Here is a 50,597-nt window from a genome sequence, read left to right as displayed (position 1 = left end):
AGCATCACGATCGAGTCCTTGCCACCGGAGAAGAGCAGCACCGGCCGCTCCATCTCGGCGACCACCTCACGCATCACGAAGATGCTCTCCGCCTCGAGCGCGTCGAGGTGGGAGACCTGGTAGAAGCGGCCGGGGGCGGTCATGCCACAGGCTCGATCGGCGCGGATCCGTTCATGGATTCCAGACCTTTCCGGTCGGACAAATCAAAAACAGCGCTCAGGCTACCCGGAATGCCTCTGCAGCGCTGCAAGCAACCGGCTGGCGAGATCCTTGCGGCAGACCAGCAGGTCCGGCAGGCGCGGATCCGCCTCGTTGTATCTCAGCGCAGAACCGTCGATTCGGGAAGCGTGCAGACCGGTGGCCGTCGCCACAGCGATCGGGGCCGCCGAATCCCACTCGTACTGGCCGCCCGCGTGGATGTAGGCGTCCACGTCACCGGTCACCACCGCCGCGATCTTCGCCCCCGCCGAACCCATCGGCACCAGTTGGGCGCCCACATCCTCGGCCAGGTCGGTGAGGAAGGCCGGCGGTCGGCTCCGACTCGCCGCCAACCGCAGCGTACGGTCGCCCGAGGTCGCCGCCTCCACCGTCATCGGCGGGTACGCCGGCGGATAGTCCGTGCCCAGCACCCGGTGCTGCGCCGGCAGACCCACCGCGCCCGCCACCAGCCCGTGCGGCGTCGGAGCGTTGCGCGCCCAGAGCGCCACGTGCACCGCCCAGTCGGCACGCCCCTGCTCGGAGAACTCCCGGGTGCCGTCCAACGGGTCGATGATCCACACCCGGTCGGCGGTCAGCCGGGAGACGCCGTCCGTGGAGTCCACCAGCCGGGACCCCTCGTCCTCCTCGGAGAGGACGGCGTCACCGGGCCGCCACTTCGCCAACTCGCTGCGGATCAGATCGTGCGAGACCTTGTCCCCGGCCGACTTCAACGCCGCCGCGTCCGCGAACCCCATCTCGTCGCGCAGCGCCAGCAGGGCCTGCCCGGCCCGGTCCGCCAGCCAGCGGGCGAACGCGCCGTCGATCATCGGAGGACTGCCCACGAACTCGCTCCCGTCCCAACCACGGCCCGTTGGGGGCACGCCACGTCAGAACGCGCAGACTACCGCCATCCCCGCCGCGCCACGAGTACGCCCCCGCGAAATCAGGCCCCGTGGTAGGCGTTCTGGGTCGGCTCCACACCCTTGCTGACCACCGACTCCACCATGTCAGCAGCCCGATCCACCAGAAACTCCAACTCCTTGCGCTCCGCGGTGCCGAAATCCGACAGCACGAAATCCGCCGGGTCCTGCCGTCCCGGCGGCCGGCCGATGCCGAACCGCACCCGCACGTAGTCCTTCGTCCCGAGCGACTTCGACATCGAGCGCAGACCGTTGTGCCCGCCCTCGCCACCGCCCTGCTTCACCCGCAGCTGCCCGTACGGGATGTCCAACTCGTCGTGCACGGCGATCACCCGGTCGACCGGGATCTTGTGGAACTGCGCCAGCGCGGCCACCGGCCCACCGGAGAGGTTCATGTACGTCTGCGGCTTGAGCAGCACCAGCTTCGGCCCACCGAAACCGAGCCGCCCCTCGGCGACGTCCGCCACCACCCGCTTGTACCGCCCGAACCGCCCACCCAGCCGTACGGCGAGCAACTCGGCGACCATGAAGCCGACGTTGTGCCGGTTGCCGGCGTACTCCCGACCCGGATTGCCCAGGCCGACCACCAGCCACGGCCCCGTCTCGTCCGTCACGTCCCGTACCTCCCGCTCGCCGTCTGCCCGCCGCCGGTGCCCCGATACGCCGGCAGGCGCCCCCGCGACGGGAGCGCCTGCCGTGAACGATGCGACCGGTCAGGCCTCGGTCTTCGCCTCGGTGCTCTCCGCGCCCTCGGCGGCCGGAGTCTCGCCGGCCTCGGCGGTCTCCGCACCCTCGGCGGCCTCTTCGGCCTCCGTCGCCGGGGTCTCGATCTCGGGCAGGGTCGCCTCGAGCTGCTCGGCGGTCGGGGCGGCGGTCACCGAGGCGACCGTCTGGTCCGCGTCGGCGGCCAGCTCGACACCCGAGGGCAGCTCGACGTCGGCGGCGGTGACCTGGCTGCCGGCCTCCAGGCCCTCGATCGAGGCCTCCAGGTGGTCCGGCACCTTGGTGGCGTCGGCGGTCACCGAGAGGGTGTCGTGGTCGTGCACGATCAGGGTGTCCCGCGCGGCCTCACCGGTCAGCTGGACCGGGACGTCGACGGTGACCTTCTCGCCCCGACGGACCAGCAGCAGGTCCACGTGCTCGAAGCTGTCCCGGATCGGGTCACGCTGGATCGCCTTCGGCAGGGCCAGCACCTGGGTGCCGTCGCTGACCTCGATCGCGAAGAGCTGGTTGGCACCGCCCTTACGGATCGCGGCGGCGAACTCCCGCGCCGGAAGCGCGATGTGCTTGGGCTTCTCGCCGTGGCCGTACAGCACGGCGGGCACCTTGCCGGCCCGGCGGGTACGACGGGCACCACCCTTGCCGAACTCCGTACGGGGCTCGGCGCTGATCTTTACCTCGGACACGGGAAAACTCCTGATGCTCAACGCTACGGCGGCTTGTCGTCTGGCGGTGCTGGGGCGAGGGGCTCGCTTGGGGCTCATGCGTCATGAACGACTGCCCGGAGCACCGCGTCGATGACGGTGCCTCCGTGCGGCGCTCGATCAGCGACCCGCCGGGCACCCTCGCCGTGGCAACCGCACCAGTCTACCCGAGGTCTTTCCGCGCTCTCCGGCAGTCCCCGTCTCCGGGCGCGGCCCCGCCCCACCGGGCCGGACCGCACCGTCGGCCGCGCCACCCGACGTGCCCCGACCGGGCGGGCCCGCACCGTCGGCCGCGCCACTTGACGTGCCCCGACCGGGCGGGCCCACCGGGTCCGGACCGCATTGCCGGACGCGGCCCCGACCACACCGGCCCACCGGCCCGGGACGCCGTCGTACGCCGTCCCGGCCGGCGGTCAGCCGCCGCTGCTGACCAGGTGCCCCGTCAGCTCAGGCCACCGAAGAGGGTGGTCACCGACCCGTCGTCGAAGACCTCCCGGATCGCCCGGGCCAGCAGCGGCGCGATCGACAGCACGGTGAGCTTGTCCAGTTGCTTGTCCGCCGGCAACGGCAGGGTGTTGGTCACCACCACCTCGGTGATCGGGCTGTTCTTCAACCGCTCGGTCGCCGGGTCGGACAACAGGGCGTGGGTGGAGGCCACCACGATCTCCGCCGCACCGGACTCCTTGAGGATCTCGGCCGCCTTGGCGATCGTCCCCCCGGTGTCGATCATGTCGTCGACGATCAGGCAGACCCGGCCCTCCACCTCGCCGACCACCCGGTTCGCCACCACCTGGTTGGGCTTCAACGGGTCCCGGGTCTTGTGGATGAACGCCAGCGGGCAGCCGCCCAGCCGGTCCGTCCACCGCTCCGCCACCCGCACCCGACCCGAGTCCGGGGCCACGACCGTCATCGGCCGGCCGGCGAACTTGTGCTCCACGTACTCGGCGAGGATGTCCATCGCGAAGAGGTGGTCCACCGGGCCGTCGAAGAAGCCCTGGATCTGCGCGGTGTGCAGGTCGACGGTGAGGATCCGGTTCGCCCCGGCCGTCTTGAGCAGGTCGGCCACCAGCCGCGCCGAGATCGGCTCGCGACCGCGGTGCTTCTTGTCCTGCCGGGAGTACGGGTAGAACGGCAGGACCACGGTGATCCGCTTCGCCGACCCCCGCTTCAACGCGTCGACCATGATCAGGGTCTCCATGACCCAGGTGTTGACCCCGTGCGTGACGGACTGCACCACGAAGGCGTCCGAACCACGTACCGAGTCGCGGAACCGTACGAAGATCTCACCGTTGGCGAACTCGTACGCGTCGGAAGGGGTCGGCGCCACGCCGAGCACCTCACCGATCTCCTTGGCCAACTCCGGAAAGCCACGTCCGGAAAAGAGCATCAGGCTCTTACGGTTTTCGGCGACGATGCTGCCCATGGGCCCGTCTGCTCCCGTTGGTCGGTGGTGCCCGGCGGTGGTGGGCCGGGGTATTCGGTTGCAGTATGCCCCGGCCCCGCCGACCCTCACACCGTCTCGGCACCCCCGTGGATTGCCTCACCTTCACTTGCCGACGGCGACCCGCCCGACGCATCCTCACCAGCCGCGCGGGCCTGCTCCGCCGCGCGAGCGGAGACCGTGCCCGGCCGGTTGCGCAGCACCCAACCCTCGATGTTGCGCTGCGGTGCCCGGGTCACCCCCAACGCCCCCGGCGGCACGTCCTGGCTGAGCGCACTGCCCGCCGCCACGTACGCCCCCGCACCCACCTCGACCGGTGCGATCAGGTTGGTGTCGCAGCCGACGAACGCGCCGTCACCGACCACCGTGCGGTGCTTGTTCACCCCGTCGTAGTTCACGAAGATCGTCGCCGCGCCGATGTTCGCCCTCGCCCCGATCGTCGCGTCCCCCACGTACGACAGGTGCGGCACCTTCGCGCCCGGCCCGACGTCGGAGTTCTTCACCTCGACGAAGGTGCCCACCTTCGCCTTCTCGGCCAGCCGCGCCGCCGGCCGCAGGTAGGCGTACGGGCCGACGCTCGCCCCCGGGCCCACCTCGGCGCCGGTGGCGTGGCTGCGCAGCACGGTCGCCGCCGGGCCCACCACCGTGTCGATCAGCGTCACGTCCGGCCCGACCACCGCCTCGGCCCCCACCACCGTCGCGCCACGCAACTGGGTGTTCTGGTCGAGCACCGCGTCCCGCTCGACGGTGACGGTCACGTCGATCCAGGTCGTCGCCGGGTCGAGGATCGTCACCCCGGTCCGCATCCACGCCTCGTTGACCCGGTCCCGCAGCAGCCGGCGCAACCCGGCCAGCTCCACCCGGTCGTTGCAGCCCAGGGTCTCGACGTGGTCGGCGGCCACGTGCACGCCCACCGGCTCACCGGCCGAGACGAGCAGCCCGAAGACGTCGGTGAGGTACTCCTCGCCCTGGTCGTTGTCGGTGGAGAGCTTGCCCAGCGCGGCCCGCAGCCGGGCCAGGTCGAAGGCGTAGATGCCGGCGTTGATCTCCCGCAGCGCGCGTTGGGCGGGGGTCGCGTCGCGTTCCTCGACGATCTGTTCCAGCCGGCCGGCGGCGTCCCGGACGATGCGCCCCAGGCCGGTCGGGTCGGGCACCTCCGCGGCGAGCACGGTGGCCGCCGCGCCCTCACCCTCGTGCGCCGTGACCAGTGCGTCCACCGTCCCGGTCCGCAGCAGCGGCACGTCCCCGTTGATCACCACGACGGTGCCGGTGGACTCCGGCACCGCGTCCAACGCGATCCGCACGGCGTGCCCGGTGCCGAGTTGCTCGGCCTGGAGGACCCCGGTGGCGTCCGGGGCGATCTCGGCCAGGTGGGCGCGTACCTGCTCGGCGCCGTGCCCGACCACCACCACGGTGCGGTCCGCGCCCAGCGGGCCGGCGGCGGCCAGCACGTGACCGAGCAGCGTCCGGCCGAGCAGTGGATGCAACACCTTGGGCAGCGCCGACTTCATCCGCTTGCCCTCCCCGGCGGCGAGCACGACGACGGTACGGCGGTGGGGCTGGGACACGGGTGGGCTCCCGTCGGGGAAGGCGACAGTCTCGACGCCATGCTAACCAGACGACGGGGGCGGATCAGCAGAAGCTCCCGGGAGAGGACTCGAACCCCTACAATCAGGACCAAAACCTGACGTCCTGCCATTAGACGACCCGGGACGGTCTATAACGGACAAACCGAGTAGCTCGGTCGACCTCCTACACCTTACCGCCCCTCACCGTCGCCGCCATCGCCCATTCCCTTCATGATCCCCTCTATCCGCCAGTACATCTGCCGCGACCTGGGCACGTCGACGATCAGACAACCTCGATAGTCCTCACCGGTGTTGTGCCGCACCGTGGTCGGGCGATGACGCTTGAGCGACGTGGGGCGGAACGTCTCGGCCGGGACACCCACCCGCTCAGCCCACCAACGGACAGCCGCCTCGGAGTCAGCGGTTTCGTGGATGCTCACCCGGAAGCGCAGGGTCGCCCGCGGTGCGCCCATCGCCTCGACGAAACGGACGAAGATGTCGACCAGCCCTGGATCGCTGTTGATGAACCTGACCCGACACTCGTGGGGCCGCCAGGGCTTGGCCTTCTCCCCCTCCGCCCAGTAGAGCGCAGCGCCCACCATGATCAGCTCACGGTGCCGCATCGACCCGACCCAGGTCGCGGCGTCCGCCACGGTCGCCGCCCGGGCGGTGTCCCGTGCCTGCCGGTGGGCCGACCACCGGGCATCCGTCATCACCTTGGAGTGCGCCCGTCGACGCTCTGCGGCGATCTCCTCGTCCGGGTCGAGGGGCAGGTGCCTGACCCAGAGGTAGGCGGTCGACTTCGCCACCCCCAGCCGGACCGCGATGTCGTTGACCGAACAGCCCTCGCCGCGCAGTGCCACCGCCGCCGCGCGCAGCCCGTCCTTGGCCGTCGGCCGTCGGGTCCACGCCGGTGCCGCAACGCCGCGCAGCAGCGCGTACACCCGGTTGCGGCCCAGACCGGTGCGGGCCTGGATCTGCCGGACGGAGAGCCCCTCCTCGACGCGCAGCCGGCGCACCTCGGCGGCCGTGGGATCGGTCATGACCGGCAGATTAGAACAGGCGTACGACACCAGGCCCGGTCGCCATGCCACCGGGCCCCCGGCGGCGGCCCGCGGGTCCGTCGGCAGCCGTGCCCGCCCGCCTGGGTCCACGCCGGGTCGTGGCCGGGCGGGTGCGGGAGCCGATCCGGCGCTGAACCCGGCGGTGCCGGGGTGGATCACCTGGCAGGATGGCCGGGTGACCGAGACAGGCGGGCACGACCGGAGCATTCCACGACAGGGCGTCACCGAGCGCCGACGAGGTGACGACATGGCGCAGGCCCCGGACGGGGAGAACACCGGTGCCCGACGGGCGCTGTCGGCGGCGGACGCGAAACCGGCGTCCCGGGTACGGATGTCGGCCGCGCGGCGGCGCGAGCAGCTGATCGCGATCGGTCGGCAGGTCTTCGCCGAGAAGGGCTTCGACGCGACCTCGATCGAGGAGGTGGCGGCGCGGGCGCAGGTCTCCAAGCCGGTGATCTACGAGCACTTCGGCGGCAAGGAGGGCCTGTACGCGGTGGTCGTCGACCGGGAGGTGCGGGCCCTGCTGGACCGGCTCAGCACGGCGCTGACCGCCGGTCATCCCCGGGAGCTGCTGGAGCAGGCGGCGCTGGCCCTGCTGGGCTACATCGAGGAGGAGACCAGCGGGTTCCGGGTGCTGGTGCGGGAGTCGCCGTTGATGTCGGCGACCGGCAACTTCAGCAGTGTGATGAACGACGTGGGACACCAAGTGGAGCACATCCTGGCGGCCGAATTCTCCAGCCGGGGCTACGACCCGAAGCTGGCCGAGCTGTATTCGCAGGCCCTGGTGGGGATGGTGGCGTTGACCGGCCGCTGGTGGTTGGAGGTCCGCAGGCCGCGTAAGGAGACGGTGGCGGCGCACCTGGTGAACCTGGCCTGGAACGGGCTGTCCCACCTGGAGGCGAACCCGGGCCTGATCACCACCCGCCAGCCCGGCTGAGCGACGACTCAGCGGGCTGGGTGGAGCCGGTCGGCCCGTTCCTGTTCGGCGTGCTCGTCGGTGCCGATCTTGTCGTACAGGCCGGTGGCGAGGAGCAGCAGCCCGAACAGCAACGAGACGATCACCGTCGACATGGAGAAGTTGAGGACGTTGGCCCGGGTCTGGAGCACGCTCATCATCGCGATGCCGGTGACCATGAAGACCACCCCGGCGGTGAGGTTCATGACGTGCCCGAGGTTGCCGCGCCGGGACGCCCCGATGATCAGCACGAGCCCGAAGAGCACCGAGACCAGCGAGAACGCCAGGTTGGTACGCAGGCCCAGCGCCCAGTGACCACCACGGGCGAAGAGCGGCTCACCCCAGGACTGCACGACGCCCCACACCCCGAAGACCAGGATGTAGACGCCGACGAGCCCGGCGAAGACCCGGTACAGCGGGCGGGCCGGGTGGTTGACCGGAAAGTGCGCCATGACCCCTCCTGCACGCGGACGCGATATCAGGAGAATTGTCCCCCGTCCCGCCGTCCGGCGTGGGCGAAACGCCAGGCACCCGGCCCACCCCGCGAGCCGGGTCAGAGCACCAGGCGGGCCTTCTGCCAGGCTTCCTGCTCGTCGTCGGTGCCGACCTTGCCGTACATGCCGACCATCAGCAGGACGAGGCTGAGCGTCATCAGCACGATCACCGTCAGGATGCTGAAGTTGACCACGTTGGCGTCGGTCTGGAGGAAGGCCAGGCCGGCGAGGCTGATCACCATCAGGGTGTAGGACAACCACTGGTTGATCGCCACGTCGAGGTTGCGGCCGATCACCGTGCCGACCAGGATGACCACCCCGAACAGCACGGACAGCAGCGAGAACCCGAGGTTGGTGCCCTGACCGAGGACCTTGGTGTCGTCCTGGGCGAAGATGTCGTTGCCGGCGCTGGCGATGACGCCGAGCGCGCCGAAGACCACGAGGTAGAGACCGATGAGCCCGCCGATCGCCCGGTAGACCGGCCGCGCGGGGTGGTTGACGGGGGTGTGGGCCATGACTGTGTCTCCAACGCCGTTCGAGGTGAGGGTCGCCGACGATTGTCCCGTACGCCGGGGTGTGACGCCGCACACGGGGTCGTCCCCGGTCTACAGGGGCGGGATCTCCTCGGCCAGGGTCAGCCAGGTCTCCTCGGTCCGCTCCCGTTCGGCGCGTACCTCCTTGAGCTGCGCGTCGAGGTCGGCGACCCGGGCGTAGTCGGTGGCGTGCGTGGCGAGCTGGTCGAGGAGGGCGGCCTCCTTCTGGTCGAGCTTGCCGATCTGCCGTTCCAGCCGGGTCAGCTCCTTGCGGCCCTGCCGGGCGTCGGCGGCGGACATGCCGCCCCCGGCCGGGGCGTCGGGCGTGCCGGTGGGGGCGGTCGCCGTCCGGGCCGGGCCGGGTCCGGCGGCGCGGGCCAGGTACTCGTCGACGCCGCCCGGCAGGTGCACCAGCCGCCCGTCGCCGAACATCCCGTACGCGGCGTCGGTGACCCGTTCGATCAGGTAGCGGTCGTGGCTGGCCACGATGATCGTGCCGGGCCAGGAGTCGAGCAGGTCCTCCAGCGCGGCGAGGGTGTCGGTGTCCAGGTCGTTGGTGGGCTCGTCGAACAGCAGCACGTTGGGCTCCCCGGCGAGCAGCCGGAGCATCTGCAACCGGCGGCGCTCCCCACCGGAGAGGTCGCTCACCGGGGTCCAGAGCCGCCGGTCGTCGAAGCCGAACACCTCGGCGAGCTGGGCGGCGGAGATCTCCCGGTCACCGAGCTGCACCCGGCGGGCGACCTCCTCGACGGCCTCCAGGACGCGCAGGTGGCCGGGGAGTTCGGCGAGCTCCTGGGAGAGGAACGCCGGCTTGACGGTGGACCCGGTGTGGAACCGGCCGCCGTCGGCGCGGGTGATGCCGGCCAGCAGCCGCAGCAGGGTGGTCTTGCCGGCCCCGTTGCGCCCGAGGATGGCGATCCGGTCGCCGGGGCCGACCTGCCAGGTGGTGTCGTGCAGGATCTCCTTGGGGCCGGCGTGCAACCGGACGTGCTCCAGGTCGTACACCTGCTTGCCGAGCCGGGCGGTCGCCATCCGCTGCAACGACATGGTGTCGCGCGGCGGCGGCACGTCGTCGATGAGCGCGTTGGCGGCGTCGATGCGGAACTTCGGCTTGGAGGTACGGGCGGGCGGGCCGCGCCGCAGCCAGGCGATCTCCTTGCGGAGCAGGTTCTGCCGGCGGGCCTCGGTGGCGGCGGCGACCCGTTCCCGCTCGACCCGGGCCAGCGTCCAGGCGGCGAAGCCGCCCTCGTAGGCCCGGACGGTCTGGTCGGCGACCTCCCACGTGGTGGTGCAGACCGCGTCGAGGAACCACCGGTCGTGGGTGACCACGACGAGCGCGCCCCGGCGGCCGACCAGGTGTTTCGCCAGCCAGTCGACGCCGCCGACGTCGAGGTGGTTGGTGGGCTCGTCGAGGATGAGCAGGTCGGATTCGCGGACCAGCAGCGCGGCCAGGGCCACCCGACGGCGTTCACCGCCGGACATCGGGCCGACCGGCTGGTCGAGGCCGAGGTGGGGCATCCCGAGGCCGTCGAGGATGGCCCGGACCCCGGCGTCGCCGGCCCACTCGTGTTCGGCGCCCATGCCCTCGGCGAGCCAGGCGGTGCCGAGCACCACGTCCCGGACGGTGGCTTCGGGGGCGAGGGTGAGGGCCTGCGGCAGCCAGAGCACCCGCAGGTCGCGGCGGTGGGTGACCCGGCCGTCGTCGGGGCCCTCCTGCTTGGTGAGCATCCGCAGCAGGGTGGACTTGCCGGCCCCGTTGAGACCGACCACACCGATCCGGTCGGCGTCGTCGAGGCCGAGCGAGACGTCGGTGAGCAGCGGCCCGGCGGCGCCGTACCCCTTGGACACCCGGTCCAGGTTGACGATGTTGGCCACGGTCCCACCTCTCATGATCAAGGCGTCCCGGTGCCGGCGGGCACCTCGGGACGCCTGGGGCAAGGGTACGCGGGCACCCGCGCCGCCCCACCCGCCCGTGCCGGAACCGGGGTCGGACCGCCCCGGACAGCAGGTCGAGGCACGTTGATCAACTCATCGGGGCCGATGTTGCGGGTTCCCGGTCACCGGATACCGCGCCCCCGGCCCACGGGAGTCGATCCCGACCCTGGGTAAGGCTCAGCCGACGCGGGCACCGGGCACGGGGCCGTGGGCCACCCGGGTCTCCCGGCACACCCCGGCGGATTCCACCTCGGCGGCGATCCGCTGCGCGTCGGCGGCGTCCCGGGCCAGGAAGACGCAGGTCGGACCGGAGCCCGAGACGATCCCGGCGAGCGCCCCGGCGGCCTCCCCGGCCTTCAACGTGTCGGCCAGGGCCGGGCGCATCGACAGGGCGGCGTCCTGCAGGTCGTTGCCGAGGCAGCCGGCCAGCACCCGGGGGTCACGTTGGCGCAGCGCACCGAGCAGTCCGTCGGTGCTGCCCAACGGGGTGCCGGCGGTGCCGGCGTCGCGCAGCCGGTCCAACTCCCGGTAGGCGGCGGGGGTGGACAGGCCACCGTCGGCGACGGCCACCACCCAGTGCCAGGAGGTGGGGCGGGCCAGCACCGGGCTGACCGCCTCGCCCCGGCCGGTGCCCAACGCGGTGCCGCCGTGAATCAGGAACGGCACGTCCGAGCCGAGGTCGGCGGCGATCCCGGCCAGTTCGTCGCGGGACAGCCCGGTGCCCCACAGGGCGTCGCAGGCGACCAGCGCGGCGGCGGCGTCGGCGCTGCCCCCGGCCAGCCCACCGGCGAGCGGGATCTGCTTGCGCAGGTGCAGCCGGGCGTGCGGCAGCACCCCGGCGTACCCGGCGAGGGCGTGAGCGGCGCGGATGGCCAGGTTGGAGTCGTCCAGGGCCAGCTCGCCGGTGCCCTCACCCTCCATGGTCAGGGTGAGCGTGTCGCCCCGTCGGGCGGTCAGCTCGTCGTAGATCGAGATCGCGTGGTAGACGGTGTTCAGCTCGTGGTAGCCGTCCCGGCGCAGCGGGCCCACCCCGAGGTGCAGGTTGACCTTCGCGGGGACCCGGACCCGGACCGGTCCGCTGCTGCCGCGCCGATGCTGGTCGTCGTCGTCCGGTCGCCAGGCCTCGGTCACCGGGTGACGTCCCACCGGCACGGGCGGATGTCGAACGGCATCTCCACGATCAGCTCCTCGGCGGAGTCGGCGGCCGGCGGCGAACCGGCCGGCAACCAGGTCGTACGCGCAGGCGCGGCGTGTCCCTCGGCGGGCACGGCGTCAGCCTACTGTGCGACCGGCGCGGCGGTCGGAGCCGACGCGGCGATCGCCGCGAACTGCTCCACGGTGAGTGACTCCCCGCGTGCGCCGGGGTCCACCCCGGCGGCGGTGAGCGCCGCAGCGGCCCGGTCGGGGCCGCCCGCCCAACCCGCCAGCGCGGCCCGCAGCGTCTTTCTCCGCTGGGCGAACGCGGCGTCGACCACGGCGAAGACCGCCTGCCGGGGCACGTCGTCGCGGGGCGGTTCGCGGCGGGTGAAGGCGACCAGGCCGGAGTCGACGTTCGGCACCGGCCAGAACACGTTCGGTGGCACCCGGCCGGCGGCACGGGAGCGGGCGTACCAGGCGAGCTTGACCGACGGGATGCCGTACACCTTGGAGCCGGGGCCGGCGACCAGTCGGTCGGCGACCTCCTTCTGCACCATCACCAGCCCGTGCCGCAGGGTGGGCAGCCCGGCGAGCAGGTGCAGCACCACCGGCACGGCGACGTTGTAGGGCAGGTTCGCCACCAGCGCGGTCGGCGGCGGGTCGGCCAGTTCGGCGGCGGTGATCCGCAGCGCGTCGGCCCGGTGCACGGTGAGCCGGGCGGCGTCCGGGCCGGCGTGGGCGGCGGCGGTCTGCGGCAACGCGCCGGCCAGCACCGGGTCGATCTCCACCGCGTGTACGTGGGCGGCGACCGGCAGCAGGGCCAGGGTGAGCGAGCCGAGCCCGGGGCCGACCTCCAGCGCCACGTCGTCTCCGGTGAGCCCGGCGGTGGTGACGATCCGACGGACGGTGTTCGGGTCGTGCACGAAGTTCTGGCCGAGCTTCTTGGTCGGGTTGACGCCGAGGCGCGCGGCGAGTTCCCGGATCTCCGCCGGGCCGAGCAGGCCGGTCACGCCCCGAAGCGTAGTCGTGGGTTCCGGGGCGTTCACCACGGGCCGAAGACCCGGTCCCCGGTGGCGGAGATGGCCGCGCACAGCTCGTCGAGGTCGGCCCCGGTGGTCTCGGCCAGCGACCGCACCGTCAGCGGGATCAGGTACGACGCGTTGGGCCGGCCCCGGTGCGGCATCGGCGTCAGGTACGGCGCGTCGGTCTCCACCAGCAACTGGTCGATCGGGGTGAGCGCGGCGGCCTCGCGTAGCGCGGCGGCGCTGCCGAAGGTGACCGTGCCGGCGAAGCTGAGCAGGTGGCCCCGGCGGACGCACTCGCGGGCGAAGTCGGCGTCGCCGGAGAAGCAGTGCAGCACCACCGTGTCCGGGGCGCCCTCGTCGTCGAGGATGCGCAGCACGTCGGCGTGGGCCTCCCGGTCGTGGATGACCAGGGCCTTGCCGTACCGCTTGGCGATGGCGATGTGCGCCCGGAAGCTCTCCTCCTGGGCGGCCCGGCCGTCGTCGCCGGTGCGGAAGAAGTCCATCCCGGTCTCGCCGACGCCCCGGACCCGGTCCCGGGCGGCCAGCGTCTCGATCTCGCGCAGCGCGGCGTCCAGGTCGGCCAGCCGGGGTGCCTCGTTGGGGTGCAGCGCCACGGTGGCGAGCACCGCCGGGTACCGGTCGGCGACGTCGGCGCCCCAGCGCGACGAGTCGACGTCCACCCCGACCTGCACGAGGCGGTCCACGCCGACGGTGGCGGCCACCCCGATCGCGGCGGCCACCGGGTCGGTGGTGTCGCCGCCGGGCGCCCCGGCCTCGGCGACGGTGATGTCGAGGTGGGTGTGGCTGTCCAGCACGGGACGGGGCAGCGGCGGCGGGGCGGGCGGGAACTCACCGGCCCGGCGGGCGGCGCGCTGCTTGCGGGATTCGGTCGGTCCGGTCATCGCGGTCAGCATCACACACCCGGCGTCCCGGTCGGCACCGACCCGGACCGGGGCCGTGCCGCCGACGGCGTCGGCGGATCGAGGGGTGGCGGCGGGACGGCCAGGGCCGGCGCGGTGGGGTCCCGGGTCGGGAGCGTTCCCGGTACGCCACCGGATGTTCACCGGGCCGGCATCTGACCGGCTTAGCCTAGCCGGGATGAGCGTCACCGACCGGGCCAGCGGCGCCGCCTCCGAGCGGACCGGGTTGCGCGTCACCTACGGCGGGGTGGTCCACCCGGCGGAGGAGCTGGCCCGGGGCGCGGCCTACGAGCTGTTCAGCGCCGAGGCGGCACCCGGCTTCGAGTGGGCGCCCCGCCCGGGTTCGACCTGGCCGTGGCGGCGGTTCGTGCACGTCACCGAGGTGACCGAGGTGACCGGCGGCGGGACGCCGGCCGAGGAGCCGGAGGCGGCGCTGCTGATGCCGGTGCACCGGGACCGGGGCTGGTCGTACGTGCACCAGCTCAGTCAGCAGCCGACGGCGGCCGGCGACCCGACGGTGGTTGCGGTGCGCGGGTCGGCGGTGCTGCGCCGGGGCACCCGGATGGTCAAGGTGCTCTCGGCCCGGCAGCTCGCCGGGTACGTACGGGGTTGGTTGCCGCACGGTTTCTGCTACCGCGAGCACGACGTGGCGCACCTGCGCACGCCGGCCGCGCTGGCGGTGCTGCGCGGTGACGGCACCAGTGGCGACGGCACCGACATCGGGTACGCGCTGCGCTGGCGGGCCGCCGACCCGGGCGACTACGACGTGCCGGTCGGCGAGGCGCACCGGGGCCTGCTGGGGTTGGCGCCCCGGGAGCGGCTCGGCCCGCCGGTGCTGGGCACCGGGTTCGTGCCGAGTTCGGCGCAGTTGATCCCCGAGTTCGTCACCCGGGACTTCGCCGACCTGCCGATGCCGGCCAACGCCACCCTGCTGGCGTACACCGCAGAGGGGGCCGAGGTGGTGCTCTACAGCTACCAGGCGGAGCAGCGGGGCTGGTTGCGGATGGTGGGGCCGCAGTGGCGGCACCTGCTGGCCGCGGTGCCGGGTCTGTCCCCCGACCAGGAGTACGTGCCGACCGGCGAGGTGCCCCGCTCCACCCAGCTCGTCGGCGGGTACGCGGGTGGCGAGTACGAGGCGGTGGCGGACCTGCCGGGCGGGTTCCGGGTGTTGGCGATGACCCGCGCGGCCCGGTACCCGGTGGACCAGGTGGCCCGCCGGCTGCGGTACGTCCGGTGGCGGGGGGTGCCGTGCCTGGTGCTCCGGGAGGAGGCGGGCTGGCTGCGGCTGCGGCTGCGCCGCCCCGATCCGGACGCGGTGCGCGACACCGGGGCGCAGTGCCACGAACGGGGCGTGTACGAGACGTGGGCGCCGACCGCCGAGGTGACCGACGACCAGGTGGTGGACCTGCCGTACGCGCTGTGAGGGCATACCGGGGGTCGGTCGGGGAAAGCGCGGGGGGTCCGACACCGACGGATCAGGAGAAGCGCATGCCCTTCATCACCGTGGGTACGGAGAACTCCGCCCCCATCGACCTGTACTACGAGGACCACGGCCAGGGTCAACCGATCGTGCTGATCCACGGCTTCCCGTTCAACGGGGCGACCTGGGAGAAGATGTCGGGTCCGCTGCTCGCGGCCGGGTACCGGGTGATCACCTACGACCGGCGCGGGTTCGGCAGCTCGGCCCAGCCGGCGATGGGCTACGACTACGACACGTTCGCCGCCGACCTCGACGTGCTGATGACCGAGTTGGACCTGCGCGACACGATCCTGGTGGGTCACTCGATGGGCACCGGCGAGGTGACCCGCTACCTCGGCACGTACGGGGCGGACCGGGTGGACCGGGCGGTGCTGATGGCGCCGTTGGCGCCGTACCTGTTGCAGACGGAGGACAACCCGGAGGGCGTCGAGAAGAGCCTCTTCGACGGGTTCCAGCAGGCGATCGTCGCGGACCGGTTCGCCTACCTGACGCAGTTCTGCGACGCGTTCTTCAACTACAGCGAGAACAAGGGCAGGTGGGTCAGCGAGGAGGCGTACCGGGCGCACTGGCAGATCGGTGCGCAGGCGTCGGCCAAGGGCACCCACGACTCGGTGGACGCCTGGCAGACCGACTTCCGGGGCGACGTGCCCAACATCGACGTCCCGGTGCTGATCATCCAGGGCGACAAGGACAACGTGCTGCCGTACCCGAAGACGGGTCAGCGGTTGGCGCCGATGCTGCCCAACGGCAAGCTGGTCACCCTGAAGGGTGCGCCGCACGGCATTCCGTGGACGCATCCGACCGAGGTGAACCGGGCGCTCATGGAGTTCGTCGGTGCGCCGTCGATGGCCCACGCCTGACGTTGTGCCGGCGCGGCCCCGGGGGGTTCCCCCGGGGCCGTTGCCCGTCCGTGGCGGCCGGTCAGCTCTCCAGCCGGGCCAGTTCCTCGTCGACGATCGACGGGTCGAGCTTGCGGAAGACGGGTTTGGGCGCGGTGAGCGGCCGGCCGGCGGGTAGCGGCACGGACTCCCAGCGCGCGCCGACGGTGTAGTCCCCGGTGAGCACCGGGTAGCCGGGGCCGCCGTCGAGGTCGTCGACCTCTTCGAGGACCGGCATCGGGGCGTGCACGCCGGTGCCGCCGAGCAGCTCGTGGATCTGCTGCGCGGAGTGCGGCAGGAACGGGGTGAGCAGGGTGTTGGCGTCGCTGATCACCTGGAGGGCGACGTGCAGGATGGTGCCCATCCGGGGCTTGTCGGCGTCGGCCTTGAGCTTCCAGGGGGCCTGTTCGGACAGGTAGCGGTTGGCCTCGGCGACGACCTTCATGGCCTCGCCGATGGCCTGCTTCTGCCGGTGCCGGGCGATCAGGTCGCCGACCGTGGCGAAGCCGGCGCGGGCCACCGCGAGCAGCGCCTCGTCGGCCTCGGTGAGCCCGGCCGGGTCGACCGGCGGGACCGCGCCGAAGTTCTTGGCCGCCATGGAGACCGACCGGTTGACCAGGTTGCCCCAGCCGGCGACGAGTTCGTCGTTGTTGCGGCGGAGGAACTCGGCCCAGGTGAAGTCGGTGTCGTTGCTCTCCGGGCCGGCGACGGCGATGAAGTAGCGCAGCGCGTCGGCGTCGTAGCGTTCCAGGAAGTCCCGGACGTAGATGACGACCTTGCGGGACGAGGAGAACTTGCGCCCCTCCATGGTCAGGTATTCGCTGGAGACGACCTCGGTGGGGAGGTTGAGCCGGCCCAGCTCGCCGGGCTGGCCGTCGTGCGCCCCGGCCCCGGAGTAGCCGCCGAGCAGGGCCGGCCAGATCACCGAGTGGAAGACGATGTTGTCCTTGCCCATGAAGTAGTAGCCCGGGGAGTCCTTGCCTTCCCCGTCGGCCGACCACCACCTGCGCCACGCGTCCGGGTCGCCGGTGCGTCGGGCCCACTCGATGGACGCGGACAGGTAGCCGATCACCGCGTCGAACCAGACGTAGATCCGTTTGTCGCCGCGGTCCTGCCAGCCTTCGAGGGGGATCGGCACGCCCCATTCGAGGTCCCGGGTGATGGCCCGGGGCTGGAGGTCGTCGAGCAGGTTGCGGGAGAAGCGCAGCACGTTGGGCCGCCAGCCCTCGCGGGTGTCGAGCCACTGGCGCAGCGCGTCGGCGAGGGCGGGGAGGTCGAGGAAGAAGTGTTCGGTCTCCACGAACTCCGGCGTCTCGCCGTTGATCTTGGATTTGGGGTCGATCAGGTCGATCGGGTCGAGCTGGTTGCCGCAGTTGTCGCACTGGTCGCCGCGGGCGCTGTCGTAGCCGCAGATCGGGCAGGTGCCCTCGATGTAGCGGTCGGGCAGGGTCCGCCCGGTGGACGGGGAGATCGCCCCGGTGGTGACCTTGGGGACGATGTAGCCGTTGCGGTGCAGCCCGGCGAACAGCTCCTGCACCACCGCGTAGTGGTTGCGGGTGGTCGTCCGGGTGAACAGGTCGTACGACAGGCCCAGCGCCAGCAGGTCCTCGGCGATCACCCGGTTGTACCGGTCGGCCAGTTCGCGCGGGGTGACCCCCTCGGCGTCGGCCTGCACCTGGATCGGGGTGCCGTGCTCGTCGGTGCCGGAGACCATGAGCACGTCGTGACCGGCCATCCGCATGTACCGGGCGAAGACGTCGGAGGGTACGCCGAAGCCGGACACGTGGCCGATGTGGCGCGGACCGTTGGCGTAGGGCCAGGCGACCGCGGCGAGAACGTGACTCATGACCAGCAAGCCTAGTGACCCGGGTCGGGGGGCGGCGAACCAATAGGGTCACCCGCGCCGCAGCCGCGGGAATTGCCGTCCACCGGAATTGCCCACCGACACGCGGAGTCAGCTCACGGACACCGAGCGCCACGCGGTGTCCAATGGCTGACGTGACGGGCAGACGATCGGGGCACGACGAATCGACGGCGGGCACCCGACGACCACCGCGTCCGGGCCCCGGGGACGGCCCGCCGCCGCGCGGGTCGGCCGTCGCCCCGCAGCCCCGACCCGTCCCCGGCCCGGACGACGCGACCGTCGAGGTCGAGCCGACCACCGGAGCGCCGGTCGACGCGGTGCCCCGGCGGGTCCCGGTCCGTCAACCGCGCAAGCACCGCCCCGGCCGCTCCCCCGACGGCGGTACGGACGACGACTCCTTCTTCTGGGCCCCGATCGAACAGGTGCACTGGGACGGCACCCCGCTGCGCAAGGAGCCGAAGCAGCGGCTGCGGTCCCCGCGCCGACCCCGGCCCACCCGGCTCACCCATCCGCCGGACCCGGTGCGGGGGCTCGCCGTGCTACTGGCGTTGAGCCTGGTGGCGGCGTTCTTCGCCTGGGTGAGCGCCGGGCCGCTCTGGCTGGCCGTCGGGCACTCCACGAGGGGGACGGTGATGATCACCCACTGTTCGGGCGGTGGGCTCACCCAACGCTGCCGGGGCATCTTCGCCGCCGGCGACGACCGGTTCCTGGTCCACGGGATACGGGTCAGCGGGGTCCCCGCCGATCACACCGACACCGGCACCACGCTGCCGGCGCGGGTGACCGGGCCGGGCGCGGACACCGCGTACGTGGACACCGGGGCGGGTGCGCACCTGCGCTGGCTGCTCGGCCTGCTGGCGGTGGCCGGCTGTTCGGCGGGGATCGTCCGGTGGACCGGGGCGAGCCTGCTGGCCGACCCCCGGCAGCGCCGCTGGGCGACCGGCGGCGGGTACGCCGGGCCCGCGCTGATCACCCTCGGCTTCCTCGTCGCCGCCTGGTGAGGCGGGCGGGCCGACGCGCGTCGCGGTCCAGTGGATCGGCCCGCGCGGATCGGCCCGTACCACGGCTCAGCGGTGCACGACGGTGTACACGTCCCGGCGGCGCAGCCCGTACCCGGTGGCCACGTCGCTGATCGCGTCCCGCCGGGACATCCCGGCGGCCTCCCGGTCGGCCACCCGGGCCCGCAGCGTGTCGTCGTCGGGGCGCTCGGCGGGGGTTTCCGGGGCCCCCGCGACGACCAGGGTGATCTCGCCGCGCGGTTCACCCTGGGCCGCCCAGTCGGCCAGTTCGCCGAGCGGCCGGCGGACGACCTCCTCGTAGGTCTTGGTCAACTCCCGGCAGAGCGCGGCGGGCCGGTCGACGCCGAACGCGGCGGCGAGGTCGGTCAGGGCGGCGGCGATCCGGTGCGGGGCCTCGAAGAGGACCAGGGTGCGCGGTTCGGCGGCGAGCGCCTTGAGCCGGGCCCGCCGGCCGCCGGGTGAGCGGGGCAGGAAGCCCTCGAAGCAGAACCGGTCGCTGGGCAGCCCGGACAGGGCCAGGGCGGTGGTGACGGCGCTCGGGCCGGGCGCGGCGGTGACCGGCACCCCGGCGTCGAGTGCGGCGGTGACCAGGCGGTAGCCGGGGTCGGAGACGCTGGGCATGCCGCCGTCGGTGACCAGCGCGACCAGGTAGCCCTCCCGGAGCACGTCGACCAGTTCCGGGGTACGGCGTTCCTCGTTGCCCTCGAAGTAGGAGACGATCCGGCCGCCGACGGTGACGCCGAGATCGCGGGCGAGCCGAGTCAGCCGGCGGGTGTCCTCGGCGGCGACCACGTCGGCGGTGGCGAGGACATCGCGGAGCCGAGTGGACGCGTCGGCCGGGTTGCCCAGTGGCGCACCGAGCAGAACCAGCCGTCCAATCTCGGACATTTCACCCACGAGACGTGCTCCTTCATCGATAGTCGTACCAATCTCGGGGACGATGGGCGCCACCGGGCACCTTCGCAGCCTACGATCGCCGGGTGACGAGTGCGTCGACAGCACAGAGTGCGAGCGCGGACCGGACCGACCCGGAGGCCCCGCCTCCCGAGGGCGGAGGAGGCGGCGTGCCGGCGATCATCCGCCGCAGGCTGGCCACCGTCGAGACCCGGCTGGACGTGAACTCGTGGATCGCCACCGCCGTGGTGGTGACGATCGCCGCCGTCCTGCGCCTGCTCGGGCTGAGCAGCCCCAAGGGCAAGATCTTCGACGAGATCTACTACGCCCGGGACGGCTACGGCCTGATCGACAAGGGCGTCGAGTGGAACTACAAGGACAACGGTCCCTCCTACGTGGTGCACCCGCCGCTGGGCAAGTGGCTGATCGGGCTCGGTGAGTGGGCCTTCGGCTACCAGGACGCGGAAACCAACATCTCCGTACCAGGCCACCTGATGACCACCGCCCCGGAGTTCGGCTGGCGCATCGGCGCCGCGCTCGCCGGCATCGTCTCGGTGCTGCTGCTGACCCGCATCGCCCGCCGGCTGTTCCGCTCCACCACCCTCGGTTGCGCCGCCGGTCTGCTGCTCGCCCTGGACGGCTTCCACCTGGTGCTCTCCCGCACCGCGCTGCTCGACATCTTCCTGCTGCTGTTCGTGCTCGCCGCCTTCGGCGCGCTGGTGCTCGACCGGGACGCCCGGCGACGGCGCTGGGCCCGCGCCCTCGACGAGGGTCTCGACCCGACCCTCCCCGGTCGGGCCGGCCGACCCGCCGGTGGCTGGCGGAACTGGCCCTGGTGGCGGCTGCTCGCCGGGGTGCTGCTCGGCTGCGCGTGTGCGGTGAAGTGGAGCGGGATCTACTTCGTGCCGGTCTTCGGGCTGCTGGTGCTGCTCTGGGAGGTCGGCGTCCGCCGGTCGGCCGGAACCCGCCGACCGTGGCGCGACGCGCTCCTGGACGAGTTGCCCTGGCTGGTGCTCGCCGGGCTGCTGGTGGTCGGGACGTACGTGCTGAGCTGGTCGGGGTGGCTGCTCTCCGACGAGGGCTACTACCGGTCCGCGGCCAAGTACCCGAACCTTCCGGGGCTGAACGACACCCCGATCATCGGCGCGCTCAACAACCTCTTCCACTACCACAAGGCGGCGTTCGAGTTCCATACCGGCCTGGAGACCGCCCACAAGTACCAGTCGTGGCCGTGGCAGTGGTTGCTGCTGGGCCGGCCGGTGGCGTTCCACTGGTCCGGCGACGGTGCCTGCGGTGCGCCGACCTGCGCCTCGGAGATCCTGCTCCTGGGCACCCCGCTGCTCTGGTGGTCGTTCCTGCCGGCCCTGGCCGCCACGCTCTGGCTCGGCGTGGCCCGTCGGGACTGGCGGGCCGGGGCGATCCTGGCGGCGGTCGCCGCCGGCCTGCTGCCCTGGTTCTGGTACGCCCTCGACGGCCGGACGATGTTCTCCTTCTACGCCGCCCCGGCGCTGCCGTTCCTGGTGCTGGCGGTGGTCTACGTGCTCGGCGCGATCGCCACCCCCACCACCCCGGACCCCACCACCCCGACCGGCCGCGTCCAGACCGGGACCGCCCCCGACCGCACACCACCCGACGGCACCGCCCAGCCCGGCACCACACCCGACGGCACCGCCCGGGACGACACACCACCGGCGGGCACCGCCCCGGACGTCACGCCACCGGACGGCACCGCACCCGACGACACGGGGTCGGACGTCGGCCGGCCGGTCGGCCCGAAGGCCACGGTCATGGTCGCGCAGGCCGATGCCGCCACGGCCGAGCAGCTCGCCGACCGGCGACTGATCGGCGGGGTCATCGTCGGCGCGTACGTGCTGCTGGTGGCGCTCTGTTTCGCCTACTTCTATCCCATCTTCGTCGGCAACCTCCTGCCGTACGACGACTGGTCCGCCCGGATGTGGCTGGACGGCCGCTGGATCTGACCCACCCCGTCCACCGCTGCGCGTCTGCCCCGGACCCGCCCGACCCCACCGGTCGAGGCGGGTCCGGCGCGTTCCGGGACGGTCGTCACCCGGCACCACAGTGGACGAGGGCAGACGGGAGGGCGCCGGCCGACACCGCAGGCACCACGGGTCGGGATCAGACACCTGGCGGGCCGGGGAGACGACGGGCCGGCAGCGGGGCGGAAGACCGGGGGCGGATCGCATCGGCCGGGATCTCCGGCGGGAACCGTCGGCGGCACCGGGAGCGGTGGCGGTGGCGCGGGAGGGGGTGTCCCACGAGTGTGCCGCAACGAAAGGACGCGCCCCGATCGCCTGCCACGGGGGAAGCGGGCGATTGGGGCGCGCATGGAGAGCTTAACCACGTTATGCCACCGGCACAACGGGTCGACTTGGGTCAGATTTCCGACCGATGCGTCGCGCGGCAAATGCTTTACATCTAGCATCTAACGGACGGTCGACGGTCATCGATCTCACACCGGTCCGCCGACGCACCGCGCCGGGCCGACGATCCCGTGGTCGAGACTCGCCCGGGTGCACCCCGACGAATCTCCATAGTGGATCTCACTACACTTCGCCCGGTGATCAACACGAGACGACGATCAACGACCGTCCTGATCGGAGTGTTGGCGGCGACCGCGCTGACCGGCCCCGTGCCGGCCCTCGCCGACAACGAGGAGCCCGCCGAGCCACCCAAGGTCGAGCTGGTCCTCGACGTCAGCGGCTCGATGCGGGCCAACGACATCGACGGACGCAGCCGGATCTCGGTCGCCCAGCAGGCGTTCAACGAGGTGGTCGACGCGCTGCCCGAGGAGACCCAGCTCGGCATCCGGGTGCTCGGCGCGACCTACCGGGGCAAGGACAAGAAGCAGGGCTGCCTGGACACCCAGCAGATCGTGCCGGTCGGCCCGGTGGACCGGACCGCCGCCAAGGCCGCGGTGGCGACGCTGCGCCCGACCGGCTTCACCCCGGTCGGGCTGGCCCTGCGCTCCGCCGCCCGGGACCTCGGCACCGGCACGACCGCCCGCCGGATCGTGCTGATCACCGACGGCGAGGACACCTGCGCCCCGCCCGACCCGTGCGAGGTGGCCCGGGAGTTGGCCGCCCAGGGCACCAAACTGGTGGTCGACACGCTCGGCCTCGCCCCGGACGAGAAGGTCCGCAAGCAGCTGCTCTGCATCGCCACCGCGACCGGCGGCACCTACACGGCGGCCCAGAGCGCCGACGAGCTGACCGGTCGGATCAAGCAGCTCGTCGAGCGCGCGAAGGACACCTACACCGCCGCACCGACGGTGGTCACCGGCCGGGCCGGGTGCGCCGACGCCCCGTTGCTCGCCCCCGGCGTCTACGCCGACCGGGAGGCGTTCTCCGAGCACCGCTGGTACCGGGTGCCCGTCCGACCGGGGCAGGAGCTGCGCGCCTCGGTCAGCGCGGCACTGGACCGGCCGGTGAACCCCGACCACGCGGTGCTGCTGCGGGCGACCGCCGCCGACGGCCGGGAACTGGTCCGGGGCGTCGACGCGGGCAGCGGTCGTACCGACGTGGTGTCGGCGGGATTGCGCTGGTCGGGGGCGGAGGACGAGGTGTCGCCGAGCCCGTCGGCCAGCGACGCGCCGGTCCCGGCCACCACGGTCTGCCTGGTGGTCAGCAACGCGTTCGCACCCCGACCGGGCACCCGGGCCGAGCCGGGCATGCCGGTCGAGCTGACCATCGACGTGGTCGCCTCGTCACCCGCCCCGACCGCGCCGGACCTGGGGCGCGGCTGGGTGCTGCTGCTCCTGCTCACCCTGGCCGGCCTACTCACCGGCCTGGTCGTCGGGCTGCTCACCCGCTGGTGGGTGGCGACGTGGAGGACGAACTGACGATGCGTACCCCGATCATGCGGACCGGCGCGGCACTGGCCGCCGCCGGACTCACCCTGCTCGTCGCCCCGACGCCGGCCCCGGCCGCGCCCACCCCCTCCCCCGGCGCCACCCCGGTCACCCGGGCCGGCACGTCCTTCCTGACCGCCACCGGCATCGCGGCCGGCCAACCGGTCCGGGTGGACGCCTCCACCGGCGATTTCCTGTACTGGTCGTTCCCGGCCTCGGCGGGACAGCGGCACCACATCACCGCCACGGTGTCCCTGCCCAAGGCCCGCACCGGCGCGTCCACCTGGACGGTGGAGGTGTTCGACGGGCTGCGCCGCCGGCAGGCGTGCACGGCCGGGGCGCAGACCCCGACGGTGGCCGCCTCCGCCGGCAGCGTGGCGCTCGGCTGCACGTTGCGTCAGGTGCGCTCCTGGGCGGAGCCGTGGTCGGCCGACCCGCTGCCCGGCACCTACTACGTCCGGCTGTCGGTCACCGACCTGCCCGAACCCGACCTGGGGCTCCCCGTCGACGTGGAGCTGCTGGTCTCCGCCGAGGGCGAGGGCTCGCGCGACGACGGCGAGTTGAAGGCGCCGCTGGTGCCGAACACCAAGGCCGGCGCGGTGCTGACCGGTGAGCCGGCGGCCGCACCCGCCGACGCCGACGACGACTGGTTCGACGGCGACTGGCTGCCCGCGCTCGGCTCCCGCTGGGCGTGGAGCGCGGTCGGCGGCGTGCTCGCCGCCGTGGCCGGGGTGTTCGGCTTCGCGCTGACCCGCCGCCCCCGCCGCCGCTGACCCGTCGTGGTGGCCGACCCCGGGTACCGGGCCGGCCACCACGACGGGACCCTCCGGTGTCGCCCGGTTGCGGTACGTTCACCAACCATGGCCGATGGTCCGCACACCGGGCGGACCCGGCGGTGGTCGTACCGGAGAGGGGTGGGTTATGCGTGACCTGCTGCCGGCGGCGGTCTCGGTGGCGGTGGCCGAGGGCGCCGACTGGGTCGGTGAGCTGCTCCCGGAGGAGCGGGCCGGGCTGGGCGAACGGGCCGTGGAGAGCCGGCGACGGGACTTCACCGCCGGTCGGGTCTGCGCCCGACGCGCGATGACCGCCCTCGGCCTACCGGCCACGCCGGTCCCCGCCGCACCGAACCGCGCACCGGTCTGGCCGACCGGGCTGATCGGCACCATCACCCACACCCGGGGCTACTGCGCCGCCGCGGTCGCCCGCCGCGCCGACCTGCGTGCGGTCGGCATGGACGCCGAGCGGCACCGGGAACTCGACCCGGGGGTACGCCGGATGATCCTGCGCCCCGAGGAGGCCGACCGGCTGGCCCGGTTGCCGGCCGGGGTGAGCTGGCCGGTGGTGGTGTTCAGCGCCAAGGAGACCGTCTACAAGGTCTGGCACCCGGTGGTGGGCTCCTGGTTGGACTTCCTGGACGCCACCGTCGACCTGGACCCGGACACCGGCGTCTTCACCGCCCGGATCGACCCGGCGCGGGTGTCGGCGGCCACCGTGGCGGATCCGCCCTCGGTGGTCACCGGCCGGTTCGTGATCGAGGGCGATCTGGTCCGCACGGCGGCGGTGCTGCCACTACGCTGACCCCTTCGTCAGCACCACCAGCTTTCCCGAGTGACGACCGTGTGCGAGGAGTACGGTGAGCCAGCCCCAACCCCCTTCCGGGCCGCAGGACCCCAACCAGCTGCCCCCGGTCGATCCGACCGCCCCGCCGCCCCCGGTCCCCGAACCGCCGCAACCGACCTACTCCACCGACCCGTACGCTCCGCCGTCGCCGTACGCGCCGCAGCCGCCGGTCTCTGCAGCACCGCAGCCGACGTACCCGCCGCCGCCGACGTCGGGACAGCCGTTCCCGTCGTACGAGCCGGGGACGGCACCGCCGGTGTCAGGTGCGGGCTACCCACCGGTGTCAGGTGCGGGCTACCCACCGGTGTCAGGTGCGGGCTACCCACCGGTGTCCGGCGCGGGCTACCCACCGGTGTCGGGTGCGGGTTACCCGCCTCACGGTGGGGGCTATCCGCCTCACGGTGGGGGCTATCCGCCGCCCGGTGGGGGTTACCCGCCGCCGCCCGGTGCTCCGGCTCCGCCCGGCTATCCGTTGGGTCCGCCGCCGGGCGGCTCCTCGGGCAAGAAGGTCTGGATCGTCATCGGCATCGTGGTCGCCGTGCTGGTGCTGCTCTGCTGCGGTGGCATCGTGGTCGCCGCGGTCGTCGGGGGCAACCAAGCCAACGAGGCGGCCGATGACTGGGAACGCTCGTTGCCCACCCCCGGTGCCACCGCTGCGCCGACGCTGCCGGGCGGGAGGCCGTCGGCGGCACCGTCGTCCACCGACGACGAGACGTTCAACCTGAAGGCCGGCGAGACGCTGGTGATCAGCGACGACGACGGCACCATCGAGATCACCGTCCGCAGCTTCAGCACCTCGACCAAGGGGTGCCGCTCGTTCGCCCCTCCGCCGGACAAGGGCATGTACCTGATCGCCGACGTCACCGCCACGGTGACCAAGGGCACCGCGTCGATCAACCCGTTCTACTTCCAGTGGGTGGCCGACAACGGCACCACGGTCAACGGGCTGGCCGGCGCGCTCTCCGGCTGCGGTGGCGACATGCTCGACTCGGGCAGCAACATCCGGGCCGGCAGCAAGCGCTCCGGTGCGGTGGTGTTCGACGTCGCCGACAAGAATGGCGTGGTCGAATACCAGCACCGGTTCGAGGCGGCGGGTTCCTGGAAGCCCTGATCTCCCGGGTCCCGTGCCGGGCCGGCTCCCTCGACGGGGGCCGGCCCGTTGCGTTGTCGGGCCCCGGCAGCACCGCGGGCGGGCCGGAATCGCTGCCGTCGCTTGAATCGGCCCCGGCATCGGCGGATGCTTAACGAATCGAACTCTACCGATCCAGAGGGAGGTGGGAGATGCGTCGTCTCTCGCTCGTCGCCCTGGCCCTGACCGTCGTCGTGCTGCCGGCGACCCCGGCCAGCGCGTACGCAGGCGGCACCGACCCGGCCGCCGTGCACCCCGGTGCCGCCGGACCGGCCGCCGCATCTCCCGGGGCCGTCGGGCCGACCGTGCAGGACGTGCGGACCGTCGGCACCGCCTGGGGACCCGACCCGGTCACCGGTCGCCTGACGCTCACCGTCGACGACACCGTCGCACCCGAGCAGGTACGCGCGCTGCGCGCCACCGCCGCGCGGGCCGGCGCGGACCTGCGCCGGGAGCCCGGCCGGCTGCGCCTGCTCATCGCCGGGGGGCAGGCCGTCTACGGCGGGGGCACCCGCTGCTCGCTCGGCGCGAACGTGCACAGCGGCAGCACCTACTACTTCCTCACCGCCGGGCACTGCACCGCCGCCGCGACGACCTGGTACGCCGACAGCGGCGGGACGACCGTGCTGGGCAGCCGGGCCGGCAGCAGCTTCCCCGGCAACGACTTCGGTCTGGTGCGCTACACCGGGAGGGTCAGCCACCCGAGCGCCGTCTACACCCATCCCGGCCTGCTCACCATCAACGGCGTCGGCACCCCGTACGTGGGTCAGGCGGTCTGCCGCAGCGGCACCACCACCGGCGTCCGGTGCGGCACGGTGACCGGCCTCAACCAGACGGTCAACTATGCCGAGGGCAGCGTGACCGGGCTGATCCGCACCAACATCTGCGCCGAGCCCGGCGACAGTGGCGGGCCGCTCTACGTCGCCGGGACCGGGCTGATCCTCGGCATCCTCTCCGGCGGCAGCGGCAACTGCACCAGCGGCGGCACCACCTTCTACCAGCCGATCGCCGAGGCGCTCGCCGTCTACGGCGTGACCATCCCCTGAGCGCCCCGGTCGGCGTCGCCCGGTCCCGGCCCACGACGATCAAGGGCGGGCCCCGAGTGGGGCCCGCCCTTGATCGAATGTTGCTGGTGGAGCTGTGGGGATTCGAACCCCAGACCCCCTCGATGCGAACGAGGTGCGCTACCAGACTGCGCCACAGCCCCTCCGCCGGATGGAACCGGCTTCGGTCCCACCCGGCTTTCACCGGGCGGGCCGGCAGCAAGACTAACAGCCCACCCGCCCCCCGGGCGAATCACCCCTCCCGCCGCGCGAACCGGCTGGTCCGCCGCACCGGTGAGCCGACGTTGGGGTATCCGAGCGCCCGGGTAGCGCCACTTCGGCCCACGTGAGTCGATCAGGAGACCCGACCAGCCCGAGCAGGGCGAGCACGTAGGGCGGGCGGGGCGGCAGGCCGGACCCGGGTTCAGCGGGGGTCGCGGCCGGACTGGTAGGGGCGGCCACGCAGGCCGCCGGAGCGGCGGTAGGACACCGAACCACCCCCGCTGGCCGCCGCCGGCAGGTCGGTCGGCCGGTCCAGGCCCATCGCCGTGCGGCGTACCGCCTCGCGTTGGGCGGCCAGGCGGCGCTGCGCCTCCCGGCGGGCCGCCGCCCGACGGGCCTGTTCGCGGCGCACCTCGGCCTGCCGGGCGGCGAGCCACGCCGCCTCCCGGGCCCGTAGCCGCCGCCGACGGCGTTCGGCCAGCGCCCGCCGCCGCAGGTGTACGACGTACACGACGAGCAGGGCGGCGGTGACCGAGAAACTGATCCAGAAGCCGGGGCTGACCACGATCACGCCGACCAGCTCGACGAGGTTGAGCAGCAGCAGCGCGGCGAGCACCCGACGCCGCCGGTACACGGCCGGGGTGTGCGGCCGGGGTGGACGCCGACGGGCCTGCCGGGGGGCGGGCGGCACCGCGCGCAGCCGGCCGGAGCGGCGGGCGGACGCCGACAGGGCGGCACGACGGCCGGGGGCCGGGGGCGCGGAGACCGGGGCGGCAAGGTTCCCGGTGGTGGCGTCCTCGGCGAGGGTGACGACGAGCGCCCGGGGCTGGTTGACCGGTCGCCGACCGGGGACGGTACGACGCCGCCGGCGGCGCTGGAGCACCCGCGCCGTCGACTGCGCCCGCTCCGCCACCAGCCGCTCGGTGGCGTCGTACCGACGGACCAGCGCCGGCGCGAGGGCGAGCAGGCCGGCGGCGGCGAGGACGGCGAGGAGCACCGAGGTCGGCACCCTCACCCCTCCCGTCACCGAATTTCGGGGCAACCACCGAACATCAGCAAGATCTTCCCCGAAAGATCACTCTCGACGCAGATCCTGCGGTCGGGCGGTGCTTGCCGCAGCTTGCAGTTACTTGAGGTTACGGGCCGCCGACCGGGATGCCGACGCGCCGCGCCGGATCCCATCCGTGGGACGACTCACCCGGCCTCGTGACGCATCCGGTGCCAGCGGGCCAGCAGACCACCCTCGGCGGCCACCTCCTCGCTGGTCAGCGCGTATCCGATGTGGTCCCGCCAGACCCCGTCGATGTGCATGTAGCGCACGTGGTACGCCTCCTCGCGGAAGCCCAGCTTCTCCACCACCCGCCGGGACGGCTTGTTCTCCGGCCGGATGTTCACCTCGACCCGGTGCAGTCCACCCGGGCCGAACGCGTGGTCGACGGCGAGCGCCATCGCGGTGGGGATCACCCCACGCCCGGCCACCCGGGAGTCCACCCAGTAGCCGACGTAGCCGGAGCAGAACGCCCGCCGGACGATGTTGCCCACGTTCAGGTGCCCGACCAGCCGTTCCTGCCCGTCCTCGCGCAGGCAGACCGCGAACGGCATCCCCTCACCGCTACGCGCCGAACGCCGCTGGTCGGCGTGCACGTAACGGAACGCAGCCGGCGAGTTCGTCTCGTCCCAACTGCCTGGCAGGTGCGACTCCCAGGGCGCCAACCAGGCCCGGTTCGCCCGACGAACCGCCGACCAGGCGGTGGCGTCGGACCGCCGGTACGGTCGCAGCACCACCGGACCGTCCATCAGCATCACCGGCCACCCCGGCACCCGCCCGAACCAGCTCACCGCGCCGACCTCCCGTCCACGCCCGGGGCGGCGGCCGACCCGCGCCGGCTCACCGCCGTCGGTCCAGCAACAACACGTCCACCGTGGAGCCGGCCGCCGCAGTGGTCACCCGCTCACCGAGCACCATCAGGCCGTTCGCCTCGGCCAACCCGGAGAGGGTGTACGGCCCACCGCTGAGCGGCTGCACGGTGTAGCCCCCGCCGCGCCGCTCGGCCACGTGCGCCGGCCGGAACTCGCGCAGCCCACCGGGCGACGAGATGGTCTCCAACAGATGCGCCCGTACGCTCGGCCGGAACACCGGCTCCGCACCGGCCAGCAGCTGGATCGCCGGCCGGGCCAGCACCTCGAAGCCGATCAACGCCGCACCGGGCTCACCGGGAAGACAGACCACCGGCACCTCCTCGGCCCCGACGGTACCGAACCCGAGGGCCGTGCCGGGGTACAGCGCCACATCGGTGAACGTCACCGGCCCGGCCCGGCCGCCCTCCCGGCGGGACAGGATCCGCCGGACCATGTCACCGGGGCCGGTGCCGGTGCCGCCGGTGGTGATGATCAGATCGGCCCGCAGGGTCTGGTCCTCCAGGAGGCCACGCAGCCCCTCCGGGTCGTCGTCGCAGATCCCCACCCGGTACGCCAACGCGCCCACCTCGGCGGCGGCGGCGGTCAACGCGTGCGAGTTGGCGTCCACCACCTGACCGGGCTGGCTGCCCCGGCCCACGTCGACGAGTTCGTCGCCGGTGGCCACGATCACCACCCGGGGGCTGGGCCGGACCACCACGTGTCCGATGCCGGTGGCGGCGAACACGGCCACCAACGCCGGGGCGACGTACGTGCCGGCGCGGGCGAGGACGGTACCGGCGGGCAACTCCTCACCGGCACGACGGACACCGTACCCCCGCTTGGGGGTACGGAAGATCTCCACCGCCGCCATGCCCTGGTCGGTCCACTCCACCGGCACCACCACGTCGGCGGCGATCGGCATCGGCGCACCGGCCGCCACCGAGAAACACGAGCCGGGGGTCAGCCGGACCGGCCGCCAACTCGCCGCGCCCAGGTCGCCGACCACGTTGAGCCGCACCGCCCGGCCCGGTCCCTGCGTGGGGATCGGGCCGTACCCGACGAGGTCCTCCCAGCGCGCGGCGTACCCGTCCACCGCCGCCTGGTCGAAGGCGGGGAACGAGTGCGGGGCGACGACGTCCGAGGCGAGGACGTTGCCGTACGCCTGGGTGAGGTCGAGGTCGAGCGGGGGCAGCGCGCGCAACCTGCGCAGCACGCTGCCCAGGTAGTCGGCGAGCGGCGTCAACTCGTTCGCGGCCGCCTCGGCGTCGGCCGTCGAGGTCATGTACCGGAGCCGCCCGCCGTGTCGCGTACCCCGTTGATGATCGCCGCGGTGACCGTCTCGTCGCCGTTGTTGACGAACTCGGTCAGCCAGGCGCGGAACTCGGCGCCGAGGTCCTCCCGCTCGACGGCGATCTGCACGACTGTCTGGAGGTAGCCCAGCGGCATGCCGGTGTCGTAGCGGGTGCCCCGGTAGACGATCGCGTGCACCGGCACCCCCTCGCTGCGCAGCAGTTCCATCGCGTCGGTCAGCTGGATCTCCCCGCCGCTGCCCGGTTCGGTACGCCGGATCGCGTCGAAGATCCGCCCCGGCAGGACGTACCGGCCGAGGACGGCGAGGTTGCTCGGGGCGTCCTCCGGCTGGGGCTTCTCCACCATGCCGGTGACCCGGACGACCTCTCCGATGTCGGTCAGCTCCGCTTCGGCCGGTTCGACCGAGGCGATGCCGTACCGCTTGGTCTCGGCCGGGTCGACCTCGAAGAACGCCAGCACCACCCCGCCGGTACGGGCCTGGAGCTCCAACATGGCCGGCAGCAGCGGCTCCGACGGCTTGACGAACTCGTCACCGAGGAGCACCGCGAAGGGCTGGTCGCCGACGTGCGACTCGGCGTACCCGACGGCGTGGCCGAGGCCGAGCTGCTCCGGCTGCCGGCAGGTGTAGATCTCGGCCAGCTCGCTGGGGCGCTTGACCGCGGCGAGCCGCTCGGCGTCGCCCTTGGCCTCCAGCCGGGCCTCCAGGTCGGGGCGACGGTCGAAGTGGTCCACCATCGACGTCTTGCCGCGACCGGTGATCAGCAGCACGTCACCGATGCCGGCCTGGGCGGCTTCCTCGACGATGTACTGGAGCACCGGTCGGTCGATCACCGGTAGCAGCTCCTTGGGCACCGCCTTCGTGGCCGGCAGGAACCGGGTGGCCAGGCCGGCGGCCGGGATCACGGCCTTGACCGCGCGGGCGCGACCGGTCGCGGCGGTCGTTGAGGGGTTCGCTGAGTGCTCCGACATGCCGCGAGACTATCGGCCACGGCTCTGCCGCGGCGGGTGAGGACCGGAAGACGCGCCGCCCGGCTGCGTCACACCGGGAGCACCGACGGCGTGCCGACCGGCCGGCCCACCGGTCGACCCGTCGGCAGGTAGGTCGATCGACCCGTCGGTCGGCAGGTCGTCGCCGGCTACCCGGTCGGTGGGCGGCCGGTGGGCGGGTGGCCGGGTGGCGCTGGTCGGCCCGACGGGCGGACCGGCCCGGGGCAGGCCGTCGTCCGGGCTGGTCGCCCCCGCCGGTACGGCGATCTCCTCGACCGCACCGTCGGCTGCCGGCGTCGGTCGGGGCCGCGCCGTCGCCACCCGGTAGCCGTCACGGCCGGCGCCCTTGGCCGCGTACAACGCCTCGTCGGCGGCGTCCAGCACCTCCGCGCCGGTGCAGGCGTGGTCGGGATAGACGGCGATGCCGATCGAGACCGACACCGCGATCGTGGTCGGGACACCCGCGTGGCCGGCGACCACGACCGGGGCCTCCCGCACCGCCGCGCCCAACCGCTCGGCGACGGTCGCCGCGCCCCGGGCGTCGGTCTCCGGCAGCAGCACCACGAACTCCTCACCGCCCTGCCGGAAGGCCAGGTCCACCTCGCGGATCTCGCCCCGGACCCGGCGGGCGAACTCGGCGAGCACGGCGTCCCCGGCGGCGTGCCCGTAACTGTCGTTGACGATCTTGAACCGGTCCAGGTCGAGGACGAGGATGCTGAGCATCCGGCCGAACCGGCTGGCCCGCTCCACCTCCCGGCGCAGCGACTCACGCAGGTACCGGTAGTTCCACAGCCCGGTCAGCGGGTCGGTCAACGACAACCGCTGCGCCTCCTCGTGCACCCGGACGTTCTCCACCGCCACCGCCGCGTGCCCGGCGAAGGTCCGCAGGGTCGCCAGGTCGTCGTCGTCGAACTCGCCGACGCCCAACCGGTCGTAGAGGACCAGCACCCCGACCGCCGGGTCCCGGCCGGCGGCGTCCCCACCGGGTGCGGTGAACGGCACCGCCACGTACGTCTCGCACCACGGTTCGCCGGTCGGCGTCGGGCCCGACGGGACCCGGCCCCGCTGCGGTTCACCCGTGGCGGCGACCGCACCGACCACCCCCGTGCCCACCGGCACCCGCAACTCCTCCGGCTCGGTGCCCGGTGGGCAACGCCCGGCCAGCCCTTCCGCGCACTGCCCGACGAGCACCCCGGCGTCGTCGACCAGCAGCACCGCCCCGGCCCGCGCCCCGGTCGCCGCGATCGCGCTGTGCAGGATCACCCGCAGGATGCGTTGCAGGTCGTGGGTGCTGGCCAGGGTGTCCCCGAGCACCCTCAGGTGCCCCCGCAACTGGTCCCGGCTGCTGGTCAGCGCAGCCACGTACCCGGCGGTCTCCCGGATCATCCGGTTGAACGCGGCGGCGAGCCCGCCGATCTCGTCCCGGCTGCGCACCGGCACCCGGGCGGTCAGGTCACCCCGGGCGACCCGGTCCACCGCACCGGCCAACTCCACCAACGGCCGGGTGGTGACCCGGGCCAGCCGCCACGCCGTCAGCACCGCCACCACCACGGCGAGCAGCACCGCCCCGACCAGTGCCGCCGGCAGGCCCGACGGTCGCTCCCCGGCCACGGAAAGGACCAGAGGCAACGGCTGCCCCGGGGCCGGCCCGAGCCGCCGCACGTACCGGCCGTCCCGGGTCGCGGTGACCCGGTCACCATCGAGGGTGCCGGCCGCGGCGAGCACCGCGTCGCGTACCCGACGGGTCTCGGTGGTGTGGGTGATCCGGTCGGGGCCGGCGGTGTCGTCGAGGAGGGTGACCGCGACGCCGGTCGCGGCGGCCAGCCGGGCCACGAACGCCGGGTCGACCACCTCGGCGGCGGCCACCGCGCCGAGCGGCGTGCCCGCCGGGTCACGCAGGTCCACCCGGGCGCTCAGCGCCCGGACCGGTCCGCCGGTGCGGACGCCCGCGCAGTCCTGCCACGGAGTCGCCGGCCCACCCGGGGTGGCGTACGTGGTGCCACCGGTCACGTCGGTGACCAGCACGGCGGTGGCCAACCCCCGGCTGACCACCTGACCGGCCGCGCCCGCCCGGGTCGCCGGGTCGGGGCGCAGGGCCACCGCGTCGGCGGCGGCCCGCAACTGCTGGCACAACGCGTCGATCGAGGTACGCACGGCGGACGCGGCCAGGCCGAGCCGTTCGGTGGACCGGGTGCGGTCCACCGTCGACAGGGTGGTGCCGACGAAGACCGCGCCGAGCAGCACGGGACCGAGCACCACCGTGAGGAAGGCCGCCGTCAACCGCCCGCGTAGCGTCAACGCTGTCCCCCCGGAAGTTCCAGGCCCGTTCCTGCGATGCTGACACAGAGCGACCACATTGACAGCGTTGCGTCAGGAGTGTTGCGTGCCCGATTTTTCTGATGAAGCGGAAGCCCTCCACGCGGCCAAACGCGAGACACGCGCCGTGCTGCTCGCCCACCGCCGGGCGCTCACCGCAGCCCACCGCTCCGCCGCCGCGACGCGCGTCCAAGCCGAACTGACCGCGCTGGTACGCCGCCTGCGGCCGGCCACGATGACCGGGTACGTGCCGGTCGGCTCCGAGCCGGGCGGCCCCGACCTGCCCGAGGTGCTCCGGGCCGCGCTGCCGGCCGGGGCGGAGCTGCTGCTGCCCGTGCTCCGCGACGACCTCGACCTGGACTGGGCCCCGTACGCCGGACCGGGCACCCTGGTCGCCGCCGGCCGGGGGATGCGCGAGCCGCACGGACCCCGGCGGGGCCGGACGGCGATCGTCGGAGCATCCCTGGTGGTGGTGCCCGCCCTGGCGGTGGACCGGCACGGCCTACGGCTGGGCCGGGGCGGCGGCTCCTACGACCGGGCGCTGGCCCGGGTACCGGCGGCCACCATGACCGTGGCGCTGCTGCACGACGGTGAACTGCTCCCGGTGCTGCCCGCCCAGCCGCACGACCGGCCGGTGCGGGCGGCTCTCACCCCGTCGGAAGGTCTGCGCCTGCTCACCCGGGACGGGATTGCGCTGACGGCGTCGGGCTCCGCTGATGCTGCGGTCGGCTGACGGCGTCGGGCCCCGCTTCGGCTGACGGTGTCGGGCTCCGTGGTGGCACGGTGCGCTGACGACGTCGGACTCCGCTGATTCTGCGGTCCGGTGACGGCGTCGGGCTCTGCGGCGGCGCGGTGCAGTGACGACGTCGGACTTCGCTGGTGGCGCCCTGCCGACGGCGGGCGGTGCGCCGACGGCGTCGAACTTCGCCGGTGGTGGGGTGCGGACCCGGCTCGCCGAGGTCCGGTTCGCGCCTGCTCCCCCGCTGGTCCGGACCTCCCGGCGGGTGGGTGACGATCACGTCCGCTGGACGAACCCGGGTCCGATGACGCACCATTGGCACTCGAATACGTCGAGTGCCAATCGGCTGAACCAGATCCGGAGGAGAACGTGCCCACGTACCAGTACGCCTGCACCGCGTGCGGCCACCAGCTCGAGGCGGTGCAGTCGTTCTCCGACGAGCCGCTGACCGAGTGCCCCGCGTGCGAGGGGCGGCTGCGCAAGGTCTTCAACTCGGTCGGGGTCGTGTTCAAGGGCTCCGGCTTCTACCGCACCGACTCCCGGGCGGCGGGCACCGAGGGCAAGGGCGGCACGACGAAGCCGGCGAAGTCGGAGGGCACCTCTTCCGGTGGCGACTCCTCGGGCTCCGGCTCGTCGTCGACCTCGGGCGGTTCCTCGACCCCCAACTCGTCCTCCTCGTCCACCACCTCCGGCCCGTCGGGCTCGACCAGTTCCACCAAGCCCGCCCCCACCACCACGACCTCCTGACCCCCTCCCCCACCGCCCCACCCCGCCCCCGCGATCAAGAGCTTTGCGTCACGTTGACGCAGTGATCAAGAGATTTGCGTCAAGTTGATCGCGGTATTTGACGCAAACCTCTTGATCACGCCACTTGTGGGTGGGTGGGGGGACGGGGGTGGGGGGACGGGTGGGGGTGGGGTTTTCCACAGGCGGGGTGTTGTCCACAGGGTGTGGGTGAGGGGGCGTGGGGTTTGGGTGGGTGCGACATAGCCTGCTGGGCCGGGGGGTGCCGCCAGGGCATCCGGTGAGCGGCAGAGGGTGTTGCATGGTGACCGGTGCGGTCGATGGAGAAGGCTCGCTGCGAGCATTCCGCTGGCCGCGTCGCCCCGGTGGGGGGACCATGTTGCGGGCGGCCTTGGTGGCGGTCCTGCTGGGGCTGGCGGTGATCGTCATGGACACCCCGGCTGGCTGTTCCACCGGTGCCCCACCACCTGCCGTCGCCCTCGGCCCGGCGGGACCTCCCATGGGGAGGCCCCATGCCACAGATCCCGCCACCGGCAGGCCCAGCGCGGCCGGACCTCCCGCCGGCACATTCAACGCGGCGGGATGTCCGGACCCACCGACCGTGGCCGGGCCCGCCGTCGGCGGCCAGTCCGGCCAGCCGCACCATCGGACGGTACGACCGGGCGTCAGCGGGGCCGGCGTCCCCGACGGGGTGGGCGACCCCCGGTCCGGTACGCAGGAGACCGGAAGGCCCGCCGAGGAAGGCACCCCGACTGCCGTACCGCTGCCGAGCGGCTTCGTGGGAGTGCCCGTCCGCCTGGCCGAACCGGCCGCCCTCGCGGTCCTGCGCCCCGGTGCACGGGTCGACCTGCTCGTGCTGCCGGCCGGGCGCAGCGCTGGAGCACCTGTTCTGCTGGCGGCCGACGCCCTGGTCCTCGACGTGGTGGGCGCCGGGGCCGGGGACGGCTCGTCTGCGCTCTACCTGGCCGTACGCCCCGATCAGGCGCAACGGTCCGTCGGTCAGCCGGAAGGGAGCCGCTTCAGCGTCGTCATCCGAGGATGATCCACTCCTGCGGCGAGGTCTTCGGCAAGGTCGTCGTCGACCACACCGCCTGACCGCCAGACTGCGGGCCGAGACAGCGATATCGCGCCCATCCGGAACCGCATTGTCGCCACCCTGGAGTGGATGTTGCGGCCCACCGGCGGCCGACGATGGTCAACTCCAGTGTGGGGGGCGCTCGGCGAGCAACCAGTCGTCGTTGCCGTCCCGGCGCTCACCCCACCCGAAGTCGGTGTCGTCGGCGGTCTGCTCAGGCAGCACCACGAAGTCGTCGCTGAGGTCGACCGCGCGGTCGTCATCGCCGGGCACACCGCCGCCGGCCAGATCCTCGGTGCTCACGAGCGGCAAGGTTACTCCTCAGACCGCCCACTTCCCGCACACCACCACGGCGGCCAACTGCCGGGTCTCCCCGGCAAGGGTCCGCCGCGTCCGGCCCTCACGTTGGTAGCGTCGGATGGCGTGACGACCCCCAGCGGTGCCAGCCCCGACGACGAATACTGGCGACGCCCACCCGCACAGCCGCCCACCCCCGCACCCGCCGGGCCGACACCCCCGACACGCCCCGCCAGCCCGACGGACACCACCAGCCCAGCGGACACCACCGAGCCGACACTCTCGACCCGCCAGCCTCACCCGAGCACCATCCCCGGCGGAACGGGTGCCCCGCACCACCTTGACGGATCTCCCACCACCGGGGTTGACGCGGCCCCTGAGGCCGGGGCCGAAACCAGGGCCGAGACCAGAACCAGTGCCGGAACCGAACACGGGGCAGAGAGCGGGGTCGCGACCGGCGCGGGTGCCGGGGGTGCCGGGGAAGCGGAAGGTGGGGCGACGCACCAGCCCTCGCCCTGGGCCAGCCCGGTCGACGCGCCGGCACCCGGCCTGCCGTCCGGTCGACCCGCCAGCCCACCGGCCGGCCCGCCGTCCGGTGAGCCGGCCGCGCCGCCGAGGGTGGGTACGTCGATCCCGGGAACGGTCCCGACCACTCCCTGGACGGGCAGTACCGCACCGGGGACGAGTTCGGCCTGGTCGGGGCGGGGTGGTTACCACGGGCCGCCGCCCACCACGCCACCGCCGCCGGGCTGGCGTCCCCCGGTGCACCTGGAAGCGACTCCCGCCCGCACCCTGCCGGCGCAGGACATGGAGGCGATGGACGCGGCAGAGCAACGGGCGCAGCGGGTCACCTGGAGCGTCGGCGCGGTCATCGGCACCGTGTTGCTACTGCTGCTCTGTCTGCTCTGCTCCCGGGCACTGTTCTGAACACCCGCCGAACACTCCCGAACGCCATCCGGCGCACACGCCGAAGGCGCTGCCCGGCCCACGCGCCGACCGACCAGGCCGACCAGGCCGACCGGTCAGCACGAACAAGACCGCTCAGCACCCGGACAACCGGTCAGCAGGCGGACAACCGACCGGGCCCGACCGGGCAGCCAGGCCGAACGGGCCCGACCGGGCCGCCATGCCGACCGGGCCGCCATGCTGCCGGGCAGCCAGGCCGACCGGTCAGCACGCAGGCGACTGGTCAGAACGTGTTGCTCCACACCGAGGCGGCACCGCTGTCCCCGGTGAGATAGACGTAGACGAGCGCGAACACCGACAGCACCACGACGATCGCGGTGAGGACCCAGGGTGCCCAGCCGGGCAGGTTCGGGGTACGCACCCGACTGCTGGTCACCGCCAGCAGCAGCAGCGCCGCCACGGCCAGCCCGATGGTGAACCACTGCAGCGTCTCGCCGTACTCGGAATGTTCGTGGATCTTGGCGAGTAGCTCGGGCGAGTAGCCCTTCGCCCGCAGCGCCTCCTCGAACGCCTCCCCCGATTCGGTCGCCACCCAGGCGAGGACCGGGGTGATCACGGCCAGGATGGCCACCGCCCAGTCGAGGCGGGGCCGCCAGCGCGGCATCAGCCCGTAGGCGCTGGCCAGCAGCGCGAGTAGTGGGACGAAGACGACCACGGCATGGACCACCAGGACGTGACCTGGCAGACCGTTGATCTCCTTGAACACCGACACCTCCGAGCGTGGAATGCGGGTTGCGGCAGACAGCGTACGTCGAGCCTGGTGTCGCAGCGTCTCGCCGTACGCGTACACGCGGTGGCGGAGGTTCCGGTTCACCGCGTCCCGGCCCGTCCCGCACCCGCTGGTTCCGGGCGAGGGTCACGACGACGGACGGCGGTACCTCGTCGAGCGTGGCACTGTTGACGGGTGGACACCGACGATCTCGGCCTCTTCGGTCCCGGTTCGGTCACCTGGAAGGTGCACGACGAACCGATCCTGATCGTCGCCGGCCTGCGCTCCCTCTATCTGCAGACCCTGCACCCCCGGGCGATGGCCGGGGTGGCCCAGAACAGCAACTACCGGTCGGACGCCTGGGGGCGGCTGGTCCGCACCGGCACGTACATCGACACGGTGAACTACGGCACCACCGCCGAGGCCGAGGCGGCCGGCCGGCGGTTGCGGGCCCTGCATGCCCGGCTGCGCGCCACCGACCCGTTCACCGGCGAGCGGTTCCGGATCGACGAGCCGGATCTGCTGCGCTGGGTGCACGTCACCGGGGCCGAGTCGTTCGTCGGCACCGCCCGCCGGGCCGGTCTGTCGCTGACCGATGCCGAGGTGGACGGATATTACGCCGAGCAGCGGCGGGCCGCCGCACTTGTCGGGCTCGACCCGGCCGGGGTGCCCGGCAGCGCCGCCGAGGTGGCCGACTACTACCGGGCGGTCCGGCCCGAGCTACGGATGACCAGGGAGGCGGCGGAGACCGCGCTGTTCCTGACCGCCCCGCCGATCCCGTGGAAGCTGAGCCGGCCGGCCCGCCTCGGGTTGAGCCTGGGGCCGCCACGCTGGGCGTACTTCGGGGTGGCCGGCACGGCGCTCGGGCTGCTGCCACCGTGGGCGCTGCGACTCTACGGCGGGCTGGGACTGCCCACCACCGCGCTGTCGGCCGACCTGAGCGTCCGGACGCTGCGACTGGCCCTGGCGGCGTTGCCCCGCAACTGGCGGGAGAGCCCGATCCAGCAGGCGGCGAAGGACCGTGCCGCCCGTCTCACCGCCGCCGCCTGACCATCCGGGACGGGTAGACCCGACGCGGGAGGTCGGTCAGTCGGCCTGCGGAGCGGTGGGGCGGTCGATCGCCGACCACGGCTCGCGGCCGGGGGTCTGCGCGCCGACCGGGCAGGTACGCCGGTAGTCGCACCAGCCGCAGCGGGGCCCGGCGACGGCAGGGAACGCCTCGTCCGGGTCGGTTCCGTCGGCCACCGACCGCTCGGCGGCCATGATGTCCCGGGCGGTGTCCTCGGCGCGGCTGAGCTGCCGGGTCAGCGACTCGACGGTGTGGTCGTGCCCGGCGACGGTGCCGGTCGGCAGATGGTGCAGCTCCACCCGGCGGCAGGGTCGGCGGAACGTCCGCTCGGCGGCGTACGCGTAGAGGGCCAGTGCCTGCGAGCCGCGCGCGTCGTCGGCGTCCAGCCCGGTGCGGCCGGTCTTGTAGTCGACGATGACCAGTTCGGGGCCGTCCGGGCCGGGGCGGGAGTCGATCCGGTCGGCCCGCCCGTTGAAGGCCAGCACGGCGGTCTTGACGGCGACCACGCGTTCCACGCCCAGCGGGTCGTCGCCGGGGTCGAGGGTGGCGACGTACCCCTCCAGCCAGCCCAGCGCCCGCTGGTAGGCCGCCCGCTCCTGCTCGTCGTCGCGGTAGCCCTCGCGGACCCAGGTGCCCTTGAGCAGGGCGGGCAGCGCCTCGGGGCGCCGCCGGTCGACGGGCAGCGCATACCAGTTCTTCAGGGCGGTGTGCACGCTCGCGCCGAGCGAGTTGTGCGCCCACGGCGGCCCCTTGGGCGGGGCGGGCCGGTCCAGGTAGGCGTAGCGGTAGCGGCGGGGGCAGTCGGCATACGCGCCGAGTTTGCTGGGTGTGCAGGTGAAGAGCCGTTCGGGCATGCCGGCGAAGCCGAGTTGCTCGGGTTGGCCGGAGCGGGGCCGGGGAGTACCGGCGGAGGAGGCTCGTCGCACCCCGGTGATCCTGCCAGCCCGGTGCGACAGCCCGGCGGCGGCACGACGGGCGACTCAGCTCATGTTCACGTACTGGGTGACGAAGGCGGCCACCGCGTCGGCGATGAGCTGCACCGCGATGGCGGCCAGCAGCAGGCCGGCGATCCGGGTCAGCACCTCGATGCCACCCGGCCGGAGGATCTTGACGATGCCGCCGGAGAACCGCAGCACGATCCAGACCGCCAGCATCACCGCGACGATCGCGGCGGCGATCGCCGAGACCTGTCCCACCCCGTCGGCCTGCTGCACGAACAGCATGGTCGCCACGATCGCGCCGGGGCCGGCCAGCAGCGGGGTGCCCAACGGCACCAGGGCGATGTTGGAGGTGGCCTGCTGGCTGGGGTCGTCCGCCTTGCCGGTGAGCAGTTCCAGCGCGACCAGGATCAGCAGCAGGCCACCGGCCGCCTGCAACGCCGGCAGGTCGACGTGCAGGTAGGCGAGGAGGGTCTGGCCGGCGACGGCGAAGACCACGATGACGCCGAGCGCCAACGCGACCGCCTGCCAGGCGGCCCGGTTGCGGTCACGGGCCGGCAGCGGGCCGGTCAGGGCGAGGAAGATCGGCATCATGCCCGGCGGGTCGACGATGACCAGCAGGGTCACGAAGACCTCACCGAAGAGCTTGAGATCCACCGGACGAGGGTAGCGGTGCCGCTGGCAGGCGGAACGCGGATCAGCCGGAAGCGACGCCGGTCACTCCGGAGGACGCCGCGACGATCCGCTCGTACGCCTCCAGCGCGGTGGTGTGCGCGCCCAGCCGGACGGTCTTGTGGCTGCCGTGGAAGTCCGACGAGCCGGTGACCAGCAGGCCCAGGTCGGTGGCGAGCCGCCGGACGTGCGCCGCCTCGGCGGGGGTGTGGTCCTCGTGGTCGGCCTCCAGGCCGGCGAGCCCCGCGTCGGCCAGCTCGGCGATCAGCGTGTCCGGGACGATCCGCCCCCGCCGGCTGGCCCGGGGATGGGCGAACACCGGCACGCCGCCGGCCGCCCGGACCAGGGCCACGGCCCGGAACACGTCGATGTCGTCCTTGGGTAGCCGGTACCGCTGCCCCAGCCACTGCGGGCCGAACGCCTCGGTGGTGGTGGTGACCAGGCCGGACCGGATCAGCGCGGCGGCGATGTGCGGGCGACCCACCGTGCCTCCGTCGGCGGCGGCCAGGATCTCCGGCCAGCTCACGTCGATCCCGTCGGCGCGCAGCAGCTCGACGATCCGTTCCCCGCGTACCTCCCGGGCCTGCCGGACCCGGGCCAGCTCGGCGACCAGCTCCGGGTGCTCCGGATCGAACAGGTACGCCAGCAGGTGCAGCGGCAGCGCCGGTTCGGCACCGTGCCAGCGGCAGGACAGCTCCGCCCCCCGCACGAGGCTGAGCCCGGCCGGTAACGCGTCGACCGCCGCCGCCCAACCGGCGGTGGTGTCGTGGTCGGTGATCGCCACGACGTCCAACCCGGCGTCGGCGGCGGCCCGGACCAGCTCGGCCGGGCCGAGCGTGCCGTCGCTGGCGGTGGAGTGGGCGTGCAGGTCGATCAGCGGGCGGGCGGGCATGGTCCCGACGCTACCGGCGGGCGGGTCGGGGCAGGTCACCCGGTGCCGGCCACCACCACCGGTCGGGCGTCGGCCCCGGCGCCGGCCACCGGGGTCGGGGTGGCCGGCCTGTCCGCCAGCACCTCGTCGGGGCGCACCCGGGCGAGGTCGCCGTCCCCGTCGACGTACGCCGCATCGTGGTCGTCGGTCCAGACCACCGCACCGCCGATCGCCGGGCCGGCGCCGCGTGGGGCTGGGACGGTGCCGGCCAGGTCGACCAGGATGGCGTCGTCCGATCCGGCGAGTCGGCCGTTGACCAGCAACCAACGTCCGTCGGGAGAGACCGCGCCCCGGCCGTCGGCGGTCGGGGTCACGTCGCACCGGGTGCTCGCCGGGGCCAGGTCGGGGTCGAGCAGGGCCAGGCAGCTCCCGCTGCCGACCCGCACCCGGGCGACCAGCCGGCCGTCCGGCCGGGTCCCGTAGACCTCCTGGACGTCCGGCGCGACGATGCCGGGCGGCCCCGCCGGGCTCCACCGCCACCACAGGTGACCACCCTCGGGGGCGGCCCGCAGCAGGACCCGGTCGCCGACCACCCGGACCGGGACCGCGTCGACGGACGGCCCGGCGACGGAGGCGATGAGCTGCCCGGCCACGATCCCGGCGGCGAAGAGTCGGCCGTCGTCGCGCCAGGCCACCTGCCGGCTGTCGGGTGACAGCACGATCTCGTCGGCACCGGCGAGCAACGCCTGCGGTTTCCCGCCCGAGGGCACCACCCAGAGGGTACGGCCGGCAGCGGTGACCGCCCCGGTCAGCAGCCAGCCGCCGCGGTCGGGCAGGCGTTGCGCGCGTTCGACCGGCCCGATCCCCAGCTCGTACCGCTGCCCGGCGGCGGTGACCAGCGCACCGGCCACGATCAGGTCGACCTCGCCGTCGGTCGGCCGGTCCGCCGGGTGGGGAGCGACCGGGTCGGGGGACAGGGTGGCCACCCCCTGCGGGTCGCCGAGCACGACGGTCGGGGCGGTGGGCTGGTCCGCCTGCCCACCGAGCTGGGTCATGCCGCCGGCCGCCAGGGCGGTCACGATGCTGGCCAGGGTGAGCCCGGCGACCGTGCGCCGCCGCCTGACCCGCCGGGCCCGGCCGAGCGCCAACCCGGCCGGGTCGACGGGGAGCCGGTGCGGCACCGCGACCCGCTGGGACAACGTCTCCCGCAGCGCCCGCTCCAGCTCGTCGTCGTGCGTCACGAGGAGTTGACGCCCCGACCCGTCGGTCTGGTTGCCGGGCCGCGACGGTGCGGGCTTCATCGGGTCTCCGTGGCGAGCGGCGCGGTCGGGATCGGCAGGACGCCCGCGCCCACCGGCCGGGGCGACGCCGGGCCGGTACCCGCCCGTTCCCCGGGTACGACGCGCGCCGCGCCGGACCGCCCCGTCCCCGTCCGGGCCGGTGCGCCGGGGCGGGCCGGCATCACCCCGGTGTGGCCCGGCACAGGCTCGCCCGGGGTGCCCGGTGCGGATGTCCGGGTCTGCCCGGTGGTGCGCCCGGGTGACGGCGGCCGGGGGGCCTGAACTGCCCCGGTGGAGGTGGTCCGGGTGGTCGTGGCTGTGGTCGGACGGGTGACCGGTTCGGGGGTCAGGTCGTGCAACGCCTCCGCCCCGAGCCGGCGGCGCAGGGTGGCCAGGGCCCGGGACGTCTGACTCTTCACCGTGCCGGGGGAGATCTCCAGCAGGGCCGCCGTCTGGGCCTCCGACAGGTCCTCGTAGTAGCGCAACACCAGCACGGCACGTTGCCGGGCGGGTAACGCCCGCAGGTGCCGCCAGAGGACGTCGCGGTCGAGCTGCTGCTCGATCTCGTCCACTCCGGCCCGCTCGGGCAGCACCTCGGTGGGCCGCTCACCGTGCCACCGCCGCCGCCACCAACTGGTGGACGTGTTGACCAGCACCCGCCGGGCGTACGGTTCGACCGCCTCGATCCCACCCAGGCGCCGCCAGGCCAGGTACGTCTTGGTCAACGCGGTCTGGAGGAGGTCCTCGGCGGTGGCCCAGTCCCCGGCGAGCAGGTAGGCGGTCCGCAGCAGGGCACTGGAGCGCGCCGCGACGAAGTCACGGAACTCGTCCTCCAGCGGATCCCGGTCGGCCACCGCTCACCTCCGCACGCCGTCCCGCCTGGCAGACTGCCATGCCGGGCATCACCCGGTCGACGGCGGAAGGTGTGCAGTTCGTCCGACGGACGGACGACACGTGTCAGGCGCCGTCGTCGGCCTTGGCCTCGTCGGCCTCCTTGCCCAACCGGGCCTCGACCGCCTGCGGCTCGTACATCTCCTCGACCACCCGCAGGTAGAGTTCGTTCGGGTTGGGCAGGTTCTTGATCTCCCGTAGCGCCTGCTCCTGGCCGGCGGACTCCAGCACGAAGGTGCCGTAGTTGAGTGCCCGGCCGGTCGGGGTCTGCTCGTATTTCATGTCGGTGACCCGGGCCAGCGGCATCATGGCGACCTTGCGCGTGACGATGCCGTTGACCACCATGACCCGCTTGTTGGTCAGGATGAACCGGTCGTACCACCAGTCGGCGACCTTCCAGGCGACCCAGCCCATCACCCCGAACCAGAGCAGCACGGCGATGGTGGTGAGGGCGCCGACGTCCTGCCCGGCGAGGAAGCCGGAGAGGTAGCCGAGGATGAAGGTGGCCGCCACGCCGACGACGATCGGGGTGGCGAGGTGGATCCAGTGCCGCTTCCACTCGCCCCGGTAGCGCTCGGTCGGGAAGAGGTAGCGGGCGACGAGGGAGCTGGGCTCGTCCTCCAGGGGGAGCACCCGGCGGGGGGCCATGCCCTGGGAGTCGGACCGCAGACCGGACAGCTCCTCTTCGGAGATGACCGGCGGTTGGTAGCCCGCCTCCGGATCACGGACCCAGGTCCGCCCCTGACCCCCGAATCCCGGGACGTCGCCGTAGCCGGCGTCGTCCGAGAAGGACGGTCCACTGGCGGGTCCCGCCCCGGACCCGTAGGCCGGCCCGTCGTCGGGTCGGTACCTCGGGATGGGTTCGGTGTCCCGCTCCCGGCGGTCCCGGCCGGGATCGTCCGGGTCGAACGGGGGTCCGGAGGGGCTGCCCATCGGCGGCTAGGCGACGAGGCTCGTGAAGAAGTCACCGAAGCCCTGGGCGATGTCCACGATGCCACCGCCGAGCGACTTGAAGACGTCCGCTGCCGAGTTTGGCCGGTAGGCAACGAAGAAGATCAAGAATGCGATACCGGCCCAGGTGAGGACCTTCTTGACCATAGCGGGCCATCCTCTCGCGCGGCGCCGGGTCCGTTTACCGCAGCGGCACCCAGAGTATCAGCATGATGTCGTAGCGTGAATATCTGCGTCCCATCTCCGACTCACCCGGAGGGCCGTCAAGCCCCTCCGTGCAGGTACGGGGACGGTGCGCCGAACACGAGCTCGGGCGGAGTCCACTCGGTGAGGTCGTGCAGGACGACATCTTCCGCGAGGAGGTGACCCGCGCTCGCCGGCCAGGCTATCGCATGAAGCCACATTCCCCGAGCCTCACCGGCGTACGCGCTTCGATCCGTGGCGGAATTGACCAACCACAGTGGAGTCGGATGACCGCCCACCCGGATCCGCGCCGGCTCGACGTGCTCGGGATGACCAGGGCCGGGACCCGGCCCGGCCAGCACCTCCGTCAACTCTGGACCGGGGTCCGGACCGGCCAGCCCGGCGAATCGGGTGCCCAGTCCGACCCCGGGCTCCTCCGCCACCAGGACCAGTTCGGCCGGACCGCCACCGAGGGGCGCCGGACCGGCGCACGCGACGGCGGTGGCCCGGACACCACCGGCCTCGTCCCCGGCCCAGGCCACCCCGGTGACCGTCCAGCCGGCCGGCAGCGGCCACGGGCACCACAGCGGCAGCGCGGGCCGCTCTGGGCCACCCTCGGCAGCCACCCGCTCCACCACGCTCGCCACGATCTCGGCGTCGATGTGCTCGGGCACGTGCAGCGGGGCGACCGGCCCACAACGGACGCAGCGCGACTCACCGTGCATCAGGTCCGGTGGGCGCACCTGCCCCGCACACCTCGGACAACTCACCATGACACTCACATCCCCACCGTGGCCCGACGATGCGGGTCCGTCAAGCCGACCCCGCCGACCCGCCGCCACCTTTCCCACTACGGTGTCCCGCCCAGCCGGCGAGGATCGGGGGCAGCCACCCGGGGCCGGGTCGGCCACGGTCCGACCAGCGGCGTGCCGGTCAGGACGGCGGGGCGGCGGCGTGGGCGCGGATCCAGGCGTGCATGGCGATGCCGCTGGCCACCCCGGCGTTGATCGACCGGGTCGAGCCGTACTGGGCGATCGAGAAGAGCTGGTCGCAGGCGGCCCGCGCGGCGTCGGACAGGCCGGGGCCCTCCTGGCCGAAGAGCAGCACGCAGCGCCGGGGCAGGGTGGTGGTCTCCAGCGGCCGGGAACCGGGCAGGTTGTCGATGCCGACCACCGGCAGGTCGTGCCCGCCGGCCCAGCCGACGAACTCCTCGATCGTCGGGTGGTGCCGGACGTGCTGGTAGCGGTCGGTCACCATCGCGCCCCGACGGTTCCACCGCCGCAGCCCGACGATGTGCACCTCGGCGGCGAGGAACGCGTTGGCGTTCCGGACCACCGTGCCGATGTTGAAGTCGTGCTGCCAGTTCTCGATGGCCACGTGGAAGTCGTGTCGCCGCTCGTCCAGGTCGGCCACGACGGCCTCCCGCCGCCAGTAGCGGTAGCGGTCCACCACGTTGCGCCGGTCGCCCGCCGCGAGCAGCTCCGGGTCGTAGCGTGGGTCGTCCGGCAGGTCGCCGACCCACGGTCCGACACCCACGTCGAGCTGGTCCTCGGTCACGATTGCCAGAGGGTACGGCCCGCCGCCGCCACCGCCGCACGCCACCCCGGCCGACACCACGACGGGTCGGCGGCACCACCGGTCGACGGTGCACCTGTCAGCGCAGGTCCAGGGCGTCGCCGAGGCGGTCCAGGAAGCGCCGGTGGCTCGGTTGCGGGGTGCCGGTCCGGCAGACCCGCACCGCCACCGACTCCACCCACTGCCGGTACGCGGCGGAGTCGGCCGGGTCGGCCCGGCGGCGCAGCACCCGCACGGCGGCCCGGCACACCTGTGGCAGCTCCGCCGGATCGGCGAGCCCGCCGGCCAGGGCAGCAGCACTGTCGGTCGGGGCGGTCGCGCTGCCGGTCGGGGCGGTCGCGCTGCCGGTCGGGGCGGTCGCGCTGCCGGTCGGGGCGGTCGCGCTGCCGGTCGGGGCGGTCGCACCGTCGTGCCGGGCGTAGATCGCGGCGGCCACGGCGCGTACCAGGTCACTGTCGGAGGCCCGACCGGCGGCGACGGCGTCCAGTCCGACGAGACCGGCGGCGACGTCCCGGGCCGGACGACCGGGACCGGGCGACGCGGCGGCCACCAGCACCCGGCCGGGCAGGGTGGTGAGCAGGTCCCACTCGACGGCGGAGTAGGCGGCGGTGGTCAGCGGTGCGGCACGCCGTCCGGCAGAGGGCGGCTCTCCGGCGAGGGAGTGGCTCATCAGGACCTCCGCCGTCAGCATATGCCCACCGCGACGGGCGACGGGCCGGTCCTGCCTCGATCCGCCCCACAGCCGGCCTCGAACCGCCCGGGGCGGGCCTCGAGACACCCGGCGCCGTGGCGGCCGGACCGGAAGACGCCCGACTGGCCCTCGTCGTGGTTGTTGCGGATCTGCGTCCTGCCCGTCGACGGGTGACGACGCCCTGCCGGGCCCTGGCCGACGAGCCGACGGAGTCCGACCCGGCGCGTCTTACCGCCGGTTCCCGCCTTAGCGGTGGTTAAGGAGATGCGGGGGGCGTGGGGGCCGGGGAAATGTCACACCAGGGCCAACCCGGGGGGAGACGCAATGAGCGGCGGGGCCCTCCCCGGCACCCGCCGCCCACGCTCTGATGTCGAAGATTCTGCCCCACCGAAGCGATGAACGGACAGAGACGGAGGTCACATTTATCTTTTCGTAACAATACGGAGAGTCATTATTGATCAACGAGAGAGCGATCTCCGCAGGTGAAGTAGCACCTTGTCAGGCCACAAATCGATGCGTGTTCGCTGGTCCGGGGGGCGATCTCCCTGGAAACGCTCCCATCACGGGCGGTCACGCAAATGCGTCATGCAAGTGCAGTCCGCATGCGCACATCGACCGACGCGGTTCGATGAGCATGATCAGGCCGTCCCGAGCGTGCCGGTTTCGGCGTCCCCCACCCGGGAATTTGCCGGGGTACCACCTGGTTCTACCGGACGGAAAACGCAATCTGCGCTGATCGGAGAGTCCAATGGCAACCGTTGAGCTGACCACGGCCAACTTCGACGAGGTGACCGAGAGCAGCGGCATCGTGCTGGTCGACTTCTGGGCCGAGTGGTGTGGCCCGTGCAAGCGGTTCGCCCCGGTCTATGAGCGTTCGTCGGAAAAGCACCCCGACATCACCTTCGGCAAGGTCGACACCGAGGCGCAGCAGGATCTGGGGGCCAAGTTCGACATCCGCTCCATCCCGACGATCATGGCGATCCGGGACGGCGTGATCGTCTTCGCCCAGCCGGGCGCGCTGCCCGAGTCGGCCCTGGAGAACCTGATCGAGCAGGTCCAGGCCCTCGACATGGACGACGTGCGTAAGCAGCTGGCCAACCACCAGCACTGAGCACCGCACCCACGGCCGGGCCACGTCAGGTCACTTGCGTTCCGGTCGCACACATGTTCGAATAATCGGCATGCGCTGGGATCACCTCTCCGCTCCCCCGGACGAGGAGCATCCCGACCGGGCAGTGCCAGCGACGCCACCCCTGCCGCTGGCGCTGCCCGGAGCGATCGTCCGCACCTTCGACACCCCTGACTTCGCCGGGATGACCTTCTACGAGGTGCAGGCAAAGTCGATCATCAATCGGGTGCCGGGCGAGTCACGGGTGCCGTTCAGCTGGACGATCAACCCCTACCGGGGCTGCACCCATGCCTGTGTCTACTGCTTCGCGCGCAGCTCCCACACCTATCTCGATCTCGACGCCGGGGCGGACTTCGACCGCAAGGTGATCGTCAAGGTCAACGCCGGGGAGCTGGTCCGCCGCGAGCTGGCCGCCCCGCGCTGGCGGGGCGCGGCGATCGCGATGGGCACCAACGTCGACTGCTACCAGCGGGCCGAGGGCCGTTACCGGCTGCTGCCGCCGATCATCGAGGCGCTGCGCGACTTCGCCAACCCGTTCTCGATCCTCACCAAGGGCACCCTGATCCTGCGCGACCTGCCGCTGCTGCGGCAGGCCGCCGAGGTCACCCGGGTCAGCCTGTCGTTCTCGGTCGGCTTCGTCGACGAGGCGCTGTGGCGGGCGGTGGAGCCCGGCACCCCGAGCCCGGCCCGCCGGCTCGACGCGGTGCGCCGGCTCACCGACGCCGGTTTCGAGGTGGGGGTGCTGATGGCGCCGATCCTGCCCGGCCTCAGCGACGACGACGAGTCGATCGACGCCACCGTCGCGGCGATCGCCGCCGCAGGCGCCACCGGCGTCACCCCGCTGACCCTGCACCTGCGTCCCGGTGCCCGCCAGTGGTATGCGTACTGGCTCGGTCGGGAGTTCCCCCACCTGGTCCCCCGCTATCGCGAGCTGTACCGGTCCGGGGCCTACCCGCCGCAGGCGTACCAGCGGGAGGTGACCGCCCGGGTGCGGATCGCGGCTCGCCGGCACGGCCTGCACCAGGGCGGACCCGGCGACACGCGCCGGCCCCCGGACCCGTCGCCCACGCCCACCGGCGAACAGCTCGCCCTGCTCTGACTGTGAGGCTGGCCTGGTCCGTCCGCGACGGTGGCCGCGCCGCCGTGCCCCCACCCGGCGCTGCGCTGCGCGCAGGATGGTTCTGACCCTCGGAGCTAGGCTCGGCGGATGCGGACCGCCCAGCAGCTCCTCGCCGACTCAGCCGTGATCGCCGTCGTGGGTGCGTCCCGCGACCCGGGCAAGGCCGCACACCGGGTGCCGGCGCAGATGCAGCGGTACGGCTGGCGGATCATCCCGGTCAACCCGACGGTGGACGAGTTGTTCGGTGAGCGGGCGTACGCCTCGCTGGCCGACATCCCGCACCCGGTGGACCTGGTGAACGTCTTCCGACCGGCCCGGGACGCGGTGGAGGTGGTCCGTCAGGCGGTCGCGATCGGTGCTCCGGCGGTCTGGCTCCAGCTCGGCATCGTCTCGGCCGAGGCGCGGCGGATCTCCGAGGAGGCCGGCATCGACTACGTCGAGGACCGTTGTCTGATCGTCCAACGCCCTGTGGGACGCCGCGCCGCTGGTCGGCGACCGGGTCAGCGTGGTCGGCGGCGGGATGGTGGGGTGCAGTGTGGCGGCCCTGCTGGCC

At 73.2% G+C, this 50,597-nt stretch carries 49 protein-coding genes, 2 tRNA genes and 2 pseudogenes; 18 read left to right on the top strand and 35 right to left on the bottom strand.

Annotated features, from left to right (window positions below; genetic code table 11):
* From AB0K25_RS30040 to AB0K25_RS30005, 8 genes and pseudogenes are all read right to left on the bottom strand, one after another.
* Positions 1–143: pseudogene (locus AB0K25_RS30040) on the bottom strand (sulfate adenylyltransferase small subunit); the annotation flags it as partial.
* A gap of 78 nt (positions 144–221) precedes the next feature.
* A complete protein-coding gene (locus AB0K25_RS30035; protein ID WP_208570425.1) occupies positions 222–1,025 on the bottom strand; it encodes a 3'(2'),5'-bisphosphate nucleotidase CysQ in 804 nt (267 codons plus the stop codon).
* A 116-nt stretch (positions 1,026–1,141) separates the two neighbouring features.
* Positions 1,142–1,732, bottom strand: coding sequence for an aminoacyl-tRNA hydrolase (pth, locus tag AB0K25_RS30030; RefSeq protein ID WP_208570412.1), 591 nt, complete (start codon positions 1,730–1,732; stop codon positions 1,142–1,144).
* Positions 1,733–1,831: 99 nt separating this feature from the next.
* On the bottom strand, positions 1,832–2,524 hold the full coding sequence (locus AB0K25_RS30025; RefSeq protein ID WP_208570411.1) for a 50S ribosomal protein L25/general stress protein Ctc: 693 nt from the start codon (positions 2,522–2,524) through the stop codon (positions 1,832–1,834).
* Positions 2,525–2,984: 460 nt separating this feature from the next.
* A complete protein-coding gene (locus AB0K25_RS30020; protein WP_208570410.1) occupies positions 2,985–3,965 on the bottom strand; it encodes a ribose-phosphate diphosphokinase in 981 nt (326 codons plus the stop codon).
* An 86-nt stretch (positions 3,966–4,051) separates the two neighbouring features.
* Complete coding sequence (glmU, locus tag AB0K25_RS30015) at positions 4,052–5,551, bottom strand: bifunctional UDP-N-acetylglucosamine diphosphorylase/glucosamine-1-phosphate N-acetyltransferase GlmU (protein WP_219466876.1); 1,500 nt, start codon at positions 5,549–5,551, stop codon at positions 4,052–4,054.
* A gap of 74 nt (positions 5,552–5,625) precedes the next feature.
* Positions 5,626–5,696 (bottom strand) — tRNA-Gln (locus AB0K25_RS30010).
* Positions 5,697–5,742: 46 nt separating this feature from the next.
* Positions 5,743–6,594, bottom strand: coding sequence for a resolvase (locus AB0K25_RS30005; protein ID WP_363823827.1), 852 nt, complete (start codon positions 6,592–6,594; stop codon positions 5,743–5,745).
* 268 nt (positions 6,595–6,862) lie between these two features.
* Here AB0K25_RS30005 and AB0K25_RS30000 point away from each other — a divergent pair, with 268 nt between their 5' ends.
* A complete protein-coding gene (locus AB0K25_RS30000; RefSeq protein WP_208570407.1) occupies positions 6,863–7,552 on the top strand; it encodes a TetR/AcrR family transcriptional regulator in 690 nt (229 codons plus the stop codon).
* Between the two features lie 8 nt (positions 7,553–7,560).
* Here the strand turns inward: AB0K25_RS30000 and AB0K25_RS29995 are convergent, their stop codons facing one another.
* The 7 genes from AB0K25_RS29995 to AB0K25_RS29965 form a co-directional block, all read right to left on the bottom strand.
* Positions 7,561–8,022 (bottom strand): DUF4383 domain-containing protein, encoded by a 462-nt coding sequence (locus AB0K25_RS29995; protein WP_219466869.1) that lies wholly within the window; start codon positions 8,020–8,022, stop codon positions 7,561–7,563.
* Positions 8,023–8,123: 101 nt separating this feature from the next.
* On the bottom strand, positions 8,124–8,579 hold the full coding sequence (locus AB0K25_RS29990) for a DUF4383 domain-containing protein (RefSeq protein ID WP_208570405.1): 456 nt from the start codon (positions 8,577–8,579) through the stop codon (positions 8,124–8,126).
* A gap of 90 nt (positions 8,580–8,669) precedes the next feature.
* Positions 8,670–10,472, bottom strand: coding sequence for an ABC-F family ATP-binding cassette domain-containing protein (locus AB0K25_RS29985; protein ID WP_357536167.1), 1,803 nt, complete (start codon positions 10,470–10,472; stop codon positions 8,670–8,672).
* A 237-nt stretch (positions 10,473–10,709) separates the two neighbouring features.
* Entirely contained in the window at positions 10,710–11,663 is a 954-nt protein-coding gene (locus AB0K25_RS29980; protein ID WP_208570403.1) for a 4-(cytidine 5'-diphospho)-2-C-methyl-D-erythritol kinase, read from the bottom strand.
* On the bottom strand, positions 11,660–11,800 hold the full coding sequence (locus AB0K25_RS29975) for a hypothetical protein (protein WP_208570402.1): 141 nt from the start codon (positions 11,798–11,800) through the stop codon (positions 11,660–11,662). Before AB0K25_RS29975 ends, AB0K25_RS29980 begins: the two co-directional genes overlap by 4 nt.
* A gap of 9 nt (positions 11,801–11,809) precedes the next feature.
* On the bottom strand, positions 11,810–12,679 hold the full coding sequence (gene rsmA, locus AB0K25_RS29970; protein WP_357536165.1) for a 16S rRNA (adenine(1518)-N(6)/adenine(1519)-N(6))-dimethyltransferase RsmA: 870 nt from the start codon (positions 12,677–12,679) through the stop codon (positions 11,810–11,812).
* 32 nt (positions 12,680–12,711) lie between these two features.
* Positions 12,712–13,608 (bottom strand): TatD family hydrolase, encoded by an 897-nt coding sequence (locus AB0K25_RS29965; protein ID WP_219466865.1) that lies wholly within the window; start codon positions 13,606–13,608, stop codon positions 12,712–12,714.
* A gap of 184 nt (positions 13,609–13,792) precedes the next feature.
* Between AB0K25_RS29965 and AB0K25_RS29960 the strand changes: the two genes are divergently transcribed.
* Together AB0K25_RS29960 and AB0K25_RS29955 are read left to right on the top strand one after the other, a co-directional pair.
* Positions 13,793–15,037, top strand: a complete 1,245-nt coding sequence (locus tag AB0K25_RS29960; RefSeq protein WP_208570400.1) for a hypothetical protein — start codon at positions 13,793–13,795, stop codon at positions 15,035–15,037.
* Between the two features lie 65 nt (positions 15,038–15,102).
* Positions 15,103–15,954, top strand: coding sequence for an alpha/beta hydrolase (locus AB0K25_RS29955; protein WP_363823824.1), 852 nt, complete (start codon positions 15,103–15,105; stop codon positions 15,952–15,954).
* Between the two features lie 61 nt (positions 15,955–16,015).
* Here AB0K25_RS29955 and metG read toward each other — a convergent pair whose 3' ends face one another.
* Positions 16,016–17,818: a methionine--tRNA ligase gene (gene metG, locus AB0K25_RS29950; RefSeq protein WP_208570398.1), complete on the bottom strand. Its 1,803-nt coding sequence runs from the start codon at positions 17,816–17,818 to the stop codon at positions 16,016–16,018.
* Positions 17,819–17,970: 152 nt separating this feature from the next.
* On the opposite strand from metG, the gene AB0K25_RS29945 reads away from it, so the two are divergent.
* Positions 17,971–18,837, top strand: a complete 867-nt coding sequence (locus AB0K25_RS29945) for a hypothetical protein (protein WP_363823822.1) — start codon at positions 17,971–17,973, stop codon at positions 18,835–18,837.
* A gap of 66 nt (positions 18,838–18,903) precedes the next feature.
* Here AB0K25_RS29945 and rsmI read toward each other — a convergent pair whose 3' ends face one another.
* Positions 18,904–19,752, bottom strand: coding sequence for a 16S rRNA (cytidine(1402)-2'-O)-methyltransferase (gene rsmI, locus AB0K25_RS29940; RefSeq protein ID WP_208570397.1), 849 nt, complete (start codon positions 19,750–19,752; stop codon positions 18,904–18,906).
* Positions 19,753–19,835: 83 nt separating this feature from the next.
* Here rsmI and AB0K25_RS29935 point away from each other — a divergent pair, with 83 nt between their 5' ends.
* The 6 genes from AB0K25_RS29935 (at position 19,836) to AB0K25_RS29910 (ending at position 27,412) form a co-directional block, all read left to right on the top strand.
* Positions 19,836–21,728, top strand: coding sequence for a phospholipid carrier-dependent glycosyltransferase (locus AB0K25_RS29935; RefSeq protein WP_308291011.1), 1,893 nt, complete (start codon positions 19,836–19,838; stop codon positions 21,726–21,728).
* Between the two features lie 599 nt (positions 21,729–22,327).
* Positions 22,328–23,608, top strand: coding sequence for a VWA domain-containing protein (locus AB0K25_RS29930; protein ID WP_363823820.1), 1,281 nt, complete (start codon positions 22,328–22,330; stop codon positions 23,606–23,608).
* A 2-nt stretch (positions 23,609–23,610) separates the two neighbouring features.
* Positions 23,611–24,390 (top strand): peptidase, encoded by a 780-nt coding sequence (locus tag AB0K25_RS29925; RefSeq protein ID WP_357536336.1) that lies wholly within the window; start codon positions 23,611–23,613, stop codon positions 24,388–24,390.
* A gap of 148 nt (positions 24,391–24,538) precedes the next feature.
* Positions 24,539–25,195, top strand: a complete 657-nt coding sequence (locus AB0K25_RS29920; protein WP_208570395.1) for a 4'-phosphopantetheinyl transferase superfamily protein — start codon at positions 24,539–24,541, stop codon at positions 25,193–25,195.
* 514 nt (positions 25,196–25,709) lie between these two features.
* Positions 25,710–26,348 (top strand): DUF4352 domain-containing protein, encoded by a 639-nt coding sequence (locus tag AB0K25_RS29915; protein WP_363823819.1) that lies wholly within the window; start codon positions 25,710–25,712, stop codon positions 26,346–26,348.
* Positions 26,349–26,518: 170 nt separating this feature from the next.
* On the top strand, positions 26,519–27,412 hold the full coding sequence (locus AB0K25_RS29910) for a S1 family peptidase (RefSeq protein WP_363823818.1): 894 nt from the start codon (positions 26,519–26,521) through the stop codon (positions 27,410–27,412).
* Between the two features lie 84 nt (positions 27,413–27,496).
* Here the strand turns inward: AB0K25_RS29910 and AB0K25_RS29905 are convergent.
* From AB0K25_RS29905 to AB0K25_RS29880, 6 genes are all read right to left on the bottom strand, one after another.
* A tRNA-Ala gene (locus tag AB0K25_RS29905) sits at positions 27,497–27,573 on the bottom strand.
* Between the two features lie 260 nt (positions 27,574–27,833).
* Complete coding sequence (locus AB0K25_RS29900) at positions 27,834–28,646, bottom strand: hypothetical protein (RefSeq protein ID WP_219466852.1); 813 nt, start codon at positions 28,644–28,646, stop codon at positions 27,834–27,836.
* 179 nt (positions 28,647–28,825) lie between these two features.
* Positions 28,826–29,434: a GNAT family protein gene (locus tag AB0K25_RS29895; RefSeq protein WP_208570421.1), complete on the bottom strand. Its 609-nt coding sequence runs from the start codon at positions 29,432–29,434 to the stop codon at positions 28,826–28,828.
* Positions 29,435–29,519: 85 nt separating this feature from the next.
* On the bottom strand, positions 29,520–30,812 hold the full coding sequence (gene glp / locus AB0K25_RS29890) for a gephyrin-like molybdotransferase Glp (RefSeq protein ID WP_208570391.1): 1,293 nt from the start codon (positions 30,810–30,812) through the stop codon (positions 29,520–29,522).
* A complete protein-coding gene (locus AB0K25_RS29885; RefSeq protein WP_219466850.1) occupies positions 30,809–31,810 on the bottom strand; it encodes a UTP--glucose-1-phosphate uridylyltransferase in 1,002 nt (333 codons plus the stop codon). Before AB0K25_RS29885 ends, glp begins: the two co-directional genes overlap by 4 nt.
* A 9-nt stretch (positions 31,811–31,819) precedes the next feature.
* Positions 31,820–34,126, bottom strand: a complete 2,307-nt coding sequence (locus AB0K25_RS29880) for a diguanylate cyclase (RefSeq protein ID WP_219466847.1) — start codon at positions 34,124–34,126, stop codon at positions 31,820–31,822.
* Positions 34,127–34,211: 85 nt separating this feature from the next.
* On the opposite strand from AB0K25_RS29880, the gene AB0K25_RS29875 reads away from it, so the two are divergent.
* The 3 genes from AB0K25_RS29875 to AB0K25_RS29865 all read left to right on the top strand — a co-directional run bounded on the left by AB0K25_RS29875 (position 34,212) and on the right by AB0K25_RS29865 (position 36,669).
* A complete protein-coding gene (locus AB0K25_RS29875) occupies positions 34,212–34,877 on the top strand; it encodes a 5-formyltetrahydrofolate cyclo-ligase (RefSeq protein WP_363823817.1) in 666 nt (221 codons plus the stop codon).
* A gap of 375 nt (positions 34,878–35,252) precedes the next feature.
* Entirely contained in the window at positions 35,253–35,630 is a 378-nt protein-coding gene (locus AB0K25_RS29870) for an FmdB family zinc ribbon protein (RefSeq protein ID WP_208570387.1), read from the top strand.
* A gap of 598 nt (positions 35,631–36,228) precedes the next feature.
* Positions 36,229–36,669, top strand: a complete 441-nt coding sequence (locus AB0K25_RS29865) for a hypothetical protein (RefSeq protein ID WP_255597878.1) — start codon at positions 36,229–36,231, stop codon at positions 36,667–36,669.
* 153 nt (positions 36,670–36,822) lie between these two features.
* On the opposite strand, the gene AB0K25_RS29860 is transcribed toward AB0K25_RS29865, so the two are convergent.
* Positions 36,823–37,005: a hypothetical protein gene (locus tag AB0K25_RS29860; protein WP_255599277.1), complete on the bottom strand. Its 183-nt coding sequence runs from the start codon at positions 37,003–37,005 to the stop codon at positions 36,823–36,825.
* A 543-nt stretch (positions 37,006–37,548) separates the two neighbouring features.
* On the opposite strand from AB0K25_RS29860, the gene AB0K25_RS29855 reads away from it, so the two are divergent.
* The gene (locus AB0K25_RS29855) at positions 37,549–37,926 is read left to right on the top strand and encodes a hypothetical protein (protein ID WP_357536334.1); all 378 of its coding nucleotides are present in this window, start codon (positions 37,549–37,551) and stop codon (positions 37,924–37,926) included.
* Between the two features lie 262 nt (positions 37,927–38,188).
* Here AB0K25_RS29855 and AB0K25_RS29850 read toward each other — a convergent pair whose 3' ends face one another.
* The gene (locus AB0K25_RS29850; RefSeq protein WP_208570420.1) at positions 38,189–38,671 is read right to left on the bottom strand and encodes a DUF2231 domain-containing protein; all 483 of its coding nucleotides are present in this window, start codon (positions 38,669–38,671) and stop codon (positions 38,189–38,191) included.
* A 198-nt stretch (positions 38,672–38,869) separates the two neighbouring features.
* Here AB0K25_RS29850 and AB0K25_RS29845 point away from each other — a divergent pair, with 198 nt between their 5' ends.
* On the top strand, positions 38,870–39,724 hold the full coding sequence (locus AB0K25_RS29845) for an oxygenase MpaB family protein (RefSeq protein WP_219466840.1): 855 nt from the start codon (positions 38,870–38,872) through the stop codon (positions 39,722–39,724).
* Between the two features lie 36 nt (positions 39,725–39,760).
* Here AB0K25_RS29845 and AB0K25_RS29840 read toward each other — a convergent pair whose 3' ends face one another.
* The 10 genes from AB0K25_RS29840 to AB0K25_RS29795 form a co-directional block, all read right to left on the bottom strand.
* Positions 39,761–40,597 carry a PD-(D/E)XK nuclease family protein gene (locus AB0K25_RS29840; protein ID WP_363823829.1) on the bottom strand — a complete coding sequence of 279 codons (837 nt, stop codon included), beginning with the start codon at positions 40,595–40,597 and terminating at the stop codon, positions 39,761–39,763.
* 126 nt (positions 40,598–40,723) lie between these two features.
* A complete protein-coding gene (locus AB0K25_RS29835; RefSeq protein ID WP_208570384.1) occupies positions 40,724–41,338 on the bottom strand; it encodes a MarC family protein in 615 nt (204 codons plus the stop codon).
* Positions 41,339–41,378: 40 nt separating this feature from the next.
* Entirely contained in the window at positions 41,379–42,245 is an 867-nt protein-coding gene (locus tag AB0K25_RS29830) for a PHP domain-containing protein (RefSeq protein WP_357536148.1), read from the bottom strand.
* Between the two features lie 35 nt (positions 42,246–42,280).
* Positions 42,281–43,525, bottom strand: coding sequence for a hypothetical protein (locus tag AB0K25_RS29825; RefSeq protein WP_219466830.1), 1,245 nt, complete (start codon positions 43,523–43,525; stop codon positions 42,281–42,283).
* Positions 43,522–44,358, bottom strand: a complete 837-nt coding sequence (locus AB0K25_RS29820; protein WP_363823813.1) for a SigE family RNA polymerase sigma factor — start codon at positions 44,356–44,358, stop codon at positions 43,522–43,524. The genes AB0K25_RS29825 and AB0K25_RS29820 overlap by 4 nt, the downstream gene beginning before the upstream one ends.
* Positions 44,359–44,461: 103 nt before the next feature.
* Positions 44,462–45,328 carry a PH domain-containing protein gene (locus AB0K25_RS29815; RefSeq protein WP_219466827.1) on the bottom strand — a complete coding sequence of 289 codons (867 nt, stop codon included), beginning with the start codon at positions 45,326–45,328 and terminating at the stop codon, positions 44,462–44,464.
* Between the two features lie 6 nt (positions 45,329–45,334).
* Entirely contained in the window at positions 45,335–45,493 is a 159-nt protein-coding gene (locus AB0K25_RS29810) for a hypothetical protein (protein WP_165942702.1), read from the bottom strand.
* Between the two features lie 116 nt (positions 45,494–45,609).
* Positions 45,610–46,302, bottom strand: coding sequence for a DUF6758 family protein (locus AB0K25_RS29805; protein WP_307799879.1), 693 nt, complete (start codon positions 46,300–46,302; stop codon positions 45,610–45,612).
* Between the two features lie 160 nt (positions 46,303–46,462).
* Positions 46,463–47,086 carry an RNA methyltransferase gene (locus AB0K25_RS29800; RefSeq protein WP_208570380.1) on the bottom strand — a complete coding sequence of 208 codons (624 nt, stop codon included), beginning with the start codon at positions 47,084–47,086 and terminating at the stop codon, positions 46,463–46,465.
* A 97-nt stretch (positions 47,087–47,183) separates the two neighbouring features.
* Positions 47,184–47,795 carry a hypothetical protein gene (locus tag AB0K25_RS29795; RefSeq protein WP_363823811.1) on the bottom strand — a complete coding sequence of 204 codons (612 nt, stop codon included), beginning with the start codon at positions 47,793–47,795 and terminating at the stop codon, positions 47,184–47,186.
* 748 nt (positions 47,796–48,543) lie between these two features.
* Here AB0K25_RS29795 and trxA point away from each other — a divergent pair.
* The 3 genes and pseudogenes from trxA to AB0K25_RS29780 all read left to right on the top strand — a co-directional run.
* Complete coding sequence (gene trxA, locus AB0K25_RS29790) at positions 48,544–48,906, top strand: thioredoxin (RefSeq protein ID WP_219466818.1); 363 nt, start codon at positions 48,544–48,546, stop codon at positions 48,904–48,906.
* Between the two features lie 70 nt (positions 48,907–48,976).
* On the top strand, positions 48,977–50,023 hold the full coding sequence (locus AB0K25_RS29785) for an Rv2578c family radical SAM protein (RefSeq protein ID WP_219466814.1): 1,047 nt from the start codon (positions 48,977–48,979) through the stop codon (positions 50,021–50,023).
* Between the two features lie 108 nt (positions 50,024–50,131).
* Positions 50,132–50,503: pseudogene (locus AB0K25_RS29780) on the top strand (CoA-binding protein); the annotation flags it as partial.
* Between the last annotated feature and the right edge of the window lie 94 nt (positions 50,504–50,597).

Origin of the sequence: Micromonospora sp. NPDC049257 (assembly GCF_040678915.1) — a bacterium.
Lineage (GTDB): Bacteria > Actinomycetota > Actinomycetes > Mycobacteriales > Micromonosporaceae > Micromonospora > Micromonospora antibiotica.
Note: the sequence above shows the minus strand (reverse complement) of the source record. Positions and strands in the feature narration are given on the sequence as shown.

What these genes read in the sequence shown, in the direction of transcription:
- AB0K25_RS29825 (WP_219466830.1), bottom strand. Translation starts at nt 43,525, where the DNA reads ATGAAGCCCGCACCGTCGCGGCCCGGCAACCAGACCGACGGGTCGGGG.
- glp (WP_208570391.1), bottom strand. Translation starts at nt 30,812, where the DNA reads ATGACCTCGACGGCCGACGCCGAGGCGGCCGCGAACGAGTTGACGCCG.
- AB0K25_RS29785 (WP_219466814.1), top strand. Translation starts at nt 48,977, where the DNA reads ATGCGCTGGGATCACCTCTCCGCTCCCCCGGACGAGGAGCATCCCGAC.
- metG (WP_208570398.1), bottom strand. Translation starts at nt 17,818, where the DNA reads ATGAGTCACGTTCTCGCCGCGGTCGCCTGGCCCTACGCCAACGGTCCG.
- AB0K25_RS29965 (WP_219466865.1), bottom strand. Translation starts at nt 13,608, where the DNA reads ATGCTGACCGCGATGACCGGACCGACCGAATCCCGCAAGCAGCGCGCC.
- AB0K25_RS29990 (WP_208570405.1), bottom strand. Translation starts at nt 8,579, where the DNA reads ATGGCCCACACCCCCGTCAACCACCCCGCGCGGCCGGTCTACCGGGCG.
- AB0K25_RS29795 (WP_363823811.1), bottom strand. Translation starts at nt 47,795, where the DNA reads ATGCTGACGGCGGAGGTCCTGATGAGCCACTCCCTCGCCGGAGAGCCG.
- AB0K25_RS29895 (WP_208570421.1), bottom strand. Translation starts at nt 29,434, where the DNA reads ATGCTGATGGACGGTCCGGTGGTGCTGCGACCGTACCGGCGGTCCGAC.
- AB0K25_RS29840 (WP_363823829.1), bottom strand. Translation starts at nt 40,597, where the DNA reads ATGCCCGAACGGCTCTTCACCTGCACACCCAGCAAACTCGGCGCGTAT.
- AB0K25_RS29805 (WP_307799879.1), bottom strand. Translation starts at nt 46,302, where the DNA reads ATGGTGAGTTGTCCGAGGTGTGCGGGGCAGGTGCGCCCACCGGACCTG.
- AB0K25_RS29830 (WP_357536148.1), bottom strand. Translation starts at nt 42,245, where the DNA reads ATGCCCGCCCGCCCGCTGATCGACCTGCACGCCCACTCCACCGCCAGC.
- AB0K25_RS29925 (WP_357536336.1), top strand. Translation starts at nt 23,611, where the DNA reads ATGCGTACCCCGATCATGCGGACCGGCGCGGCACTGGCCGCCGCCGGA.
- AB0K25_RS30020 (WP_208570410.1), bottom strand. Translation starts at nt 3,965, where the DNA reads ATGGGCAGCATCGTCGCCGAAAACCGTAAGAGCCTGATGCTCTTTTCC.
- AB0K25_RS29885 (WP_219466850.1), bottom strand. Translation starts at nt 31,810, where the DNA reads ATGTCGGAGCACTCAGCGAACCCCTCAACGACCGCCGCGACCGGTCGC.
- trxA (WP_219466818.1), top strand. Translation starts at nt 48,544, where the DNA reads ATGGCAACCGTTGAGCTGACCACGGCCAACTTCGACGAGGTGACCGAG.
- AB0K25_RS29955 (WP_363823824.1), top strand. Translation starts at nt 15,103, where the DNA reads ATGCCCTTCATCACCGTGGGTACGGAGAACTCCGCCCCCATCGACCTG.
- AB0K25_RS30035 (WP_208570425.1), bottom strand. Translation starts at nt 1,025, where the DNA reads ATGATCGACGGCGCGTTCGCCCGCTGGCTGGCGGACCGGGCCGGGCAG.
- AB0K25_RS29815 (WP_219466827.1), bottom strand. Translation starts at nt 45,328, where the DNA reads ATGGGCAGCCCCTCCGGACCCCCGTTCGACCCGGACGATCCCGGCCGG.
- AB0K25_RS29920 (WP_208570395.1), top strand. Translation starts at nt 24,539, where the DNA reads ATGCGTGACCTGCTGCCGGCGGCGGTCTCGGTGGCGGTGGCCGAGGGC.
- AB0K25_RS29995 (WP_219466869.1), bottom strand. Translation starts at nt 8,022, where the DNA reads ATGGCGCACTTTCCGGTCAACCACCCGGCCCGCCCGCTGTACCGGGTC.
- AB0K25_RS29810 (WP_165942702.1), bottom strand. Translation starts at nt 45,493, where the DNA reads ATGGTCAAGAAGGTCCTCACCTGGGCCGGTATCGCATTCTTGATCTTC.
- AB0K25_RS30005 (WP_363823827.1), bottom strand. Translation starts at nt 6,594, where the DNA reads ATGACCGATCCCACGGCCGCCGAGGTGCGCCGGCTGCGCGTCGAGGAG.
- AB0K25_RS29960 (WP_208570400.1), top strand. Translation starts at nt 13,793, where the DNA reads ATGAGCGTCACCGACCGGGCCAGCGGCGCCGCCTCCGAGCGGACCGGG.
- AB0K25_RS30000 (WP_208570407.1), top strand. Translation starts at nt 6,863, where the DNA reads ATGGCGCAGGCCCCGGACGGGGAGAACACCGGTGCCCGACGGGCGCTG.
- AB0K25_RS29910 (WP_363823818.1), top strand. Translation starts at nt 26,519, where the DNA reads ATGCGTCGTCTCTCGCTCGTCGCCCTGGCCCTGACCGTCGTCGTGCTG.